The 57671-nt window shown below is 38.0% G+C and carries 51 protein-coding genes and 1 pseudogene (1 of these 52 running past the window's edge); 25 read left to right on the top strand and 27 right to left on the bottom strand.

All coding sequences use genetic code 11. The annotated features are described in order from the left end of the window. Positions 1-130: 130 nt before the first annotated feature. The 6 genes from AC58NB_RS11895 to AC58NB_RS11920 form a co-directional block, all read right to left on the bottom strand. Complete coding sequence (locus tag AC58NB_RS11895; protein WP_497427054.1) at positions 131-634, bottom strand: DUF2798 domain-containing protein; 504 nt, start codon at positions 632-634, stop codon at positions 131-133. A 262-nt stretch (positions 635-896) separates the two neighbouring features. After that, positions 897-1532, bottom strand: a complete 636-nt coding sequence (locus AC58NB_RS11900; RefSeq protein ID WP_497427055.1) for a YkyA family protein — start codon at positions 1530-1532, stop codon at positions 897-899. A gap of 22 nt (positions 1533-1554) precedes the next feature. Then, on the bottom strand, positions 1555-2358 hold the full coding sequence (locus tag AC58NB_RS11905) for a polysaccharide deacetylase family protein (protein ID WP_497427056.1): 804 nt from the start codon (positions 2356-2358) through the stop codon (positions 1555-1557). 146 nt (positions 2359-2504) lie between these two features. After that, positions 2505-3479, bottom strand: a complete 975-nt coding sequence (locus AC58NB_RS11910) for a proline dehydrogenase family protein (RefSeq protein ID WP_497427057.1) — start codon at positions 3477-3479, stop codon at positions 2505-2507. A 465-nt stretch (positions 3480-3944) separates the two neighbouring features. Then, positions 3945-4319 carry a DUF4234 domain-containing protein gene (locus AC58NB_RS11915; RefSeq protein WP_497427058.1) on the bottom strand — a complete coding sequence of 125 codons (375 nt, stop codon included), beginning with the start codon at positions 4317-4319 and terminating at the stop codon, positions 3945-3947. 15 nt (positions 4320-4334) lie between these two features. Then, positions 4335-4541 carry a hypothetical protein gene (locus tag AC58NB_RS11920; protein ID WP_497427059.1) on the bottom strand — a complete coding sequence of 69 codons (207 nt, stop codon included), beginning with the start codon at positions 4539-4541 and terminating at the stop codon, positions 4335-4337. A gap of 996 nt (positions 4542-5537) precedes the next feature. Here AC58NB_RS11920 and AC58NB_RS11925 point away from each other — a divergent pair. Next, positions 5538-6692 carry an endo-1,4-beta-xylanase gene (locus AC58NB_RS11925; protein WP_497427060.1) on the top strand — a complete coding sequence of 385 codons (1155 nt, stop codon included), beginning with the start codon at positions 5538-5540 and terminating at the stop codon, positions 6690-6692. A gap of 145 nt (positions 6693-6837) precedes the next feature. On the opposite strand, the gene AC58NB_RS11930 is transcribed toward AC58NB_RS11925, so the two are convergent. Together AC58NB_RS11930 and AC58NB_RS11935 are read right to left on the bottom strand one after the other, a co-directional pair. After that, entirely contained in the window at positions 6838-8880 is a 2043-nt protein-coding gene (locus AC58NB_RS11930; protein ID WP_497427061.1) for an ABC transporter ATP-binding protein, read from the bottom strand. Beyond that, complete coding sequence (locus AC58NB_RS11935; protein WP_497427062.1) at positions 8880-10631, bottom strand: ABC transporter ATP-binding protein; 1752 nt, start codon at positions 10629-10631, stop codon at positions 8880-8882. Before AC58NB_RS11935 ends, AC58NB_RS11930 begins: the two co-directional genes overlap by 1 nt. Positions 10632-11235: 604 nt before the next feature. On the opposite strand from AC58NB_RS11935, the gene AC58NB_RS11940 reads away from it, so the two are divergent. From AC58NB_RS11940 to AC58NB_RS11950, 3 genes are read left to right on the top strand one after another with little or no spacing between them, the layout of a single operon-like run. Continuing rightward, a complete protein-coding gene (locus tag AC58NB_RS11940; protein WP_497427063.1) occupies positions 11236-11556 on the top strand; it encodes a PadR family transcriptional regulator in 321 nt (106 codons plus the stop codon). Next, on the top strand, positions 11553-12113 hold the full coding sequence (locus tag AC58NB_RS11945; protein ID WP_497427064.1) for an HAAS signaling domain-containing protein: 561 nt from the start codon (positions 11553-11555) through the stop codon (positions 12111-12113). Before AC58NB_RS11940 ends, AC58NB_RS11945 begins: the two co-directional genes overlap by 4 nt. Beyond that, positions 12106-12900 carry a DUF4097 family beta strand repeat-containing protein gene (locus tag AC58NB_RS11950; RefSeq protein WP_497427065.1) on the top strand — a complete coding sequence of 265 codons (795 nt, stop codon included), beginning with the start codon at positions 12106-12108 and terminating at the stop codon, positions 12898-12900. Before AC58NB_RS11945 ends, AC58NB_RS11950 begins: the two co-directional genes overlap by 8 nt. A 58-nt stretch (positions 12901-12958) precedes the next feature. On the opposite strand, the gene AC58NB_RS11955 is transcribed toward AC58NB_RS11950, so the two are convergent. From AC58NB_RS11955 to AC58NB_RS11965, 3 genes are all read right to left on the bottom strand, one after another. After that, complete coding sequence (locus AC58NB_RS11955; RefSeq protein WP_497427066.1) at positions 12959-13267, bottom strand: hypothetical protein; 309 nt, start codon at positions 13265-13267, stop codon at positions 12959-12961. Positions 13268-13551: 284 nt separating this feature from the next. After that, positions 13552-14346, bottom strand: coding sequence for an SDR family NAD(P)-dependent oxidoreductase (locus AC58NB_RS11960; protein WP_497427067.1), 795 nt, complete (start codon positions 14344-14346; stop codon positions 13552-13554). A 16-nt stretch (positions 14347-14362) separates the two neighbouring features. After that, positions 14363-15328 carry an MBL fold metallo-hydrolase gene (locus tag AC58NB_RS11965; RefSeq protein ID WP_497427068.1) on the bottom strand — a complete coding sequence of 322 codons (966 nt, stop codon included), beginning with the start codon at positions 15326-15328 and terminating at the stop codon, positions 14363-14365. Between the two features lie 390 nt (positions 15329-15718). Between AC58NB_RS11965 and proC the strand changes: the two genes are divergently transcribed. Further along, positions 15719-16567 (top strand): pyrroline-5-carboxylate reductase, encoded by an 849-nt coding sequence (proC, locus tag AC58NB_RS11970; RefSeq protein WP_497427069.1) that lies wholly within the window; start codon positions 15719-15721, stop codon positions 16565-16567. Positions 16568-16653: 86 nt separating this feature from the next. On the opposite strand, the gene AC58NB_RS11975 is transcribed toward proC, so the two are convergent. Next, positions 16654-17058 carry an NUDIX hydrolase gene (locus tag AC58NB_RS11975; RefSeq protein ID WP_497427070.1) on the bottom strand — a complete coding sequence of 135 codons (405 nt, stop codon included), beginning with the start codon at positions 17056-17058 and terminating at the stop codon, positions 16654-16656. A gap of 248 nt (positions 17059-17306) precedes the next feature. Here AC58NB_RS11975 and AC58NB_RS11980 point away from each other — a divergent pair, with 248 nt between their 5' ends. The 3 genes from AC58NB_RS11980 to AC58NB_RS11990 all read left to right on the top strand — a co-directional run bounded on the left by AC58NB_RS11980 (position 17307) and on the right by AC58NB_RS11990 (position 20652). After that, the gene (locus AC58NB_RS11980) at positions 17307-17423 is read left to right on the top strand and encodes a YjcZ family sporulation protein (RefSeq protein ID WP_497427071.1); all 117 of its coding nucleotides are present in this window, start codon (positions 17307-17309) and stop codon (positions 17421-17423) included. A 125-nt stretch (positions 17424-17548) separates the two neighbouring features. Then, positions 17549-18568: an NADPH dehydrogenase NamA gene (gene namA / locus AC58NB_RS11985; RefSeq protein WP_497427072.1), complete on the top strand. Its 1020-nt coding sequence runs from the start codon at positions 17549-17551 to the stop codon at positions 18566-18568. 368 nt (positions 18569-18936) lie between these two features. Then, on the top strand, positions 18937-20652 hold the full coding sequence (locus tag AC58NB_RS11990; protein WP_497427073.1) for a methyl-accepting chemotaxis protein: 1716 nt from the start codon (positions 18937-18939) through the stop codon (positions 20650-20652). 424 nt (positions 20653-21076) lie between these two features. Here AC58NB_RS11990 and AC58NB_RS11995 read toward each other — a convergent pair. The 4 genes and pseudogenes from AC58NB_RS11995 to AC58NB_RS12010 form a co-directional block, all read right to left on the bottom strand. Further along, positions 21077-21733 (bottom strand): annotated as a pseudogene (locus tag AC58NB_RS11995) (isochorismatase family protein); the annotation flags it as partial. Positions 21734-21832: 99 nt separating this feature from the next. Beyond that, on the bottom strand, positions 21833-23044 hold the full coding sequence (gene dhbC, locus AC58NB_RS12000) for an isochorismate synthase DhbC (RefSeq protein ID WP_497427074.1): 1212 nt from the start codon (positions 23042-23044) through the stop codon (positions 21833-21835). A gap of 54 nt (positions 23045-23098) precedes the next feature. Continuing rightward, a complete protein-coding gene (locus AC58NB_RS12005) occupies positions 23099-23887 on the bottom strand; it encodes a 2,3-dihydro-2,3-dihydroxybenzoate dehydrogenase (RefSeq protein WP_497427075.1) in 789 nt (262 codons plus the stop codon). A 681-nt stretch (positions 23888-24568) separates the two neighbouring features. Continuing rightward, a complete protein-coding gene (locus AC58NB_RS12010; protein ID WP_497427076.1) occupies positions 24569-25081 on the bottom strand; it encodes a GTP pyrophosphokinase in 513 nt (170 codons plus the stop codon). Between the two features lie 438 nt (positions 25082-25519). Between AC58NB_RS12010 and AC58NB_RS12015 the strand changes: the two genes are divergently transcribed. Then, positions 25520-26050 carry a hypothetical protein gene (locus tag AC58NB_RS12015; protein WP_497427077.1) on the top strand — a complete coding sequence of 177 codons (531 nt, stop codon included), beginning with the start codon at positions 25520-25522 and terminating at the stop codon, positions 26048-26050. 71 nt (positions 26051-26121) lie between these two features. Here the strand turns inward: AC58NB_RS12015 and rnz are convergent, their stop codons facing one another. Next, entirely contained in the window at positions 26122-27039 is a 918-nt protein-coding gene (gene rnz, locus AC58NB_RS12020) for a ribonuclease Z (protein WP_497427078.1), read from the bottom strand. A 246-nt stretch (positions 27040-27285) separates the two neighbouring features. On the opposite strand from rnz, the gene zwf reads away from it, so the two are divergent. Together zwf and AC58NB_RS12030 are read left to right on the top strand one after the other, a co-directional pair. Continuing rightward, positions 27286-28776, top strand: a complete 1491-nt coding sequence (gene zwf, locus AC58NB_RS12025) for a glucose-6-phosphate dehydrogenase (RefSeq protein WP_497427079.1) — start codon at positions 27286-27288, stop codon at positions 28774-28776. 25 nt (positions 28777-28801) lie between these two features. After that, positions 28802-29419, top strand: a complete 618-nt coding sequence (locus AC58NB_RS12030; RefSeq protein ID WP_497427080.1) for a cyclase family protein — start codon at positions 28802-28804, stop codon at positions 29417-29419. Between the two features lie 61 nt (positions 29420-29480). Here the strand turns inward: AC58NB_RS12030 and AC58NB_RS12035 are convergent, their stop codons facing one another. Next, complete coding sequence (locus AC58NB_RS12035) at positions 29481-29876, bottom strand: thiol-disulfide oxidoreductase DCC family protein (RefSeq protein WP_497427081.1); 396 nt, start codon at positions 29874-29876, stop codon at positions 29481-29483. Positions 29877-30217: 341 nt separating this feature from the next. Here AC58NB_RS12035 and AC58NB_RS12040 point away from each other — a divergent pair, with 341 nt between their 5' ends. From AC58NB_RS12040 to AC58NB_RS12065, 6 genes are all read left to right on the top strand, one after another. Next, a complete protein-coding gene (locus AC58NB_RS12040) occupies positions 30218-30970 on the top strand; it encodes a DeoR/GlpR family DNA-binding transcription regulator (protein WP_497427082.1) in 753 nt (250 codons plus the stop codon). Continuing rightward, positions 30967-31878, top strand: a complete 912-nt coding sequence (gene pfkB, locus AC58NB_RS12045; protein WP_497427083.1) for a 1-phosphofructokinase — start codon at positions 30967-30969, stop codon at positions 31876-31878. Before AC58NB_RS12040 ends, pfkB begins: the two co-directional genes overlap by 4 nt. A 12-nt stretch (positions 31879-31890) precedes the next feature. Next, the gene (locus AC58NB_RS12050) at positions 31891-33810 is read left to right on the top strand and encodes a PTS fructose transporter subunit IIABC (protein WP_497427084.1); all 1920 of its coding nucleotides are present in this window, start codon (positions 31891-31893) and stop codon (positions 33808-33810) included. A gap of 345 nt (positions 33811-34155) precedes the next feature. After that, entirely contained in the window at positions 34156-35394 is a 1239-nt protein-coding gene (locus AC58NB_RS12055; RefSeq protein ID WP_497427085.1) for a C40 family peptidase, read from the top strand. Positions 35395-35524: 130 nt separating this feature from the next. After that, positions 35525-36547 carry a DUF2804 domain-containing protein gene (locus tag AC58NB_RS12060; protein ID WP_497427086.1) on the top strand — a complete coding sequence of 341 codons (1023 nt, stop codon included), beginning with the start codon at positions 35525-35527 and terminating at the stop codon, positions 36545-36547. A gap of 452 nt (positions 36548-36999) precedes the next feature. Then, on the top strand, positions 37000-37629 hold the full coding sequence (locus AC58NB_RS12065; RefSeq protein ID WP_497427087.1) for a nitroreductase family protein: 630 nt from the start codon (positions 37000-37002) through the stop codon (positions 37627-37629). Positions 37630-37678: 49 nt separating this feature from the next. Here the strand turns inward: AC58NB_RS12065 and AC58NB_RS12070 are convergent, their stop codons facing one another. After that, complete coding sequence (locus AC58NB_RS12070) at positions 37679-38488, bottom strand: class I SAM-dependent methyltransferase (protein WP_497427088.1); 810 nt, start codon at positions 38486-38488, stop codon at positions 37679-37681. Positions 38489-38744: 256 nt separating this feature from the next. Further along, entirely contained in the window at positions 38745-41465 is a 2721-nt protein-coding gene (locus AC58NB_RS12075; RefSeq protein WP_497427089.1) for an ATP-binding protein, read from the bottom strand. 409 nt (positions 41466-41874) lie between these two features. Here AC58NB_RS12075 and AC58NB_RS12080 point away from each other — a divergent pair, with 409 nt between their 5' ends. Beyond that, complete coding sequence (locus AC58NB_RS12080; protein WP_497427210.1) at positions 41875-42132, top strand: ester cyclase; 258 nt, start codon at positions 41875-41877, stop codon at positions 42130-42132. Between the two features lie 273 nt (positions 42133-42405). On the opposite strand, the gene AC58NB_RS12085 is transcribed toward AC58NB_RS12080, so the two are convergent. The 3 genes from AC58NB_RS12085 to AC58NB_RS12095 form a co-directional block, all read right to left on the bottom strand. Continuing rightward, positions 42406-42738: a GNAT family N-acetyltransferase gene (locus AC58NB_RS12085; RefSeq protein ID WP_497427090.1), complete on the bottom strand. Its 333-nt coding sequence runs from the start codon at positions 42736-42738 to the stop codon at positions 42406-42408. 12 nt (positions 42739-42750) lie between these two features. After that, a complete protein-coding gene (locus AC58NB_RS12090; protein WP_497427091.1) occupies positions 42751-43230 on the bottom strand; it encodes a GNAT family N-acetyltransferase in 480 nt (159 codons plus the stop codon). A gap of 124 nt (positions 43231-43354) precedes the next feature. Beyond that, on the bottom strand, positions 43355-45148 hold the full coding sequence (locus AC58NB_RS12095) for a M3 family oligoendopeptidase (protein ID WP_497427092.1): 1794 nt from the start codon (positions 45146-45148) through the stop codon (positions 43355-43357). 232 nt (positions 45149-45380) lie between these two features. Between AC58NB_RS12095 and AC58NB_RS12100 the strand changes: the two genes are divergently transcribed. The 5 genes from AC58NB_RS12100 (at position 45381) to cydC (ending at position 52457) form a co-directional block, all read left to right on the top strand. Beyond that, a complete protein-coding gene (locus AC58NB_RS12100) occupies positions 45381-46157 on the top strand; it encodes an STAS domain-containing protein (protein ID WP_497427093.1) in 777 nt (258 codons plus the stop codon). Positions 46158-46551: 394 nt separating this feature from the next. Then, positions 46552-47943, top strand: coding sequence for a cytochrome ubiquinol oxidase subunit I (locus AC58NB_RS12105; RefSeq protein ID WP_497427094.1), 1392 nt, complete (start codon positions 46552-46554; stop codon positions 47941-47943). Continuing rightward, positions 47940-48950: a cytochrome d ubiquinol oxidase subunit II gene (gene cydB / locus AC58NB_RS12110; protein WP_497427095.1), complete on the top strand. Its 1011-nt coding sequence runs from the start codon at positions 47940-47942 to the stop codon at positions 48948-48950. Before AC58NB_RS12105 ends, cydB begins: the two co-directional genes overlap by 4 nt. A gap of 2 nt (positions 48951-48952) precedes the next feature. Then, positions 48953-50692 (top strand): thiol reductant ABC exporter subunit CydD, encoded by a 1740-nt coding sequence (cydD, locus tag AC58NB_RS12115; RefSeq protein ID WP_497427211.1) that lies wholly within the window; start codon positions 48953-48955, stop codon positions 50690-50692. Next, positions 50685-52457: a thiol reductant ABC exporter subunit CydC gene (gene cydC, locus AC58NB_RS12120; RefSeq protein ID WP_497427096.1), complete on the top strand. Its 1773-nt coding sequence runs from the start codon at positions 50685-50687 to the stop codon at positions 52455-52457. Before cydD ends, cydC begins: the two co-directional genes overlap by 8 nt. A 42-nt stretch (positions 52458-52499) precedes the next feature. Here the strand turns inward: cydC and AC58NB_RS12125 are convergent, their stop codons facing one another. Further along, complete coding sequence (locus AC58NB_RS12125; RefSeq protein ID WP_497427097.1) at positions 52500-53474, bottom strand: cation diffusion facilitator family transporter; 975 nt, start codon at positions 53472-53474, stop codon at positions 52500-52502. Between the two features lie 408 nt (positions 53475-53882). On the opposite strand from AC58NB_RS12125, the gene AC58NB_RS12130 reads away from it, so the two are divergent. Continuing rightward, complete coding sequence (locus AC58NB_RS12130) at positions 53883-54311, top strand: MarR family winged helix-turn-helix transcriptional regulator (protein ID WP_497427098.1); 429 nt, start codon at positions 53883-53885, stop codon at positions 54309-54311. A 15-nt stretch (positions 54312-54326) separates the two neighbouring features. After that, positions 54327-55520, top strand: coding sequence for an MFS transporter (locus AC58NB_RS12135; protein WP_497427099.1), 1194 nt, complete (start codon positions 54327-54329; stop codon positions 55518-55520). Positions 55521-55678: 158 nt separating this feature from the next. On the opposite strand, the gene AC58NB_RS12140 is transcribed toward AC58NB_RS12135, so the two are convergent. The 3 genes in view from AC58NB_RS12140 to AC58NB_RS12150 are tightly spaced (at most 27 nt apart) and all read right to left on the bottom strand, a layout consistent with a single transcriptional unit that may run on beyond the window. Further along, on the bottom strand, positions 55679-56698 hold the full coding sequence (locus AC58NB_RS12140) for a LacI family DNA-binding transcriptional regulator (protein ID WP_497427100.1): 1020 nt from the start codon (positions 56696-56698) through the stop codon (positions 55679-55681). A 27-nt stretch (positions 56699-56725) separates the two neighbouring features. Next, positions 56726-57541, bottom strand: a complete 816-nt coding sequence (locus AC58NB_RS12145) for a carbohydrate ABC transporter permease (RefSeq protein WP_497427101.1) — start codon at positions 57539-57541, stop codon at positions 56726-56728. Next, a protein-coding gene (locus AC58NB_RS12150; RefSeq protein WP_497427102.1) for a carbohydrate ABC transporter permease crosses the window boundary here: on the bottom strand, positions 57541-57671 show its end. It continues 730 nt past the right edge of the window; 131 of the gene's 861 nt are visible here — the last part of the coding sequence; its start codon lies beyond the right edge, outside the window; it ends in the stop codon at positions 57541-57543. Before AC58NB_RS12150 ends, AC58NB_RS12145 begins: the two co-directional genes overlap by 1 nt.

The raw sequence follows: 57671 nt of genomic DNA on the forward strand, positions 1-57671 counted from the left end.
GAGTCCGGTTGAATACCGTCTTTATACCAGTCAATTAGCTGCTTAAATATTTGGTCTAACTTTTAGGGTTCAGTACATTTTGGTTGAACTTTTTATTTATAAGTATATTCTTTTTACGAAAAGACAGACCTTATAATTTAACTGCGTCCGCTCTACTTGCTTGTTTCTCATGCATTTTCTTCATGACAAATCTTGCTATCGGCTGTGCAACGATTAGTTCAATCCAGAATGCCACCCCAAAGTTTCTCGGCCAAACGGAAAAGAAATTTTCAAATGGCTCCAGGCTAATTTGACCACTTCCGACCCAAGTACCAATGATGGTCAACCAAATAGATAAGACTGTAACATTTAATAATGTATTTAATAGGACTCTGGCATTAAATCCATCTGTCTGTCCAACGAATTTTGGCATGATTTTACCTACAAGCGGACCTGCTATCAATCTGACAGATAGAACGACAATCACCCACATAATTGGAATGATTTTTAGGGTATCAAGATAAACTTCCTTACTGAAGCCACGCTCCAACCCTGTAATAATAGGAGCTATCGTATTGACTGAGATAATAGAAATAATCAATAAAAATATAATACCCTCTTTGCCATTTCTAGGCAGTCTTGTTTCTCCGTGCATCAGTTTGTCATCTCCAAATCATCATTTCAGATGGCAGACGTATCATAAAGACATATATTTTTGGCATATCGAATATACCAATATCTCTACACACTGATTTAAACATATTATCATGGTAGTTAAATAGATATCAAGCACCATTTTTTGCATAGCTACTAATCTACTCGACTACCACCCTTACTTATATTAAGCAATATTAGAGCTTAAACGTTATCACAGGAAATAAGAACGTAAAACTAATCTAATTTGCAAATGTCGCTATTTAAATTTGTATCTTATTATACGTTTGTATTTGGACATTTAAATCCTGAATGGTTGAAGATAAATTACTCGACAGCCTATTTACCTCATCAATAATTGGCGAAATTTCTTTCATGCTCTTTTCCTCTTTCAAGCCTGAAAAAATTTGTTTCTCCAAGGTTAATACCTCATCGTATTCATTTAGTGCTTGATTATAGGTATTTAATAGATTCATCAAAGTATGATGCAGGTTCATAACTGTCTCTTTATTTTCTTTTTGTTTATCTATTTTACCCAGATATTCTTCTGTGTCTATCATTCGTGATAATTGATTTCCAACCAACGTTTGATCCATATCTACCAATGTTTTACACTTATCAATTGTTTCTTCTGCTTCACTAATCTGCTTTTCTACATTTTTCAGATCATCTGCTCCGTCTTTTACAGTTGTTTCATATAGATTCTGCAGTTTATTATTTTCAGTCTGGAATAGGGCTCCAGAATTCATATTAGATTTGAAATCCAATACTACTTCATTATGAATCTTTAAATATTTTTCATCATACTTTTGCATAACTGACAAAATGGCGGGGATCATCAAGATACTCATACTGATGAGCACCAAAATAAGAGATACACCTATTTTCTTCCCTATCATATATACTCGATACTCCTATATCTTATAATCTATTATCATTATGGAAATTTACAGGGAAATGGTTAGATTCATCATACCGTTCAAATTCATAGCCTGCTTCCTGAATACTTTCAATAATCTCTGGCAGTACCTTAATGGTGTTTTTCTTTTCATGGACTAAGATGATTTCTTCTGGAGCATTTAATTGAGCCAGGATTTCTTGCTTAATTTTTGATGGATTGTTTTGTAACTGCCAATCTTTTGAATCGATAGTCCAATCCCATGTTTTTAATCCAGCTTGTGTAACCTGATTACGAAGATGTTCATTTAATCCTGGAGAAGAACCATACGGACAACGGAATAAGGTAGGTAGAATTCCAACCTGCTCTTTAATTAATTTTTGCGTCTCAATTACTTCTTCTACAATTTTACCCTTTTTGTACAATTTATTATAATTATGGCTCATGGAATGCATTCCGATATAATCTCCCCGATTTACGTATTCCTTCGCCATATCCGGGTAGTTCTTCATATTATTACCTATTAAAAAATGAGTGGCAGGAATATCATATTGATTCAGTACTTTAATTAATTCCTTCGTATAAAGACTTGGACCATCATCAATCGTTAGATATACCACTTTTCTTTCTTTTCCATTAAATTTATCAGGCACTTTTTTCAAGGTCCTTTCGTATGTAACCATATCCAATTCTGGATGCCCGGATTGGTCATTCATTACACCGGCCATACTTGAACCAGGTTTTATCCAGCTTACTAATAATCCGATTCCTATAACAGCAGCCATTATTATTAAAATATTACGCATCTCTTTATCTTCCTTCATCATTCTAATCTCAACCATCTTATTGTATTATAATCTAGTTGAAATTGTAATAATTTAGCAGTATTTAAGGAAAAACTTTTATTTAATTACAAATAATAGTTTGATACACAAAGCCACTGTCCATGTTCATCGGACAGTGGCTTTTATTTCTATTTATTCTTTTTAGATAATCTACCGAGTAAAAAGGCACCTGCAGCTATCGCAAGAGTCGTGTTTGTTTTTTTAGTAAAGACTTGTTTCGTAACTAGGTTAATATTTTGTGGTCTTTCAGCTAAACGTCTCATAAAATATCCATACCAGTCTATTCCAAAGGGAACATATGTACAAAACTGGTAACCTTCTTTAGCCAAGGCTATTTGCATATCCTCTCGGAAACCATAGAGCATTTGAAACTCAAATTTTTCATTAGGGATATTATGCTCTTTCACAAATTGCTTTATATGATTAATGACATGATGATCATGTGTAGCGATCGAGGTAAACTTACCATTTAATAAATGATACTCAATCAATTTGATATAATTCGTATCAATCTCAGATTTTGCTTGATAAGCTAACTCAGCCGGTTCCTTATAAGCACCTTTTACAATACGGAGACGATAATTTTTATATTTTTGTATATCATTTTCTGCTCGGTGAAAATATGCTTGTATAACTGTACCTATATTCTGATAGTTTTCCGATATACGATCTATTAAATCGAAGGAAGGTTGTAGACGGGAATGGTTTTCCATATCAACATTTATAAAAATATCATATTTGGAGGCTGCTTCTACAATCTCCAATAGATTGGCTTGACAGAAAGCATAATCAATATCTAATCCAAGTTGAGAGGGCTTCAATGAAATATGAGCATCGACCTCATTTTCATGAATAGCTTCAATGACTTGTAAAATTTGTTCCTTTGCCTTCACCGCATCTTCTTTCTTACTGACAAATTCGCCAAGGTTATCTACTGTACAAGAAATCCCATATTTATTTAATTCTTTTATACTCTCGATTGTTTCTGCTATATTTGTACCGGCAACTACACTTTGTGCACCCATTTTCAACCCATATTTTTGAGCTGCACGATTTAAAAACTGATTTTCAGAAAGAGCAATAAAGAAATCTTTAACGATCATTATGAACACCCCTTGTGATAGTTAGATACCATATCATTACTTTAGAACATGATAAACACTTACCTTCGATTCCATTCATATTTTCATATAATCTTTATAAAGCGCTTACTTATTCCAATATATTCATAATAGAGTATATTCTGAAATTTTTCTATAAGAAAACTCATTTTTTTACATATTTGCAATTGTTATACAAAATGTAGAAGTACATTTACTTTTTAGTATCAAGTTGGATTTTTATGCTACTACTTCTGTTATGTTTCATCGCTCCTGACAAGAAAAAAATCCATCATGCTATGTGAACCAATAGGTAAGAATATATCTTACTTTTTGGTATGTATCACATATCATCATGGATTTCTTTTTTCATCTTATTTTAAACCGGTATAAGAATAGAGAACGCTATTTTAGCATTCCTAATCCTTATATTGGATACAAACTTATTAAAATGGTTTGTCCATCCTTTTATACCGGCACTTTTTTGGCTCTATTTTGTAAGAAATGAATGGTATTTTCTTGAGTTTGAATCAATCCCATAGACATCAATCCACCCATTGGCAAGATGGCTACCAATCCACAAATGATAGACTGGTCGGTCATTCCTCGGTAGCCTTGCTCCTGAGCATATACATAAACCATTTTGGCAGTTCTATAATGCCAATAAATGGCGTAGATCTTGATGGTAACGATACATAATAGGACTTCAATAACAGGAGGTACTTTTCTCTTCTCTTCCGAAATTGATTCGGATGTAGAATAGATCCAATAAAAATAATAAATACTGAACGTAACTAACGATAAGAGTACTAGTTGGAAGATATTTCGTTCTTTGATATTCATTCTAAAATCCCCCTGTTAGCTAAAGACCGCTTTGTTCTCCATAAATTTCTTCCCACATTCCTGACAGGTATATTGCATCTTATTCATTCCAAAAATACCTGTTGTAATGGTGTAACCTCTTTTCTTTTTCGTTAGGTTTTCACTTCCGCAAAATGGGCATTTTTCCGTTTTGTTAACTGTCGTCAAATTTCTCCATTCCTTTCGTTTCAATATTTTTATCATGTAGGTGAATTTGAAATTATGTAAAATTTAAGATACATCCTTTGAAGTCTTTCATTGGCGTTTTTCTTAAGTAGTAATGGCAGAGGTAGACTGTAGTTTTTGAAGTTCATATTAACTTATAAAAGTTTCATAATAATCGGTGGACGGCTTATCGAGGACTTGTTTATTCATTAAATTGCTTCCCTAGGTTATTAGTTAAGTGCAGCAAATAAACATACTTAAACAACACATGGCTTCCTTTGTCGAAATCCAGTGATACGGACGAAAAACTTACATTCTTATGCTTATTTATATCTAATCGTTATCTGATTCTTTTCCAATTTATCCGGAAACGATTGAGGTTTTAGGCTGGAAAACTGTAGTGATCGTCTTCAATCCTAATTTTTTCATCTTCTCTTCAAAATCGGCATAAGTAGTAATCCCAGTACGATTGATGAAATAGTACGATACTTGTAAAAATAGTATAAAAACCAAAAAAATGGACTGTCCTTTCTCTAAGGGGAGGAGACAGTCCTTATTCTGTTCCAATTATTCAAATACCGTTCAAATCAGAAAATGTAAATCAGGCAGGCAATGATGATTAATACGACCGCGATAGTCCAGAGCAAAAACAATCAACTCCTTTCAGAAATGGAAAGACTGTCTATAATTTGTATAGCAAAAGAAGGGAAAATAGACCAATTAAACTGGCAAATAATTATTTCTTATTGAAACGGTATTATTTTCCTGATCATCATTTCATCAAGAAATCTTTAATCAACTCATTTTATACTTTAGTAAGATGTATATTCTCCCTTTATTAAGTGCGTCAGTTGGATTCACTGCTATGTAGTTAGTCCTGAATAAATCGATCAGTTTTTTTTCTTACTATGCTGTATGTCCTATTTTTCTACTAATTCAGCTTGTTTGTTAGACTTCCTATATTAATTGCTTCTATAATAAGGTCCAAACAGATTTATGCAATCGCTTTCATTAAATTAAAAAGGAGATTTGTCTATGTCAAACAAATTGATCTGTAAGTTTCTAAGTTTAGGATTTGCTCTTTCCCTTGTAACTCCTATAGCCTCTACTGATGTTGCCAGCGCTCAGCCAATAAGCGCATTAGAAGCCGCTCCTTTATATGAAAGGTATGAAGATTCATTTACGATTGGGGCAGCCGTAGAACCAGAGCAATTAGAGGGCAAGAGTCAACGTGTATTGAAACACCACTATAACAGTATAGTTGCAGAGAATGTGATGAAGCCTATTTCAATCCAACCAAAAGAGGGGAAATTTAATTTTAAAGAGGCTGATAAAATTGTGAAATTCGCCAAGAAGAATGATATGGACGTCCGCTTTCACACCCTTGTATGGCATAGCCAAGTTCCTGAATGGTTCTTTATAGATAAAAAAGGGAATAAAATGGTGGAAGAAACCAATCCAAAACAGCGGGAGAAAAATAAAAAGCTTTTATTACAGCGCTTAGAAAACCACATAAAAACGATTGTTAAACGGTATAAAAATGATGTGGACTCTTGGGATGTCGTAAACGAAGTGATTGATGAATACGCTTCGAATGAGCAGAAACTGCGTGAATCTCCATGGTATCAAATAACGGGTACAGATTATATTAAAGTTGCATTTAAAACGGTTAAAAAATATGCAAAGAAGGATGCAAACCTGTATATTAATGACTACAATACAGAAGTTGAACCTAAAAAAACATACTTATATGATCTAGTTGTTGATTTGCTGGACCAAGGAGTTCCTATTGACGGTGTCGGCCACCAAGCCCACATTCAATTGGGATGGCCTTCTATTGCCGAAACAGAGGAATCCATTAATCGTTTTGCCAGTCTTGGTTTAGATAATCAAATAACCGAATTGGATGTGAGCTTATACGGTTGGCCTCCAAGACCTGCTTATCCTTCCTACGAGGCTATTCCAGACGAAGAGTTCCAGCGTCAAGCTGACAGATACAATGAATTATTTGAAATGTATGAGAAGTTAGGAGACAAGATTAGTAACGTGACATTCTGGGGAATTGCTGATAATCATACATGGTTAGACGATCGTGCCAAGGAATATAATAATGGCATTGGAAAAGATGCCCCCTTTGTCTTTGACCCAAATTATCATCTAAAACCCGCTTATTGGGCAATTATGGACTAGAGGGTTAAGAGAAAGAGACATACGGGATTTTTAATCTAGCCTCCATTAATCACACGACATAAAAGAGAGGAAGCAATGTCGCTTCCTCTCTTTATCTATTACATTGAACTTATCTAAACTTTGAATACTGTGAAGCCTAAAAGGATTAACCTGCAAGTTTTCCGATTTGCAGCTCATACATTTGATAATACTTCCCTTTTAATTCCATGAGTTCGTCATGGTTACCTCTCTCCACAATTGTCCCTTTATCAAGCACAAGAATTTGGTCGGCATTTTTTATAGTAGAAAGACGATGAGCAATGATAAAGGTGGTTCGTCCTTTCTTTAATACCTCCATTGCTTCCTGAATCAGGTTTTCTGTTTCTGTGTCAATACTGGATGTGGCCTCATCAAGAATAAGAATGGCTGGATTGAAAGCCAAAGCCCTGGCAAAAGAAATTAATTGGCGCTGGCCCGATGAAAGAGTACTCCCTTTTTCTACAACCGGTTCGTCAAAGCCATGTTCCAGATTGGCCAACACGCGGTCTGCACCTACATCACGCAAAGCTTTTTCTGCCACTTCTCTCGTAATCTTTGGATCATCCAGTGTGATATTTGACAGGATAGTCCCAGTAAACAGATACGGGTCCTGCAATACGATCCCCATATGCTCGCGTAAAGTTTGATGGGGAATCTCTTTCAGTTCCTGCCCATCAATCCGGATAGATCCCTCCTGATAATCATAAAATCGGAATAATAGATTCATGATTGAACTTTTACCTGAACCTGTATGTCCAACCAAAGCAATCGTTTCACCCTGTTTTGCCTCGAAATGAATATCATTCAGTACCTTCTCCCCTGCTTTATAACTGAAGGAAATATGGTCAAATTCAACATGTCCTTTGAAGCGAGAGATGCGATGATTTTCTACATTTGTCCCCTCCTCATCAAGTAAGGCAAATACACGCTCACCAGCCACCATCGCCTGTTCAAAATTGGCAAACTGATTGACGATTCCTGAAATCGGTTGAAACAGACGGTTTAAGTAATTCACCATCGCATACAAAACACCGAGGCTGACGATTGATTCACCAGCTGCTGCCATGCCTCCGAAATACCAAATAAAAAGCGTTAATGTAATGACACGCAGTGCACCAACAAGGTTTCCATTTAATAATGAATTTAATCGCTGCATTTTACTCTGGTAGACATAATGCTCTTTGTTCAGTTTTTCAAAATCCTCACTTGTTTCTTTCTCGCGCTTAAATGCCTGAATGATCGTCATCCCATTGATTGATTCATTAATCATGGCATTGATGTCACTTATACGTGCCCGGATTACCCGGTTATACTTTGTAGCAAATTTGCGGAATACGACTGTCCATATAACAAGCAAAGGCAAGGTAATTAGTGTTACCAAGCCAAGCTTTAGATTGAGCAAGCATAAGGCAATGATGATTCCGATAATATTAATCGTACTTGAAAAAAAGTTAGCCAATACCCTTACGTATAGCTCTCGAATAGCTTCTGTATCATTCGTAATACGCGCAACTACCTTCCCGGCCGGCAAATTGTCAAAATAGCGAATCGGAAGACGTTGAATTTGGGCAAATACATCCTTTCGCATGGTTTGAATGATTCGGTTTGCTGCTTTTTGTAAATAAAAACTCTGTCCATATTGAAAAAAGAATGCCACAACCATAATTCCAAAATAAATCGCAATCAATTTCATTATTCGGCTGATCTCCGGCTGATAAAACGCCATGATGTGTGATCCTGATAGTTTCTCAGCCTCATAGATGGCTTCTTTCTCTCCGCTCGTAATCACCAGCTGTCCCTCTTTATAGACCCTCTTTCCATCAAACTCTACCGGCTGGTTTAGAAATAAAAATGTGGTCCCAACCTGTTGAATGGCAACCTGATCACCAGTCCATTCGCCTTTCTCTACATAGGCCTCCCGTGTATACCATTTCCCTTCATAATTAACCGCATCTTCCGTTTCTTTTGTTTCTACCCATGGTGATTCAATCCCCATTATGTGATGATCTATGATGTTTTTTCCGATATAGGGACCGATTAAATCAGCCCCTACTGAGATGGATAACATCATCAGTGCAAGGATAATCGTTCCTTTAAACTTAACTGCATATTGATATAAACGTTTGCCCGTTTTCCAACCAGATTCCGTTTGTTCCATATTTTCGTTCATTAGGCACTCACCTCCGTTTTCACTTCAACTTGTTGGCGATCATATTGTTCTTTATACCAGCCTTCCTTTTGAAGCAACATGACATGTGTGCCTTCCTCAATAACCACACCGTCATCGAGCACAATAATCCAGTCTGCATGCTGTACAGCCGATAATCTGTGAGTCGTAATCATCGTTGTTTTACCACTTCGTTCTTTACGAATGTTTTCTATAATAGTTGTTTCCGTTTTGGCATCTACCGCAGACAGCGAGTCATCCAGAATCAAGATTTCCGGATCTTTAATTAACGCCCTGGCAATTGAGATCCTTTGCTTCTGACCGCCTGATAAAGCAATTCCTTTTTCTCCAACCAGCGTTTCTAACTTGTTCGGGAGTCTTTCTATGTCTTTTTCAAAATCCGCGAGGCGTACTGCTTTCCAGAACTCTTCCTCAGTTGCTTCCATCTTGCCGAATAAAATGTTTTCCCTGACTGTTTTAGAAAATAAAACATGGTCCTGCGGGACATACCCAATCCATTCCCTGACGTCCCCCAGATTTTGTTTCTCAATCGGTACATCAGAAATGGAGAGAATTCCGTTTCCAGTCGGATATTCTCGAAGCAATTGTTTAACGAATGTCGTTTTCCCGCTTCCGGTTTTTCCGACAATCCCAATTGTTTCGCCACTGTCAATTTTGACATTGATATCGGCTAAATTATCCACTTTTGAGGATGGATAACGGAATTTAACCTGATCAAATCTGACATTTTCAAGTGCCGGAACATCCACAGGATTCGGATCATTTTTCACATCTTCCTGATAGGATAATGTTTCGTTCATCCGATCCAGCGAGGCATTCCCTCTTTGCATAACATTAATTAATTCCCCAATGGCAATCATCGGCCAGATCAGCATCGATAAATACACATTAAAGGTGACAAGCTGACCAATTGAAATCTGCTGAGCAAACACCAGATTAGCTCCGTAACCGAGACTGATTAAATAACTGATGCCGATGACAAATGTAATAACCGGATCAAACATGGAATCTACTTTCGTTACTCTCATATTTTTCTCATACACATCTTCTGTCATTTCTTCAAATCGCTGTTCATCAGCATGCTCCTGTACATACGCTCGGATCACACGAACACCTGCCACTGATTCCAGAACCTTGTCATTCATTTCACCAAAAGCATCCTGTGCTACTGTGAAGTGTTCATGAATTCGCTCTCCACCCTTTTTTACAGCCCATGCCATGATCGGCAGAGGTAAAATGGCTGCAAGTGTTAACTGCCAGCTGATTGTAATCGCCATCGTTACTAGAATGGCAATCATGTACAAGGTCGAATCCATTAGCGTTAATATCCCAAATCCCGCAGTAACAGATATAGATTTGAGATCATTCGTTGCTCTAGCCATTAAGTCGCCCGTTCGATTTTTTTCATAAAAGGTTGGGGTCATTTTTAATAAATGGCTCATAAATCCTGAACGCAGCTTCCGTTCCAAAACATACGCTCCACTGAATAACTGGTAATTCCAAATATACGTTAATAGATAAAGGGTGATCATTAATCCAATCATCCACCAAACGTATTTCATGATCGTCTCTTGCGTCATCACACCTATACTCATGTCATCGATCGCCATCCCAACAATCATGGGCGGCAATACTTCGAGCACATTCACGATATTCAATAACCCGATTGCTACGGTATACCGAATCCAGTGCTCTTTAAAAAACCATCCTAATTTCTTTAAAACCGAAAACATTTCATCTCCCCCTTAGTCTCTTAACCGAAAAACCTCACCTTTTGCTACGTGCTGTTTATCTGAACTTTTCTTGATATTGCTAGATAGATACGATTGGTTACCATCATTCTTCCTCCATTTCTAATTACACTCTACTCAGGTCAGCCAACAAAAAAAGGCTGCAACGATGATCGCGAGGTACTAAATCCATTCCAAAATAAAGTTTTTGAACGTTAAAAAACGTCCATCAAACTTTAGGATTAGACTAAAGTACTTTTCACGGCAACGTGCAGCCTTTTCGTTTAATACAAATTAATTCATATTTAAACGGGAGGACTGCACGAATTTGATATCGACTCGATGATACGCTACAAAAATCACTGATCTTTTCATCACACAGTCCTCCTCTCATTGGTAACTAAATTGGTAAGTCTTTACATAGATTACTATAATTTGAATTATTAGTCAATTGAGAATTTATACTATTTTCAAAATCATCACCTCTTTAATTGATGTAAATATATTTAATATTTATATCCAAACTACCTTGCATTGTACAGTACCACATGCCATACTATAGTTACTACTATACAATGTATAATAGCTAAGGAAAGGAGGCATACGCTTGAATGTCCAATTTAAAAAGGGTGTTTTAGAGTTGTGTGTACTTGTTTTATTAAATAACAAAGACCGCTATGGATATGAGCTTGTACAGGAAATCTCCAATAAATTTGAGATTTCAGAAGGTGCTGTTTATCCTCTTCTCAGACGTTTAACAAAAGAAGAATATTTTACGACCTATCTCCAGGAATCTACAGAAGGCCCGTCGCGTAAATACTATCATCTTACTAAAAAAGGACAGGACTATATGATGCAACTCGTAAAGGAGTGGCAAGCTTTTTCTATTGGTGTTAATCAATTAATCGAGGAAGGTGAAGTTAAGTGAATAGGGAACAATTCCTTAAGAAATTATCTGACCAGCTCAACACACTCCCGAGAAATGAACGTGATGATATTTTAAATGATTATAATGAGTATTTTGAGAATGGTTTATTAGAGGGGAAATCTGAAAGCGAAATTGCCGAAAATCTTGGATCTCCTGAATTCATTGCAAAGGAATTAAATATAACCAGTACATTTGCCCAGGTAGATCAGAAGATGACATTTTCAAACGTCATCAGCGCGATTGGGTTAACCATTGGCCTGAGCTTCCTAAATCTTATTATTGTTCTCGGTCCCGCCATCGCCATTGCAGGAGTATTGTTGGGTGGTTGGGTTTCAAGTGTTGCTCTAATCTTTTCACCACTGCTTCAGTTGGTCAGTATCCTACTTGGATTTAATCAAGCTTTTGCATTTGAGATTTTTCTTTCCATTGGGTTCAGCGGATTGGGGATTATCCTCTTGATTATCATGTATTATGTCACTATTTTTAGCTCTAAGGTGTTTATCAGATATTGCAAATGGAATGTTACTGTCGTAAAGGGAGGTATGAAGCATGTTTAAAAAATGGCTGGTCTTTGCTACTATTCTCCTCGTTATTGGCATTTCAGGAGCACTCTTAACTGCAAAGTCTTATTTTTCGTTTCAAAATGAAAATGACAAACAAACGAATCGCTTTCAAAGTTCAAAGATCCACTCACTGGCCATCTCCAATAATGCTGGAACAATCAAACTGGCGGAAACATCCGGGGATGAAATAATCGTCGAAACAAATGGTCCTAAAACGTCTAAGTTGGTAAAAATGGAAGTAAAAGGAAATTCACTATCCATCACAAACGAGGCGGATAAAACGATTTCTCTTGGTATAAATTTTAAAAAATCCACTAAGAATATCACTATTTATTTGCCCCAAAAACAATATGACAGAATTGCTGTTTCGAATGAAGTTGGAGAGATTACGATAAATCAGATAGATGCAGTCAAACTAATCGTAGATTCAGAAATTGGAAATATTGACATAAGTGAGGTATCCTCGACCTCCCTGAATGCTACATCAGAGATGGGAGATATTTCAATCAACCACTACAGTGGGAAGCTTCAGGTTGAGAACGAGATCGGTTCCATAGAAATCACAACCGACGAAGTGAATCAGTCTCTTCTCGCCAAAAATGAAATTGGAGATATCAATCTAACCATCAATGAGGATCCGAAAAACATTCTCCTATCAGCAGATTCTGAGATGGGCAGTACGCAAATCTTTGGTAAAAAAACTGGTAGTTATATGAATGGTGATGGAAGCACCACCATCCAATTGAGTACAGAGACAGGTAGTATTTCTGTCAATCATTAAAGAAAGAAACCCGATTCGTTCTTTATAAAAGGTTGATTCGGGTTTCTTCCCCTCTTTTTTATACTGTTATTTTATTTTGATTTTGAGCAGCATTCACTAGGATGAACACCGCAGATAATAGGTGCATAATCATACCAACGCCAGGAATAAAGCCAACAATATTTGTTACAATTCCTAAGACATTTCCGTAAGCTTTGACTCCAGCTTTATACGAGAGGATTACAATGACGATATGAAACGCCAGCATGATAAATAAAGGTGTCCATGCCATACTTATTATAATAGTACCTCCAAGAACCGGTATACCTAATAATGCCTCTATACCGCCTGAGATCCATTTTAAAATATTAATCATTTCACGATTCACAACCAATCACCTCTCTCTTTTAATATAGTATCTAAAAATAGTATATATCTACTATATACCCGTAAAACAAATAATAATGTAGGATAACATTAAATAAAATGTTATTTTTATATACTATTTAAGTGGGTAGACAAAGTACTTGGATTTAAGAAGAACTTATCTGTTTTTTCGTTCTAGCTGTTCACTTCTATTTTATAACGCTATCTTCTACAGAATGGGCTAGCTTTCCGCGCGAAGGGAGAACAAAAAATCCACCCTTTCTTTTTAATGGGTGGATTTTTTGTTTATTTTTTATTGAATTGGCTTCTTCCCAGTGTTTCAACTGTTCTTGGGAAAAGGCTGTATATTTTGCTTCCGGCATTCATCCAGCCAGGCGCATTAATTTCTCGCTTATTTTTTAGCATGATATTCGTTATTTTTTCTGCCAGCTTGATTGGATCAATCATTAACCGCTCGATATTTTTAATATAGGTACCTTCTTTATCTGCAATCGTAAAGAAATTCGTTTTAATCGGCCCGGGATTCACGGACGTAACATACACATTCTCCTTGTGCATTTCCATCCGCAAAGCATTGGTGAACCCAAGAACGGCATGCTTTGTGGCGGAATAAACACTTGATTTTGGCGTTGCCATCTTCCCAGCCTGAGAGGCTATATTGATAATATGGCCTGATTTATTTTCCACCATCGCAGGCAGCACCATTTTTGTACAGGTAATCAGCCCGATGACATTTGTATTAATCATAGATTCTGTATCATCTAAGTTTGCTTCTAACGCTTTTTCAAAAATTCCGAAGCCTGCATTATTTACTAACACATCGGTATTTCCAACCTCATTTTTTATACGGGTAAACGTTTGTTCAACTGCCCCGCGGTTGGATACATCCAGTGTATAGGCATAGACATCACAATTAAATTCAGTGATTAACTCTTCACGAATCTTTTGTAATTTATCCTGGCTCCTTGCTAACAAGACCAGCCTGGCTCCATTTTTAGCCGCATGCCTGGCAATTTGCTCGCCTAATCCGCCTGAAGCTCCTGTGATCGTTACAATTTTTCCGCGAATACGCTCATTCATGTACTTCACTTCCTCATTAATGGTTCATTACTTGATATAATACCACACCATCCACCTCTTCACTTTCAATTTCATGAAGACTTTCGAGATAATCAAGCTGACCCAATGTTTCAAACAGAGCAAGTGCTGGATCTCTCTTAACCGCCTTAGGAAATAATTGCACGGCTAATTCCAGTACATTCCGACAATCTTCCCCAATAAGATTTTTAACATGAAAGGCACGTTCCTGCTGATTTTTTAAACGTCTCTCAATTAATTGGTAAGGTTCCGTAATATCATTACCATGTCCTGGATACACGACTGTTAGTTCTTCATTTAATAATCTCCGCAAACTATCATTCAGTTGTAGCTGTGGCTTTACTCTCTCCTGCCCCTGTTTTTTGGGAGCTTCCAGAATAGGGTTCGGTGAAATTTTACCCAGTAACAAATCTCCGCCAATCAGGACGCCTGTATTCTTATGATAAAAAGACAGATGGCCCTGTGCATGTCCAAAGGTTTCCATAGCAAACCAGCCAGGATGTCCAGGAAGCTCGTCTCCTTCTTCCAAATAATGAGTTAAGGGTTTAGAGCCGGAATACGTATATAACGCTTCTACATCATTTGCATGTTTCATAAATTGGGGCGGCACACCAAATTGGTTCGCCATACTCGTGAAAAACTCTTTCTGATCATTCATAAAAGCTGTATCCCGGATAAGATGCCGCTGATTATCTTCATGCCCGTACAATCGAGCATCCTCAAATAAGTCAGTCAACCCACAATGATCAGAGTGATGATGCGTTAAAATAACTTGTTCAATATCGGATAGCGTATACCCCAGTTCCTTTAACTGTCTTTCAAGTATCTCTTTCGCTTCCTCTGTTTTAACTCCTGCATCAACCAGCGTTAAAGCATCACCTTTAAGAAGATAGGTATTAACATCACCGACTGCAAATGGAGTCGGAATAATGATTTTTTCGGCTACCCTTTTAATTGAACTCATATCATTGCTCCCCATTATGTATTTTAATAATTATTTTTACATAATTTGTCTGAAAATTCCATTATAAAGTTTGAATATTCTTGACACAGGAGCTAAATTTTAGCATAATTTCTATTAATATTAGTAAACATACTTTACAAGCAATGATAAAGAATAGTAAATCATGGATGGCGCAAGAGAGTGGAACCCACTGACTGGAAGGTTTCATCGCCCGCTGCGTGATTGAACCTGCCTTTTGAGCTGTCAGGCAAACCTGACCGTTACCCGAGCGTTATCCGGTTTAGAGATGCATGCATAAATGATGCTGCAAATTAAGGTGGTACCACGGAAGAATAGCCTTTCGTCCTTTACGGGATGAAGGGCTTTTTACTTTTTAAAGGAGGCAGGAGCATGAATAAAAAAATTGTATTTCTGGGCGCCGGTTCTATGGCCGAAGCATTGATTGCAGGTATTGTAAAAAAGGGGGCGACTGCACCTGCAAATCTATGGGTCAGCAATCGAAGGAATGATCCTCAAATGATACGCTTGAAAGAACAGTATGGTATCACTCCATGCCGTGACATGGATACTCTTCTTACGGATGCTGATATCGTTCTAATAGCTGTTAAACCGAAGGATGTTTATACAGTCTTGCAGCAAGCCAAGCCCTTTTTAAAAGATACGATGTTACTTTTATCTGTTGCTGCAGGTATTTCTACACAAAGTCTTGAAGCTCTCACGGAGAATACCATGCCGATTATACGCGCTATGCCCAATACATCTGCAGCAGTTGGTAAATCCGCGACGGCTCTTTCAGGAAATAAATATATGAACGAAGAGAATCTCACATTAGCGAAAGAAATTTTCCAAACGGTGGGAATCGTTGTTTTTACAGAGGAAGAGAAAATGGATGCTGTCACAGGTCTATCCGGAAGTGGCCCTGCTTATATCTATTATCTAATAGAAGCCATGCAGCAATCTGCCAAACAAATTGGGCTTGAACATCAGGAAGCGCAAAACCTAATTATCCAAACACTGATGGGAGCTGCTGAAATGGTACACTCCTCTGAAAAATCTCCCGAAACGCTGAGGTACGAAGTGACGAGTCCAGGAGGAACCACTGAAGCAGGCATACGAATCCTTGAGTACCATGGCGTCAAGGATGCTGTCATCGAATGTATCAAAGAGGCCACACTACAATCCGAGCGCATGGGAATTGAACTTGGAAGCAAGATTCAAGAAAAAATACTGTTGGATTAAGAGCAGAGTTTACTGTACTCCTCTTAAAAAACACATGATCAGAAGGGAAAACCCAAATCTATGGGATTCCCCCCTTCTGATCATGGTCATTTTAAATGATAGATGGATTGAATCTTTGCAGCAACTTCGCTCGGTCGTACATCAATAGATGCTAACTTCTCTAGATGCACCCAGACTGGCAAGTACGTTCCTCTGCCTCTTGTTTCGTCTGTATATTCTTCCCCCTTTCCCTTGGATATGGTTCCAGTTACTATCTCTGCTCGGAAGAAGAACTGACTGCTTCCATCAAATTCGACTTCCGATAAACACTCTTTAACGCTTACTTCAACACCCAGTTCTTCCAATGCCTCTCTTTTAGCTGCCAGTTTTAGTTCTTCACCATTTTCTATACCACCACCTGGGAAGACATAATAAACAGAACCATTCCAATTCCTCTGAATAAGTACAACTTTTTCGTTTTCTATGATGACCACCGAGCTTCTATTTCTCATAGCTTTCTCCCCTCTAAATATGTACCTAAATCGATTGAAACCAACCTTGCTATGACCACCATCCTATCAATGAAGTTCTCATTCCAACATTATAAGCCCACCAGTTTCCTTACCGTATAATAATTCCAATAAATTAGGCTTTCTCAACTTTGGTTTTTGTCCAATCCACTTTCGAAGTAAAGCCATATGTTGTAAGTGTAAGGGAATACTTTTCCCTTGCAGCAGCTTTTGGACAGGAGGTGTCTGTATTGAGTGATTCTTATGGTAATAAAGGTGTAGGAGGCTTTGCTTTCATTGTTGTACTTTTCATCTTGTTGGTAATTGTTGGTGCTTCTTATGTTGGAGGCAGCAGCTACGGCTACTAAGTAAGATGGGGAGCATGTTCTCGGGTATTCCCGTAACACATGCTCTCTCCCTTTTATTTGAAGCATTAGATTGGTCTTACCTTAATTCCAATTGTTATACTAGGGATTGAAAGGAGTTGTCATTTATGAATAAATCTTTATTGTTTGAACCATACACGATTAAAAATACGACTCTTAAAAATCGGATTGTTATGGCACCTATGTGCATGTATTCCAGCCACGAATGTGATGGAAAAGTACAAAACTGGCATACAACTCATTATACTAGTCGTGCTGTCGGCCAGGTTGGCCTAATTATTGTAGAAGCAACCGCTGTTTCTCCCGAGGGACGGATATCAGATCGTGATTTAGGAATCTGGAGCGACGAACACATTGACGGTTTACATACTCTAACCACTATGATGAAAGAACATGGTACAATTCCTGGAATTCAGCTCGCTCATGCAGGTCGAAAAGCTGAACTCGAGGGAGAAATCATCGCACCGGTTGCTGTACCATTTAATAATAAAATGAAAACCCCTAAAGAAATGACGAAGGAAAATATTGCGGAAACAGTGGAAGCCTTTAAACAAGCTGCCATTCGTGCCCAAAAAGCAGGCTTTGAAGTGATTGAGATTCATGGTGCTCATGGATACTTAATTAATGAATTCCTGACTCCTGCAATCAATACTCGTACAGATGAATATGGCGGTACAGCTGAAAACCGTTATCGCTTCCTGAAAGAAATTATTCAAGCTGTTAAGTCTGTCTTTGATGGACCGCTGTTCGTCCGAATTTCTGCAAAGGATTATCACGAAGATGGTTATGAGCCGGAGGATTATATTCAATATGCTCGCTGGATGAAAGAAGACGGTATCGATCTAATTGATGTTAGCTCCGGTGGTGTTATGTCAGTTCCAGTACCAAGCTTTCCAGGCTACCAGGTTCCAATGAGTGAGACCATTAAACATGGAGCGGATATTGCAACAGGTGCCGTTGGATTGATTACATCTGGTGTACAAGCCGAAGAAATCTTACAAAACAACCGTGCGGACCTTATTTTTATTGGCAGAGAGTTATTACGCGATCCCTATTGGCCAAAAAATATTGCAAAGGAACTGCGTACTACGGTCGAAGTGCCTGAACCATACAAACGTGGTTGGTAATTTCCTACTAACATAGACCAAAAAGAATCTAAACATTTAAATACCATCAGAAAAGGCATCGTTTTTTATACCTAACGATGCTTTTTCCTTTTGTAACTGTAAAAATTGAAAAAGTTAACGGTAATCTATACTTATCATTTCAACTCCCAGCCACTCTTTCCTCTCCCATTCCAATCTTCCTAAAAATGCACGTCTTGTCCGCTCAGAAAATAAATCTATAATAAGTAATTACCCTTTCTTACAAGTTCAAAAAATAATAATTTAGTTTTCATAATAATTACACATTTTATTATTAAGGCGCCATAATGGAATGCCGATAACTAATTGTAGAGCATTATTACGTTTCTAATGGACAGGAGGAAAATATATTGAAAAAGAAAAAAACCCAATCAATCAAGATTAAATTATTAAGTTTGACTTTATTAACCTTAATTATTCCTGTTATTGTGATTGGCATCAGTATATTTTTTATATCAAAGGATCAACTGATTGAAACAGAAAAAGAGAATCTCCAAACCAGCACGGAAATGACAATCGGCATGATAGGCCTATTACACAAGCAATTTAACGCGGGATATATCACTGCAGAAGATGCCCAGCAACAACTAAGGGATGAAATTTCCGGAGAGGAAGAGCAAGTTTTTAAAGGCTATGATTTTGGAGAGGATGGGGAAATATCAGCAATCGATCGTGAAGGAACTCTCACCTTATATACCAAGGATGACCAACTCGATTATGAAAATCTTAAAACCACTGATGGCAAAACAGCTGAGGACATGATTCTAGAAAAAGGAGTTAAAGGAGACTTCATTTCGTATTATTCAAAGAGTGGTGATATTGAAAAAATCGCCTATGTAAAAACAGAACCTTACTGGGAATGGACCATCATCTCCAGTATACCTGTAACAGAGATGACAGCTAAATCTTCCTTTCTAGCCTGGGTAGTGGCCGCTATTTCACTTGGCTCCATTATTATTGCCGGTTGCAGCGCTTATTTCTTTTCCGGCCGAATTGCTAAACCAATCTCACAGGTTAGTACCGGGTTAAATCGTATTGCAACAGGCGATTTTTCGATTCCGCCATTAAAGAATACACGTACGGATGAATTAGGAGAGCTCGTCAATGATTTCAATACGATGGTCGAAAATACAAAACTACTAATCATACAAGTTAATCATTCTACTGAACAGGTGGCAAAAGCATCCGAGGAACTGACCGCGAGCACGGAAGAAACAACCCATGGCACAGAAGAAGTATCCCATTCAATAAGCTATGTTGCCGATGTTTCTGATTCTGCCAACACTCGTTTGCAGGAAAGTGTAAGCGCTCTCGAAGAAGTGACCACCTCCATTCACCGTTTGGCTGGTGTATCAAATGAAATATCTGAAACAGGCAGTAAAGTAGTCTCAAAAGCCAATCAAGGAAATGAATTGCTCTCTAAAACCACTCAGCAGATTGAATTTATTTATACGAAGGCTAATGAAAGCGAAAGCATATTAAAAATACTGGATTCAAGCTCAAGTGAAATCAGCAAAATCTCCGGGACAATTTCTGCTATTGCCGATCAGACAAATTTACTGGCGTTAAACGCAGCCATTGAAGCAGCCCGAGCAGGAGAACATGGGAAAGGCTTTGCTGTCGTTGCCGATGAAGTTCGAAAGCTCGCCGAACAATCACAGGCTTCTTCCAGTCAAATAGTTGAGTTGATCAAAGATATTCAATTAAATATGGAAGGTTCGATTTCATCGATGTATCAAGTAAAGGTGGAAGTTGAGGAAGGGATTTCCGTAATCCATGATACGGAAGAATCATTTAAAGAAATTGTAGCTTACATGATTCAAATGGAAAAAGAAGTGAACAGCATGGCTGCTTCTGTGCAACAAATTTCGGCCAGCTCCAATCTTGTATCAGATGCCATTAATCAAGTGGCTGAAGATATATCGAGCGTATCCGTGCACACAAACAATATAGCGGCTACAACAGAAGAGCAGCTCGCCGCTACCGAAGAAATCAGCCTCTCTTCAAATTCTTTATCGCAGCTTTCATCAGAGCTGCAGGAACAAGTGGCAAAATTTAAATTATAACGAGTTCTTTAATTGCTATAAACATAGACATATCTGCTTTGACAAGAAGAACATCTTTTGGGATTGGAGTGAAATTACCACATCCCAGAAGAACGTTCTTTTTTGTTTGAAATTTAACCTGTTCATTCATTCGTTTGCTATACCTAACACTCCCTAGTCAGTTGAATCAAAACCTGTAACAGAGTATATTTTTCTGAAAGTGAAAGGCTCCTTTCCTTCCTTATGGGAACTTGAAACATACTATAGTAAGATCTATTATTATGAAGCATTAACATAACATAAATCAGATGTTTTGACACCGGAATTCATACGCAGAATATATAGTAAAATGAATAAAAGGAAAAATCTGTCAGAGACTCCTCTGACAGACCTTCTTCACTTTATTTGCGTTTCACCAAGAAGTGATGGTCGATTTCTGTACAATTTCTGCTTCGTCAGTATTCTCTCCCTTTAGTTGGTCGAGAATCTGGGCTGTTGAAAAAACAGCTGCACAACGTTCCGTTACATATTTAATCGCCATCTTATGCTCTTCCAGTGAAAAATCGGCCACTGCATCTGCAACGAAAAACGGCTGTATGTCTGACATGAAGGCCTCTCCCGCTGTCATGAGACAACCAATATGGGCATAGACACCACAGATGATTAGCTGGTCACGCCCTTGTTCGGTCATTATTTCTAATAGATTCGTTTTCTTAAATGCACTGTAGCGCCATTTTGTCAGTACAAGATCATTCTTACCCGGTGCCAATTCATCAATCACTTTAGTTTGGTTTGGATTGTCTTTAAGACCTGTTCCCCAAAAATCAGTTAGTAAAGCCCTGTCTTCGGCTTTTTGATTGCCCGGCTGTGCAGTATAAACGACTGGAATTCCTAGTTCGCTGCATCTATTTTTAATGGCTTTTGTATGGGCTATCAATTCCGGGATAGGTGAGGCATCTTGCTTGTAGTAATCAATAAAGTATTGCTGCATGTCATGAATCAATAGAACCGACCTATCTGGATTAACCATCCATGGCACTTTGTTTTTTGGAAGATTTGTTTCTTTTGGCATTTTATATGAAGAGATAGCTGGTATAGCCACCCGAATCACTCCTTATTATCTTTTATAAGCGAAGCGTTAATTGCACTTTTCATTATCCAGGACATTCGGCCATTTAAGCATATGACCTGATTCCTTAGTTTAGTTTCTATCAAACTGTCCTGTGTTAATCCGCATGGCACGAAGCATGGTCTGGAATTTAGCCTCTGTTTCTGCCAATTCCTCTTCCGGCTTGGACGCACTGACAACACCAGCGCCCGCAAATAATCGCAAGGTATGCTCTTGTGCCTCGGCACAACGAATCGTCACGATCCACTCTCCATCCCCTTCCGCATCACACCAACCAATCATCCCGGTGAAGAAGTTGCGATCAAATGGTTCAATTTCGGCAATTGCTTGTCTTGCCTTCTCAGTTGGAGAACCACAGACAGCCGGCGTAGGATGTAAGGCAACGGCCAAATCAAGCGATGAAATCTCAGGATCTAGTAACACTCCCTTTATGATGGTGGAAAGATGCCACATTGTTTCGGTAGTAATCAACGAAGGCGTTTCCGAAAACTCAATGGTTTTGAAATATGGGGTCAATGCCCTTACCACCGCTTCTACTACTACAGCATGCTCATGAAGGTCCTTTGAAGAGGAAAGAAGCTCTTCAGCTCTTCTTTGGTCCTCTATTGGATCATTACTTCTTGGTCTTGAACCTGCCAACGGATTCGCAATTACTTCCATTCCCTCTCTTGAAACTAGTAACTCCGGACTAGCGCCAATCAATGTGGATCTTTGTTCTCCGGATGTAATATCCGTTGCAAAAGTGTATCCGTATTTGTTTTGTCGAGCTAGATTGCCTAAAAGCTGTGGAATATGTATGGGTTCATTAGAGCTAAGCTCTAATGAGCGGGAAAGTACGATTTTGTCTAGCTCACCGTGCTGAATTTTTTCTATTCCTAAACTCACTCCATTCATATATTGTTCAGGCACTGGAATCGAAGACACCTTATTGATGCTTACAGGAGCTGAATAAGTTTCTTCCCTTGCCACACTCTGAAAAGAAGGAGCAAATTGAACTATTTCCGGGACATGTAAGCATGCTTTTTTATGATGGTCAAATGGAACCGCTCCAGTCACAATAGGTTGCGGATGCCCCTGTTCTTTCGCCTTTTTCAGGGTTAGGAGCGTTCTTTTTGCAAGCCCCTCCATTTGGTTATCGTGTTCCTCATCCGATGGGACCTGCATGAAAATTCCTTTTCCCAAAATAGTTCGTTTTGGTGTCTCAATGAAAAAATCACCGACTTGATAATCTTCCAAAGGCCCCTGATCTATTACCACTTCTGCTACTACTTGTTTACTTGCCATGTTGCCCATCCCCCTATGTAGATGATTTAAATATTCAAAATATAATTAATAAACTTAGCTTGCTCCTAAAGTCGCACCGCCATCGACGACAAGATTACTCATCGTAATATGGCTTGATTGATCAGATAAGAAAAATAAAATGACATCCACAATATTCTCCGTCTCAGCAATCTTTTTCAGCGGAATCCCGACTTTAAAGGATTCAAGATTACCGTTAATCATTAATTCAGCCCCATTATCATCGGTCCAAAGAGATCGTTGCATATCTGTATCAGTTGAGCCAGGAGAAACAATATTGCAGCGAATATTATACTCTGCAAGCTCCAAGCCCAAACATTTTGTAAACATGACCGATGCTGCTTTTGATGCAGAATAGGCTGCCATAGATATTCTTGGTACACTCGCAGCATTAGAGCCGACTGTGACAACGGAACCTTTTTTCCTTGATATCATGTAACGGCTTACGGCCCTGGAAACATGAAATACTCCTGTGGTATTCACCGAAAATGTTCTCGCCCAATCTTGATCACTAAATGATTGTATAGGTCCACTGGACAGGGTACCTGCTACATTCACCAACAATTCAATTGCTCCAATTTCGCTTTCTACCTTCTCTACAATTCCATCAATTGCTTTACTGTCCCCCACATCTGCAGTAAACGCGAACACCTGCAATCCCTGTTCCTGTAGACGGTTAACATGTAAATGTAATATCTCCTCACTATGATCTACCACAGCAACTTTAACTCCCAAGTTGGCCAATCTTTGGATAAGAGTCCCTCCAATTCCTTTGGCTCCCCCCGTAACAAGTGCAACTTTCCCTTTTAATTCCTGGAAATCCAATTCAACACTCCCTTTTTCATTTACAGTCCTATGTAAAGATTGCTTGGCTCCATATCAGACTCCATATCAATCTACCTTAATGTTGATAATGATAATCATTATCAATTGGTTACACTAGAAATGATAGCTATCTTTTCCTAGACCGTCAAGGGAGCTTATTACATTTGCTCTTAAAGTACTATCCTTGCATTTCACAGTAGTTTCCTAACGAAAAAATAGTTCATTTTGCCATTTTCAAGGAAAATAGACGTTGTTTATTCCATATAAAGGAATTCTTGTAAACCATACTCACTGTTCCATATATCAATATAGAACCATTCCATCTGATTCTTTCAACCTAAAAATGTAAAAAAAATCATAAAAAGTATAATTCAAGATTATAACCATTTGGAAAACCCGTTTATCTAACAGACTCATATAATCGCTCTTGTTCATTCTTTTTATAAGATCCGATTTAAAGGATCATAGATATGAATTTAACGGGTAAAAGGAAAGAACAACACATAAAAAGAAACCGCCCCCTAACACCAGACACTTATAGATGTCCAGCTATAGGAGACAGTTTAAATGGAGTTAGGATTTGATTATCCACTCATGATTCTGAATCTGATTAAATCCAGGAATTGAAACCAGTTTCATATGCACATTGAGATACTTGGCTGCCATGCCCTGGTTCTTCTATCAATGATTTTTAGTCCATGCACCATCTTTATATATCCAATTATCTTCTGTTAATAGTTTAATTTCTCTTTGATACTTTTCTAAGCGTTTATAATCCTTTTCCTGTGGATTAGGTATTCTGGATAAATCACTATTCTCTATTAAGTCTGCGACTTTAACTGAGCGGCCAAGCTCGTTTAGTTTAGCACGATAGATAAATGCATCTCTCGATTCTCCTTCCCTTCTTGTTACAGAATCTATCCCCGATATAATATTTTCCGGAAAGCCATATTCCCTCAATTTTTCAAATGTAACTTCAGTGTCTTCAACGATATCATGTAATACCCCGACAATTTTCTCTTCTGTCGTATTTAACCTATTCATCACAGCTAGTGGATGACCAATATATGGATTGCCTCCTTTATCAAATTGACCATTATGATATGTTTTAGCTAAGTTGATGGCTAACTCTAATAGTTCTTCCAAAATTCTATTCACCTCTCTCATTATTATTAATGCTTCTAACTGATTCATTCCTATTACTCTATTAAAATTATACCCTCATTCGAATAAAAATTAGTCACTAATTCGGATAATGAGGAATAGTCACCTCTACTATTTTTCTATATATACTATCCTTTTATGTTATATGTTCTTAAGCATTCAATATACAGGAATGTATAAAGATAATTCCGCTTGATTTTCCATCTTTTATACACATTTTAGATAGGGCCATTTAGGACAATTTTATGGTTTATCCACAACCCGCTCCTTCCGCAAAAATTTTCCAAGGAACTAATGACCGCCTAATTAATAGGCGGAGCCTACCAGAAGTAACAGAAATGCATTAGATTGAGCAGCGGAAAAAAGCCGAATTTAATTCGCCAAACAGCCTCTCTCTGAATAACGTAATTTCAGAAGGAGGAATGTAGATTGAAAAAATTGATTCTTATTGCTGGTCTTGTTGGTCTATTGGTTGCTTGCGGGAACGAAGAAGACGTTCAGCCTAAGGAAGAGCCAAAGGTTGAAACAAAGGAAGAAGCTCCTGCAATAGATGAACCCAAAGATGAGACGCCACCTGCAGTAGAAGAACCTAAAGAGGAGACACCACCCGCAGTAGAAGAACCTAAGGAAGAGACTCCAGCTGCCCCACCGGCAGAACAGTCTATAGACCCTCAAATCGCGTTGTCAATCCTCCAGGACGCTTATAAAGGGATTGCCACAGTAGAGTATAAGGCAGAGATGAAAGCCTTCACCATCCTGCCGACTGACCCAAACTTTGCTGTAGAAATGTCAAAGATTCTCTCTGGGGAATTGCCAAAGGATGACTGGAACGCTCTCGTTGACTCATTAGCTAACGTCAGTAGTCAACTCGGTCCAGAATATGCTGTGTTCCTGCTCAACCCAGCAAATCCAGACAATTACATTATCTTAGCAGAAAATGGCACCATCCTATATGACGCTCTTAATGAGGACGTCGTGAATGATGAACAGCCATTTTAATTAAAAACAAATAAACGAAAAAAAAGATAGCAGGGCTCGCCCCCTGCTATCTCCATTTTATTTGATGTTAATTAAAGCTTAAAAACTGAAAAGTCTCTGGCCATTTCTGTACTCGGAAAAATGGCTTTCGCCTCATTAAGGAGTTCAATTTCATCATCCATAGTGAATCTAGAACTAATGTGGGTGAGGATTAACCGTTTGGCATTCGCTTTTACCGCACATTCTGCAGCCTGAATGGTGGTGGAATGAAAATAGTCAATGGCCATATCTTCCTGCCCCTGTTTAAAAGTAGCTTCATGAACGATACAGTCTGCCTGTAGTCCCAGATTTACTGCGTTTTCACATGGCCGTGTGTCTCCTAATATCGTGATTACGCGACCCGGTTTAGATGAGCCGATGTATTCTTTTCCATTGATCATACGACCGTCTTCCAATTGGACAGTCTCACCTTTTTTAAGTTTACTGTATACGGGTCCTGGCGGAATTCCTGCCTCTTTCAATAAATCTGCTCTTAATTCACCCGGTTTATCCTTCTCAATAATCCGGTATCCGTAGCTTAATATAGCATGGTCCAAGGGCAATACCTCTACCCTGAATGTCTCATCTTCGAATAAAAGACCATCTTCCTGAATTTCCAGAAAAGAAAGCTTATACTTTAAATGTGTTTGACTTAAACGTAAGGATGTTTCCACATATTCCTTTATTCCCACGGGTCCATAAATTGTCAGCGGTTCAACTCCCCCTTGGAATGAACGGCTGCCAAGCAATCCGGGAAGTCCATATATATGATCTCCATGTAAATGAGTGATAAAAATTTTCTCTATTTTTCTCGTTTTTACAGGTGTGCGCAATATTTGATGCTGAGTCGCTTCTCCGCAATCAAACATCCAGCTTGCCCCTCTCTCTTCATTCATCTGCAAAACAAGTGAGGATACGTTTCGCTGCTTAGCCGGTATGCCGGCACCTGTCCCTAAAAATACTAATTCCAATCTAATTCCTCCAACCTATTTGGATACATCTATATTACAGCACTCTTCCTCTTTTTTCAGCATTAACGAGTATGAGAAAATCTTTTCTTCTTTTAATAACTCGACAAAATATTTTATTTTCTGCAATGTTACCTGTAAACTAAAGTATAAATCCAATCAGGATTCTATACATTGATAAACCATTCGATAAGAGATAAAATAAACTATTGTAATTACCGAGAATAAGACATAAGGAGAGGTTCTGACATGCCCACTATTGACAAACAATCAGGATTAATAATGATATTTGGGGCTACTGGAGATTTAGCGCAACGGAAACTTTTCCCTTCATTATATCGTCTATACACTAAAGGCAGACTATCATCAAACTTTGCCTGCATTGGTATTGGTAGACGGGAATGGACAACAGACCGTCTTAAACAACATATTCATGAAGCGATTTCCAGTGAGCATGGCACTGAATCAGAGAAACTTGAATTTGCGGAGCATTTCTATTATCAATCACTTGATGTCAGCCAAATCAGTGTATCCTATCATGAACTGCGCATTCTGGCAGACAAATTAGATGAAAAATATGAGCTGAATGGAAATCGTCTCTTTTACCTTGCGATGGCACCAGAATATTTTGGACCAATTGCTACTCGATTAAAAGAAGATGGATTAACCAACACTGCCGGATATAAACGCTTAGTGATCGAAAAGCCTTTTGGTCATGATTATAAATCAGCTGAAGAACTTAATAATCAACTTCGCTGTTCCTTCTCTGAGGACGAGATTTACCGTATAGATCATTATTTGGGTAAAGAAATGGTTCAAAATATCGAAGTCATCCGTTTTGCAAATGCCTTTTTTGAACCACTTTGGAATAATCATTACATAGCCAATGTTCAGATTACCTCTACGGAAACACTTGGTGTAGAAGACAGAGGCAGATATTACGAGAACAGCGGCGCCCTTAGAGATATGGTGCAAAACCATATTATGCAGATTGTCTCTTTGTTAGCGATGGAGCCTCCAATCAAATTGACAACGGATGAAATTCGCAGCGAGAAAGTAAAAGTTCTTCGCGCCCTTCGTCCTTTTAAGGAAGATGAAGTGAATAACTATTTTGTACGCGGTCAATATGGCGAAGGTCAAATTGGTGATAAACACTTGCCAGCATACCGTTCTGAAAACATGGTTGACCCAGAGTCCAATACAGAAACCTATGTGGCCGGTAAAATGATGTTTGATAATTTCAGATGGGCCGGCGTACCATTTTATATCCGTACGGGTAAGCGGCTTGCGGCGAAATCAACACAGATTGTTGTTCAATTTAAGGACGTGCCAATGAATCTGTTTTATCGTACAGAAGAACAGCTAAACCCTAACTTACTGGTTATTAACATCCAACCTGAAGAAGGGATCACCTTACATCTGAATGCTAAAAAAGGCGGAAAAACACCTGTTAAATTAAGCTTCAGAACTTCTAAATATGATCGATTCAATACACCTGAAGCTTATGAACGTCTTCTATTTGATGCAATGCGCGGAGATGCAACAAACTTCTCTCATTGGGATGAAGTAGCTCTGTCCTGGAAATTCACAGATGTTATTTCAAAATCATGGGAAAGCGAGCCTGCTGAATGTTTCCCTAACTATTCATCCGGTTCAATGGGTCCTGATAGTGCTGATGAACTGTTGGCAAGAGATGGTTTCCATTGGTGGGCCATTGAAGAAGAAGAAGAAGAAATTTAATCTGGAGAAGGAGCGTTAGAACCTCATGAAAATTTATGATGTATCTATGCCAATTTATACAGGAATGCCTGTTTACAAAAATATCGAGGACAAACAACCTGTTTTTAACACCGTAACAAATGGACATGTTACTGAATCCCGTATCACCCTTGATGCCCATGTTGGGACTCACACAGATGCTCCGCTCCATATGATGAATGACGGTGCTACTATTGAAACAATTGGACTGGAGCGTTTGGTTGGAAAGTGTAAAGTGTTTGATTTAACGCATGTAACAGGGCTAGTTGAAAAAGAAGATCTTGAGGCCCTCCCAATTGAAAAAGGTGACTTCATTCTTTTAAAAACAAAAAACTCTTTTGATGATGAATTCAATTTTGAATTTATCGCATTAGGCGAGTCTGGTGCAAAGCATGTTTCTGAGATCGGCATTAATGGCGTTGGCATTGATGGACTTGGTGTGGAACGCGCCCAACCCGGACATCCTACACACAGAACCCTTTTTACAAACGATGTAATCGTTATTGAAGGTTTACGCTTAAAAGATGTCCCTGCAGGTGAATACTTTATGGTCGCTGCCCCGCTGAAATTGGTGGGAATTGATGCAGCTCCATCTCGGGTATTATTGTTAGAAGGCATTCTTTAAGCAAACAAAAAACCCACTTTCGTCACGAAAGTGGGTTTTTTTGTCAATTTAAGTATACCTTTCATAAAAATCTTTTCCGAATTTCCGGTGAAGGCAGTGTACATTGATCCTTCTTCCCAAACCATTTAATTCTGTTTCTCGCAATGATATCATACACCTTATCCCTAATGGACCCTGGTATAACTTTAAATAGATAAAAAATCTTCCACAAACCGGATAGGCGCTTACATATATGTAAGGCTGCCGAAGACTTGATATAGAATTTATGTTGTTCTGGATCAATTAAAATGATGCTGTCGATTTCATCAGGGACATGATATTCCTTTACCAATTGTTGACCGACATCACTCTGCAGAGAGGCAAATGAAAAAATCCCTTGAGGATCCCTTTTAATGATAAATTGAACACTGGCATCACAAAAATTACATTCGCCGTCAAACAGGACAATTTTCTTCATACTAATCCCCTTTTCATGGCTATCTATAGATTACATATTCCTCTTTTATTTGATATAGAGCAAATCTTTTACCTCTATCTGACTATACTAAACCTATCTTTTATTCATCTATCTAGATGAAATCCTTCTTCCCTATATCGATCAAATTAACACAAAAATAAGATCCTATATAACCAAAATTCTATTCAAACGTTGTACTCATTTTAACCACTTTAAATACTCACTATTTATAAGCCGTGAAAGATTTTGATGATACAGTGAAACTTTTTGATTGAATTTGATTGATATTGATTGCTTTCTAAAAATAAACAAATTATATTTAACGTTAAGGAGGTGATGAATTGCTGACACCGGAAAGACAGCAATATATCATCGAGAAAATTAACCGCAATGGATTTATTAAAATACAGGAACTCGTCAAAGAATTACATACATCTGAATCCACGATTCGTCGTGATTTAAGCCAACTCGAAGATATGTCCATTTTGAAAAGAGTACATGGCGGTGCTGAACTTGTAAAAAAACGTGGTATTGAACCAACTATTTTGGAGAAATCAACGTCCAGGCTAACGGAAAAAGAATCGATAGCCAGGATAGCTGCAAGTTTGATTGACGAGGGTGATTGTATTTATCTCGATGCTGGTACGACAACCCTTGCTATGGTTCCATTCATCCAAAACAAAGCCATTACGGTTGTAACAAATGGAATCATGCAAGCAACCGCTCTCCAAGATAGCGATATTATTACCTATTTAATCGGTGGTCGGATAAAAAAATCAACAAATGCATTAATCGGGAGCCAGGCAATCAATAATATAAGCAACTACCGATTTGATAAATGTTTTCTTGGTATAAACGGCATTCACCCTGATTGGGGATTCAGTACCCCTGATCCTGAGGAAGCTATATTAAAAAGATCAGCCATCGATTTATCTAAGGAAGCTTTTGTTTTAGCTGATTTCAGCAAGTTTGATGAGACTTCTTTTGCCAGAGTAACAGAATTAGATCAAGCAACTATTATAACGGCTGGGATAGATTCGGCCAAATTGGCTAAGTATAAAAAGAATACAACGATAAAGGTAGTGAAACCATGATCTACACCGTGACACTAAATCCATCAGTAGATTTCATTGTAGAAGTCGAGCAGTTTGAGCTCGGCGGTTTAAATAGGATGAATAAAGAGGCCAAATATCCAGGCGGGAAAGGAATAAATGTTTCACGTATCCTCAAACGAATCGGTTCAAGAACAACCGCTCTTGGTTTTAGCGGTGGTTTTCCAGGAGGATTCATTCTTGATGCTTTGAGAAGTGAGAACGTACCTGAAGAGTTTATCCAGGTGGAAGAGGACTCCCGTATTAATATTAAGTTGAAAACCAGTCAGGAAACAGAGATTAATGGATTGGGTCCGAACATAAGCGCTGAAAAAATGGATGAACTTCGACATAAGCTTTCAAAAATGAACATTGATGACATTCTCGTTTTATCAGGCAGTATTCCCCCTTCCCTTTCACCTGATTTATATATGGAACTAACAAGAGAATATGCAGCAAAAGGAATCCAGGTCGTAGTAGATGCAAGTGGAAAAACCTTACTTGATGTTGTAAAAGAACGCCCTTTTCTTGTGAAACCAAATCATCATGAACTTGGAGAGATATTTGATACAAAAGTAGAAACGATTAAGGATGCCATCCATTACGGTTCTATGCTTGTCGAGCAAGGTGCTCAAAATGTGATTGTCTCTATGGCAGGCGAAGGAGCTATCCTTATTAATCGCGAAGGTGTCTATACAGCTACTATTCCAAAAGGGCATGTAAAGAACTCCACTGGTGCCGGTGATTCATTGGTAGCTGGATTTATCGGGATGTGGGATCAAACGAAAGATATGCAAAGAGCTTTTCAATATGGAGTTGCCTCAGGTAGTGCAACAGCATTCAACTATGACCTTGCAGAAAAAGAAGATATTGAAGCTCTTCTCTCGCAAGTAAGTATTCAAAAACGATAAGGGAGTGAAATCATGAAAATAACAGATTTACTAAAGAAAGATACCATGATCCTGAATCTTTCATCGACGAATAAAAAAGATGTTATAAATGAACTTATTAATCAATTGGATCAAGCAGGAAAATTGAAAGACCCTGCAGGCTATAAAGAGGCAATCCTAAAACGTGAAGAGCAAAGTACAACCGGAATTGGCGAAGGAATTGCGATTCCTCATGCTAAATCAGAAGCTGTGAAGGATGCTGCTCTATGTTTTGGGCGTTCGGCGGACGGAATCGACTATGAATCATTAGATGGACAACCCGCACACCTATTCTTTATGATTGCTGCACCGGCCGGAGCAAACGATACCCATCTCGAGACATTATCAAGACTTTCTTCCATGTTAATGTACGATGATTTCCGCAGGGCTATTTTACAAGCAGATTCTAAGGATCAAATTCTTTCCATTATTGATGCTAAACAGAAAGAACTTGAAAACGAGGATTCTAACGATCAGCCTGCACCAGATGCTGAGGAAGCAAAAGAAGAAGGTTTTGTATTAGCTGTTACGGCATGCCCGACAGGAATCGCGCATACATATATGGCAGCCGATGCCTTAAAAGCAAAAGCAAAAGAAATGAATGTCAATATTAAAGTTGAAACAAATGGTTCTACTGGGGTCAAAAACCCTCTCACTGACGAGGATATTCAAAAAGCGAGTGCGATCATTGTTGCCGCAGACAAAAATGTTGAAATGAATCGTTTCAATGGTAAGCATGTGATTCAAGTTCCTGTCGCACAAGGTATCCGAAAACCGGAAGAATTGATTAACCGAGCCTTAAAACAGGATGCCCCTATATATGAAGCTAAAGGCGGCTCTTCTAATCAAGAAGGCGGATCACAGGAGAAAAAAGGGATTGGCGCCCAAATATACAAACATCTCATGAGCGGTGTAAGCAATATGCTTCCATTCGTTGTCGGCGGCGGTCTCTTGATTGCCCTATCCTTCTTATTTGGTGGAATTAACCCGACCGATACAGCATCACCTGACTATAATCCATTTGCCGCAGCGCTCAATACGATTGGCGGCGGAGATAAGGGTGCTTTCTTCTTACTAGTACCGGTACTAGCCGGTTTCATCGCCAGCTCCATTGCAGATCGTCCAGGTTTCATGCCCGGTATGGTCGGAGGATTATTAGCTGCTTCTGCAGGTGCAGGTTTCCTTGGAGGCTTAATTGCAGGTTTCCTTGCTGGTTACGTAACTCTTGGTGTTAAAAAAGCTTTTAACTGGTTACCTGCCTCTTTGGAGGGAATCAAACCAGTCCTGTTATATCCATTATTCGGCCTTTTAATCACCGGTCTTATTATGATATTCATCATTAATGACCCAGTTGTGGCGATGAATAAAGGATTGACCAACTGGCTTGAAAACTTAAGTGGTACAAATGCTGTCTTTCTAGGTTTAATTGTTGGAGGTATGATGGCTGTTGATATGGGAGGTCCTATCAATAAGGCAGCTTTCACATTCGGAATCGCAGCGATTGCTGCCGGAAATGGTGTCCCTCATGCGGCTGTTATGGCTGGAGGAATGGTACCACCGCTTGGTATCGCATTATCGACTACGTTCTTTAAAAATAAATACACAGACTCAGAACGAAAGTCTGGCCTTACAAACTATATCATGGGAGCTTCCTTCATTACGGAAGGTGCAATTCCATTTGCGGCAGCCGATCCAATTCGAGTAATTGTCAGTTCTGTAATTGGTGCTGCTACGGCTGGTGCCCTATCGGCAGCATTTGGATGCTCAACTCCTGCTCCACACGGCGGTATCTTCGTTGTAGGATTAATAGATAATCCTTTCATGTACCTGTTAGCCATCCTAATTGGTTCACTTGTGACAGCTGTTCTACTAGGTTTCTGGAAAAAGAATACAGACATTAAAAATGTAGCATAAAGAAAAAAATGACCTTGAGATTTCAGGGTCATTTTTTTATATTTTTTGCCTTGGATCTTATATACATACTAAAGACGGTGGTGCAACTCTAATATAAAACGAAACGGTTGGTTCTATACCTATACTTTCTGCAATTCCCCAGTTGAGCAGTCTCATATCTCTTCTCCTCTCCCACAAATAATCCATCTAATTGGAAAGTCCCTATTGTATTGTGAGACCTCTTCTCCCTTTTCATCTATCAATTTTTTGAATAAGTATATAACTTTAATCAGAAATTTTACTATGTTAATATAATATAGACGTAATAGAATAGTAAATAAACCAAAATTAAAGGAGTTGATCAGGATGAAGCATATAAAAGTTGTGACCTTCGCTGCCGCTGCTATAATGTCGTCTGCATTTGCCCAAGAAGCTTCTGCAGCTTCTTCGACATACACGGTGAAAAAGGGGGATACACTTTCTTTTATTGCCTCAAAATTCAAAACAACCGTTGCGAATTTAAAAAAATGGAATAATTTATCGTCCGATATTATTTATCCAAACCAAGTGGTCAAAGTATCTACTAGCAGTTCTTCGAGTTCAAACACTTCTGAGAGTACAAGCAGTGCTAAAACATACACCATTAAATCCGGTGATACCTTGTCTGCCATTGCTGCCAAGTACTCTACAACCGTAAGTAATTTGAAAAACTGGAATAGCTTAAAGAGCGATCTTATTTATCCAGGACAAGTAATCAAAGTATCTGCCGGTACTACTGGATCATCATCCAGTTCGTCTTCTGGAAGTACATCTACGTCTTCCACCAAGACCTATACGGTAAAATCAGGCGATACACTAAGTAAAATTGCCAGCGAATATTCTATTACTGTCAGTCAACTTAAGAGCTGGAACAATCTTTCCAGTACGATTATTTATCCAAAACAGGTTTTAAAGGTATCTCAACCTACAACTAATTCTGGATCTACTAGTTCTTCAACTTCATCCAGCAGTACATCTTCTCAAACAACCTATACGGTTAAGTCGGGAGATACATTAAGTAAAATTGCCAAAATATATTCTATGACTGTTTCACAAATCAAGTCAATGAATGGCTTAAAATCTGATATCATTTATGTTGGACAAAAGTTGAAAATTTCAAAGGCGACTAGTGATTTGCCGTCTCTTTCTACTCCTTCCAGCGGTTCTTCTTCCGCTCAGGAAACAATAGGAAACCCAGCTTTTACATCTAAACTCATATCCATCAGTAAAAGCTTTATTGGCACAAAATATGTATGGGGAGGAACGACTCCGTCTGGTTTCGATTGCAGCGGCTTTCTTTATTATGTCTTTAATAAAGCGGGTCACTCTATGCCAAGATACACAGCTGAAGGGTTCTATAACCGTTCCTATTTTGTGAGTTCACCTCAACCCGGTGATCTTATCTTCTTCTCTGGTACATACAAGAAAGGAATTTCCCATTTAGGCATCTATCTGGGCAATAACGAGTTTATTCATGCAGATAATAGTGGTGTACGCATCACAAGTACCAATAACAGCTATTATAAAAAACATTTTGACAGCTATAAGCGATTATATGCGAATTAACCATTCAGTGAGCGGATTAAACGTCCGCTCACTGTTTTTTATTCTCCAATAGACGCCTATACTCTCGGATGGTAAATTAATAATAGATTTTAATTTTAAAATGGTAATTCTACTAGAAAGGTCGTTTGGTATGAATCATACATATCTTGAAAGAGAAATAACCGAACCTGTTACTTTATGTGATGAGAAAGGGCAGTTAAAACCCGACAGCATAGGCTGGTCAAGGAAGCCTCTAATTAGCGGAAATGTAAGCGGACACTTTCTGCGTAAAAAGAAATGGAACTATTGGTGTATAACCAATAAAGATGTTCTTTTTTCCGTTACCATCAGTCATTTAGATTACGCGATGGTGTGCTTTGTCTATTATCTAGACTTACATACCAAAACATTTTATGAGAAAACAGCCTTGTTCCCTTTTAAGAATAACAAAATCCTCCCAGATGATGTCCTGGCAAGTACGAGACTCTCCTCCAAACAAATGAACATTGATTTTTTATGGAGTCATAACCATTTCCAACTGAACGTGGAAATCCCAAATTTCGATGGAAAACCGTTGCAAGCAAATCTTGAAATCAGCTATCCTGAGACGGATTCGTTGAGTGTGGTAATTCCATGGAGTAATCAAACATTCCAATTAACAACTAAGATGCATTGTCTCCCTACTAAAGGAACCCTAAGCATCGGATCTAAAATCTATCAATTTAGTCCGGATGAAAGTTATGCCAGCCTGGATTATGGCCGGGGTGTTTGGCCAAGGAATTGTACCTGGAATTGGGGAATGGCTTCAGGCAAACAAGGAAATGATGTAATTGGTTTAAATTTTGGCGGGCAATGGACAGATGGAACAGGCTTAAATGAAAATGCCATATTGATAAATGGACGTTTGACAAAAATTAGTGAGGATATGAAGTTTCACTATAATAGACAAGATTTTATGCAGCCATGGAAGATTCATTCTTTGGCGACTGATTGTGTGAGGCTAACCTTCACTCCCCTATTTGAACGTATTGCCAAAACAGATGCGCTTATCGTTAAATCTGAAGTTCATCAAATGGTAGGTTTCTATGATGGGGAAATCCGCTTACAAGATAATACCCTACTAACCATTCAGCAAATGCCTGGGTGTATTGAAGAACATATAGCAAAATGGTAGAACTAAGATGCAGTAAAAATAGAATTTGAAACACTAGTGAATGAAATATAGGGTCCATATTTAGGACCCTTTACGTTTCTTATGCATTTCATCTTCACTTAAATAATGATGACTCCTATAACCCCCAAACCACCAATTGTTGGACTTCCATAAGATTCTGTTCCAATTATCTCCGTCTCGATTTTACTCTTTCGTTTCGGTACCTTCATATTGGTCAGTCCCCCTATCATTCTCTTCGTTAGCTTAAATCTATCATGCGCCTCAACTTATGAATGTATTTCCCCCAGCGGATTCAATTAAAGATTTCCGTGATTCATATAAAATTTGCTTTTTCTGATATAATGATTATTTGACAAATTTACTCTATAACACTACAATTTATTTGTTACTTACAAAAAATAAGCTAACATATAATAATAACTATAAGTGATAAACATACGGAGGAATTTATTATGTCTAATCTACATAAAGATTTATCAACCATTATTAAAGAACGTCATTCAATCAGGCAATATGATTCTTCTTTTAAACTGTCTAAAGAAGAACTTAAAAGCATACTTGAAGAAGCTACCTTAGCTCCTTCTTCCAGCAATATGCAGGCTTGGAGCTTCATCGTCGTTCAGGATGAGGAAAGAAAGAAAGACCTTGGCTTGTTTGGTAATAATGCAAAAGTTGCTGAAAGTGCCTCTGCTGTCATTGCCGTACTTGGAGATACTGAAATGCATAAAAAAGTCGATAAAATCTACGATATGATGTTTGAAGCAGGTTTTGTTGATGAGGAAAACAAAGAAAGACTCGTACAGGATGTTAAACGGGTGTATCCAGGTGCTCCTAAAGAAACCCGAGCAAATATTGCAAGCTTTGATGCTGGCCTAGTCTCCATGCAATTGATGCTCATTGCAAAGAACCGCGGTCTTGATACGATTACAATGGGCGGTTTTGATAAAGCTGCTTTTGCTAAAAATTTCAATGTGGATGAGAGATACATGCCAATTGTTCTGATTGCGATTGGTAAGGCTCAGGGAGATCAATACTTCAAAACTGTACGCCTGCCTGTTGAAGAAATCGCTACATTCATCTAAATAGTAGTACTTATAGAGCTGTCCAGCCACGTTGACAGCTCTATCTTTTTTATTTTTTCTTCCCGATATACAACAAATGAGACGATCCACCAAGAAATGATGGATTGGTTGCCTTATCAATCAATAAATCTATCATTTTATCCATTTCACCTTCATTCTTCTCTTTCCAATAATTCCACTGATGATTGGTCATCATGGCAGCGATATTTGAACTAATTAAAGCTACCTTTTCAAACCCATTCGACTCCATAAATGGATCTATATCTTTAACCCGATAATAGTAGGCACCGGTAAATCTCCCTTTTTCTGCATGATTAAAGCAACCCGTTTCACTGAACTTTTTTAATGTATCCACCGTATTATTCGGCTTCCAGTTTTCAGGAAACATAAGGGACGTTAACAGATGCTTCTCTCTCGGCATAAACGCTACAAATACGAGGCCACCTCTTTTGGTTACACGATTCAATTCCTTAATTGCGTTCAATCGGTCCTCTTCCTTTTGTAAATGATAGAGCGGCCCAAGCATGATGGAAGCGTCAAATTGGTCATTTTTCAATTCGGTAAGCTCTCTTGCATCCATTTCATAAAATCCATCAAACTGTGCAGACAGATCGGATTCTTGCGCTTTCTTTTTAGCGAGTTCAACCAAACTCGGTGTTAAATCTGACAAGGTCACCCGATACCCCTCTTCAGCTAACTTTAACGAATATTTCCCTGGCCCCGCACCATTGTCCAAAATCGTTTTTGCTGTACCTAAATATTTTTTTATATAATGCCAATTCACTTGAAACTCAATTGGTTCCCGGTCCAATCTGCCCCACTCATCAAATCCGCTATAATAATCAATAATGTTATTCATACTTCTGCTCCTTTAGATTATTTCTTTAATATTAATCTTCAAGAAAGCGCTCATAAAATCCTTTTTTTCAAAAAAGTTACCTCAAGCAACAAACTGATTAAAAATAGCTGCAAAATGAACTTAACTTACTTTTTAGAGAATAGACTCTTATTACAGATAATTTCATTCAAATAGAAAAAGCCGCTCAATTGGAATTAAATTGAGCGGCTTAAATCCATATTTCTTTTATCAGTTTGAGTCTGTAGTTGCTAATCTCTTAATTTAGCCAAACTCTCATTACAGAGATTAATTGTTCCAGGTTTATTGGTTTGCTGATATAATCTGACGCTCCAGCTGCCAAGCATTTTTCACGATCACCCTTCATAGCTTTAGCCGTTAAGGCAATGATCGGGAGTGAGGCCAATCCTGAATCCTGACGGATGCGTTTCATCGTCTCGTATCCATTCAGTTCAGGCATCATTATATCCATAAGAATCATATCAATATGATGATCCTTTTTTAGAATCTCCAGGCATTCGATTCCATTATGAGCGACTACGACTTCCATTTTATTTTTTTCAAGAACTGCTTTTAGTGAATATATATTACGTTGATCATCATCTGTAATAAGTACTCTTTTTCCATGGAGTATGTCCAATTGGTTATCATTCGTTTCTTTAGTCTCGAGTGGTTCAACAGACGTTGCCACTTGTGGTATCGTTTCACTATATGGAGACACTACTTCCACAAGATTATTTTCTTGTTCCTGTATATTTGGTAAATAAACAGTAAATGTGCTTCCTTTTCCTATTTCACTTTCGACAAATAGATGACCGTTTAGCAAATCGGTTAATTTTTTGCAGATTGATAACCCTAAACCTGTACCACCGTATTTTTGTACGGTAGATCCGTCTCCCTGTTGAAAGGCTTCAAAAATGATTTGTTGCTCATCTGGATGGATTCCAATACCAGTATCCATTACCGCAATTTTTATCCACTCATCGGATTGAGTCGTATCATGATCGTCTCTTCCATCACATTTATGGATTATTTTTTCCAACTTCACCGTTACTTTTCCTTGTTCTGTGAACTTTATAGCATTTGATAGTAAATTCTTCATGATTTGCTGAACTTTTTGTACATCCGTGTAAAAAGAGGATGGCAAATTCTCATCTATTTCTATTGTGAATCCAAGTTGTTTTCTTTCAGCTTGTGGTGAAAATATATTTAAGGTATCAACAATTTCACTAATTTCCATTTTGTTAGTTGTGATATCTAACTTTCCAGCCTCAATTTTTGACAGGTCAAGAATATCGTTAATTAAAGATGTCAAACTGTTCGCCGCTGAATAAATATATTCAATATACTCTTTTTCCTCAGCTGAAAAATGATCACTTTCCATGTCAGTTAACAGCTCTGAAAGAATTAAAATACTATTTAAAGGTGTACGAAGCTCATGGCTTATATTCGCAAGAAACTCAGATTTATAATTTGAGTTTTGTAGTAATTGTTCATTTTTTATTTTTAATTCTTCCTGAGATTGTTCAAGTTCCTTCGTCTTTTGCAAAGCTTCTTGCTCACGTTCTTCCAGAAGTTCATTAATTGTCATTAATTCTTCAGACTGGGAATGAAGCTCTTCCGTCTGAACCTGTAATTCTTCAGTCATGGCCTTTGACTCATTTAGCAAGCATTCAATTTCCATTCTATTTAAAACACTGTGTATGGCCAAACCAAGTGATTCATTCACTTGCTGAATGGCTTGATACTGTACATCCGTAAAACCTGTTATACTTGCGAATTCAAGGACACCAATCGTGTTATTTTCATAAATGATCGGAGCAATCAAAATCGATTTTGGTTTCACGTCACCCAAACCGGTTGAAAGTAGTTGGTAATCTTCTGGAATATCTTCTAAGAGGACTATTTGTTGATCAACAGCCGCCTGCCCAACGATCCCCTCACCTAACTTAATTCGATCTTTTCCACCGCCACCATAGGATGCTGCACGATAAAAACATGTTTCATCAGGCCGAATCCTTAAATAAAGCGCTCCAATCGAAGCACCTACTAATGGAGACAGCTTACCTTGAAGACGTTCTGCAAATTCATTTATATCAAAGGTACTTTGAGTCAAGCTTGCTACTTCATTAATTTTTGATAGTACCCAGTTCTGTATCTTGATATCATTCAAATATGCTTTTTCATTTTTATCGTAGTTTTCTAAAGACATGGACATATTGTTAAAGGCTTCAGCAATCAATCCTATTTCATCATCTGTTTTCACTTCTAGCCGGTGCAAAGTCGAAGGGTCGTTTAGATTAATTTCTTTCAATACATTCGTTATTTTTTTTAAATCCTTTGTCGTTGAACGAATAACCCAGTATCCAATTAACGCAATTAACCCACAGGAAGTCGTCATTAACACGTAAACAATATGGTACATTTGATCGTACTTTTCATTTGCCCTGTTAAATGCGCCCTCTATCATCTCCTCTTGATAGTTAATAAACTCTTCTATTATCTCCTTTAGCTTAGAACTTGATTCCTCCATTTTCATCCAATTATTACCAGCGTACTCAATGTCTTGTATTAGTTCCATTATGATAATTCGTTCGTTTTCTTTGTATATTCGATATAGAGATGCGCAATCCATTAATATTTCCCTAGCTTCCTTACTCAGTGTCATATTATGGATTTTTGCAAAATGTTCTTCAATCTTGACATGATTTTCAGCAAGTTTATCTTGTATGGTAGCTGATTTTGCTCCTGATAGATCATTCGCAATCATCCCAACTAACATTTTTGATGAAATGACGTTCTTTTCTATTTCATACGTGTAATTTACTTTTTTATATCGATTTTCTACAATTTCTAATAGTTCCTCGCGCGAACTATTTAGACTCTTAACGGTAAGTACCGAAACGAGTATGATTACCACCATAATTAGGATTATGCCAATTCGGAACTTCCTTCCGAATCCTAATTTATTGCTAATCATTAACCTCACCCTCTACCCTTAATACTCAACTTACTATTTTAATATCCTCGGTTTTCTATTCATACCGGTATTATTATCCAGTTCATCCGATACATGTATGATTAATTAAATGCCAGTCAACAAGCCGTATTAAAGGAAAATCGTAATCAAGCATAAAGGTGAGCAATTTATCTAAAATCCTAATATTACAGCGTTTTTTTAGAAGGAAACGCAGGATTTCTTTAGAGAATATTGAATAAGGATAGGTACATAAAGGGAGGTGTTCGTTTTGCAATGCTCTGATAAAAAAGAAATTGTTGAAATATGGTTTCAGGAAGTGTTTACGAAAGGAAATACAGATATTTTGAAAGATATTGCATCAGAGGATATGGTTACTCATTCTTAAGGAAATGACGAGGGATATGTTGGTATCAAACATTTTAAAAATTGGTTATCCTGGTATTGCAGCTCTTTTATTGAGCGCGAATGGAGCATTCATGACACGATTGAAGAAGGTGATAAAATCGTTACACGCTACACTGGTCATAGTATATATAAGGGTGGCTTACTGGATATCCCTTCTCAAAATCAACGGGTTAAGGAAACAGGAATCATTATATTTCGAATCGAGAATGGCAAGATTTCCGAACAATGGTGTGAAATGAGTGATTTACAACTGGTGCAATAATTAGGAGTGAAATTTGCTACGAACTAAATCAAAAATGTAGAGCTATTCTATTGAATTTCTCTACTGAATGGCTCTATTAGTCCATCTCTTCTGATCTGTTCCATATAAAACAGCAGACTATACCTGCATCCACTGCCATTTAATAGTCCTATTGAGTTCGAACTAAGAAATCACTAAGTTACCTTACCCTCACCAATTCTTTTTTGTAAAAAATATTGATGATGTCCAGTTGGGTGATTTTCAATCACTCCAAATACAGAAAAACCACATCTTTTATAGAAATCTGGCGCTTGAAAGATCGAAGATTAGAAGAGTACATCTTTTTTCTATTGCATCGTTTTCAACTCTTGCTAGTAGCTCTTTCCCTATTCCTTTTTGCCTAATTTGGTCGTCAATCCATAGAAAATCAATCTGCATCCTTCCCCAATGATAGTGCGCTGTGATTCCGCCTTGCATACGACCGGTATCATCCTTTGCCACATAAATGACTTCCCCATACGGTGTATCACTATGCTCCGGCAATTTTTGTCGATTATATTCAATTAAATGTTCTCGAATAAACACTTGATCTCCTTCGGTTCCAGGCTCAATTTTAACCACAGACATCCTTTTCTCCTTTTAATCAACCAATTCTTTATACATTAATAAATCATCCACATACTGACCATTCAGATAAAATTCTCCCTTTAATATACCTTGCTCTATATATCCATTCTTTTTATAGAAAGAAATAGCCGGTGTATTCGTGGATAATACTCTTAAAGAAATTTTTCGGATCCCATGCTTCCTACCCTCATCATCCAAAAAATTCAGTAATTCACTTCCAATTCCCTTCCCCTGAAAGTCCGGATGAACACCAATTGCCATTTCCCATACATGGCGATTACTCTCTAATGGAGTCGGATATTTAACAGACATATAGCCAGCCACCCTCCTGTCCTCGATTGCGACAAACTGGCTTCCCGGTGGAAAATGACCAGCGTAATCGGCCACTGACTCCCATACCATCGGCAGCGGTGTGTTACTATAATTCCAAATTAAGTGTTCCAGCTCTATTAATTGTTCATAATCCTCTATTCTTGATGTACGTATGACCATCTAGCCTTCATTCCCCTTTTCTACAATCTATATCATATTTTACTCTTTATCTGTTTAATTGATCATTAAATATAAAAAAACATTGCCATCCCACTTTGGATGGCAATACCATGAAAAAGTTTTTTTATTTTGTCAACTCAAGGAACTCATTTACATCAGCAATTGCAAGATCCACACCAGCCTGCCAGAAGTCCGGCTTAGTCAGATCTACACCTAAGTGTTTCATTGCCAACTCTTCTGTTGTCATAGCAGCAGTATCCTGCAATAAGGCAATGTATTTCTTCTCGAAGGATTTCCCTTCTTTTAATGATAAATGATAAATTCCTAAGCTAAATAAATATCCAAACGTATATGGGAAGTTATAAAATGGCACTTCTGCTATATAGAAATGCAATTTACTTGCCCAAAATGTTGGATGATATTCACTTAAAGAATCCTTATATGCTTCTTTTTGGGCAGATTCCATCATTTCGTTCAAACGCTCAACAGATACCAATCCGTTTTTACGTTCTGCATAATAATTTTTCTCGAAAATAAAGCGGGCATGAATATTCATAAACATAGCAATCGCATTTAGGATTTTGTTATCAAGCAAGGTGATTTTTTCTGCATCAGATTCTGCAGCACGCACACTGGCATCTGAACAAATTTGTTCTGCAAATGTAGATGCTGTTTCTGCTACATTCATCGCATAATCTGTATTAAAAAATGGCTTGTCATTTAAAACATGGCTGTGGAAGGCATGCCCTAGTTCGTGAGCAAGAGTAGCCACACCGCTTGGTGATCCTGAATAGGTCATAAAGATGCGTGATTCATTTGTTTCAGGAAAGCTTGTGCAAAATCCGCCTGGACGTTTGCCAGGACGATCTTCGGCTTCAATCCATGATTTTTCAAATGCTTCCTGGGCGAATTTAGGCAGTTCATCACCGAATTTCGCAAAATTATCGATAATAAATTTCGCACCCTCATCAAATGTATAATGCATCGGCTCCGTTGTTACAATCGGTGCATCGACATCTACCCAGCTCAATTTATCTTTACCTAAAAGTTTTGCTTTACGGTTAAGGAAGTCTACAAATGGCTGTTTATTTTTTGCAATGACATCCCACATTACATCCAATGTTTCTTTCTTCATACGGTTATACTGCAATGGCTCTTTCATAAAATCTTCTACACCATGTACCTTATAATTAGCCAAACGGAAACCGCCTAAATGATTAATCGTGTCTGCAAACAATGGGGCTTTCTCTCCCCATGCTTTTTCCCATTTCTCGAATAGTTTAGCCCGGACTGTCGGATTTGGGTCGTCGTGCATCTTGTTAAAAGCTTGGCCAGCTGACAAGTGAACTGTCTCGCCATCTTCATTTGTATAGGGAATTTCAATCATCTTAACAAGTGAATCATAATGGGTACTCCAACCGACATATCCATCTACACGCAAGGCATTAATGAGCGACTCTTCGGCTTCGGATAATTGCTCCTTACCGTGCTCCCTTTGCTCATTAATATAGAAAGCAATTTCACTGATTTGCGGGTGTTTGATGATTTCCTGCCAAACGGAATCATTAATTTGGACAAGCTTAATCGTAAATCCAGTAAAAACAGTTTCAAATTCACTTATTAATGTGTAAACTTCTCCATTTAATTGATCTGCTTTTGTATCATGAACATTTTGTGCAGTAGCACATTCAAGAAAAGCGGATACTTGATAGATAGCTTTTTGGAGTACTTCTGTTTGTTTTAAAATATCGACGATTTCTGCTGTACCACTAATATCTGAAGGCGCCTGCCACCCTTTTACTGTCTCTTTGTATGTAAGTAATAACTCTTTAATTTCGGCTAATTTTGCTGCCAATTCACGTGATTCAGAGCCGTTTGGAAATATAGTATCTAAATTCCACGTTAGAGAGTAATTCATTCAAAAACCTCCTATCTTTTCACAATTTTCAGTATACAACTTTTATTACCAAATGGATATCTTTTTTCATTAATAATAGTAATGTCACCCGTATGTTTTTTTCACTCCTTTTCTTTCACAATCTAACATAATAATTTTTCCTTCATAAATATAAGCAGTAAAACTTTTATCTATGGAAAGTTATTCCGTATAATAGGTAAGAGAGCATCCGAGAAAAGTAAGGAGCAAAAATATGAAATATTTCCAATCAGAAGAGACCGGCCAATTATTAAATGCAGTTGGAGAAAATATATTTATCTGTGACAATACCTTTACGATCGTATTTATTAACCGTTATGCCGAACAATTAATACAGCGCCTAAGCCCTTTTACCGGTCTATTGAGTGTAGAGGATTTTATCGGAAAAAACATATCCGACTTTCATCGATCAAATGGAAGCCGCCAACGGACAATACTCGCTAATGGACCGTTCCCTTATACGAGCAGAATCATATTATTTAATACATATACTGCCAGCATTGTTGTAAACCCCTTTTCATTCAACGATGGTTCAACCGGGTATATGCTTACTTGGAAGGATGTAACAGATTATGAAGAAGAATTGAACAAAGGGCAATCGATGATGGAAGAAATGTACGCCCCAATCATTAAAACCATCCTTGATGATGTACTATTAATGCCTATTACTGGATCTATATCTGAGGATCGTCTCCAGAAGATTAAAGAGAAGGCTTTAGAAGAAAGCTCGGATAAACAAGCTTCATTTATGGTTATTGATTTTACTGGCATGACTTCATTAGATGAAGGATATATCGTAATGGAATTGGAAATCATCTCTCAATCTCTTGTTCTATTAGGTACAGAAGTCATTTATACAGGACTTTCCACTACTCTAGTTCGCCAAATTGTAAGCCAGGGCACCCAAATAAAAAATGAAACATTTGCTACGTTTAATCAGGCCATGCATTATATCTGTAAATTAAAAGGCTACCAATTAATAAAATATTGAACTCTGTTTACAGCTTGATTTTCTTAAATCAAGCTATTCTTTTTGTCAACTAATATGCAAACTTAGGACAATTGATCTACCCTTCTTTGTGACAATATTGTTTCATAAATTTTAATTAATTATAATAATTTTAGTTTAATTATAGATATTTACCATTCTACGTACTAATATAACTATTATAAATAGTCATTATAAAAACAACTAATTAATAACATGTACATAGGGATAAACCTATTATGTAATTAGAGTTATTAAAAACCCATCACTTCATTCACACAGAAATAATTAGTTGCTTGTATAATAAAGATGACAGAATTTTTATAAATGGTTTTTTTTAATCAACTTTGTGAATGAATGAACAATATATAACGATTTGAAAGGTGTGAACAGGTAAATGGAAGTATTGGATCTCGCTCGTTTTCAATATGCAGCAACTACAATCTATCACTTCTTCTTTGTACCGCTCTCCATCGGATTGGTATTTTTAGTTGCTATCATGGAAACATTATACTTTTTTAAGAAAAAAGAAATTTATCTGAACATGGCAAAGTTTTGGGGACATATTTTCCTTATCTCATTTGCTGTCGGAGTAGTTACAGGTATTATTCAAGAATTTCAATTTGGGATGAACTGGTCAGATTACTCCCGCTTTGTCGGTGATGTATTTGGTGTTCCATTAGCGATTGAAGCCTTACTGGCTTTCTTTTTAGAATCCACATTCATTGGTGTATGGATGTTTGGGCGTGACCGATTGCCAAAATGGGTTCACTTACTATCCATATGGCTTGTATCAATAGGTACCATTTTATCTGCATTATTTATTCTTGCTGCGAATTCTTTTATGCAGGAACCTGTTGGGATTGTGGTGGAGAATGGAAAAGCTGTACTAAATGATTTCGGTGCTTTTATCACAAATCCTCAGCTGCTTGTTGAGTTTCCACATACGGTTCTTGGCGCTTTTGCAACAGGAGCATTCGTAGTCGGTGGTATCAGTGCATTTAAAATACTGAAAAAACAAGACCTGGAAGTATTTAAGAAATCATTTACGATTGCTATGATTGTAGCGATGATCTCAGGACTTGGAATTGCCTTTACTGGTCACTGGCAGGCACAACATTTAATGTCCTCACAGCCTATGAAAATGGCAGCAAGTGAAGCACTGTGGGAAGACAGTAGTGACCCGGCAAGCTGGTCAGCGATTGCCAATATTGATGCAGAAAATCGTGAAAATAAGTGGTCTCTTGAAATTCCCTTTGCTTTGAGTATCCTTGCCTATAACAGCTTTGAAGGTTCTGTCGAAGGAATGAATACACTTCAGGATAAATATACAAAGCTTTATGGTGAAGGAGATTATATCCCGCCTGTTAATGCTGTATATTGGAGCTTCCGCATTATGGTAATCTCTGGAGTTATGATAATGGGATTAGCAGCATTGGGACTGCTATTTATCAAGAAAAATAGTTTAGTGAATCAATCACTCTATTTAAAAGCAATGGTTGGCGCAATTGCCCTTCCATTTATGGCCAATACGGCAGGCTGGATTATGACTGAAATTGGACGCCAGCCATGGACAGTTTTTGGTTTCTTTACGACGGCACAATCCGTATCTCCAAATGTAACAGCAGGAGAGCTGCTAACATCAATCATTGTATTTTTAGGAGCCTATACCGTTCTTGCTGTCGTATTAATCAATCTTATTGTGAAAGAGGTTAAAAAGGGGCCTAACAACACAATCGATACAAAACCAGATGTAGATTTATTTGACAAGGAGGCCTTCGGAGCATGAGTTTAAATGAGTTATGGTTTATCCTTGTAGCTGTGTTATTTATCGGATTCTTCATTTTAGAAGGATTTGACTTTGGAGTTGGAATGTCAACCCGCTTTCTCGCTCGAAACCAAAAGGAGCGTAATCAACTGGTTTCTACCATCGGTCCCTTCTGGGATGCAAACGAGGTTTGGCTTATTACAGCCGGTGGCGCAATCTTTGCTGCATTCCCCGAATGGTACGCGACAATGTTCAGCGGATATTATCTTCCATTTGTTTTATTCCTCTTGGCACTGATTGTGCGGGGAGTAGCCTTTGAATTCAGACACAAGGTACACGAAAAATGGATCAGCTTTTGGGATTGGATGATATTTGTTGGCAGTATCATTCCTGCATTTGTACTGGGTGTTTTATTTACCAGCCTTGTACGCGGTATGCCAATTGATGCTTCTAAAAATATGTACGCAAGCTTTGGAGATTATTTTGATCCCTACTCGATCGTTGGCGGAATTGCTATGATTGTGTTATGCCTTGTTCATGGTTTAACATTCATCGGCATTCGGACAGAAGGTCCAATCCGCGAACGTGCAAGATCTCTAGTATCAAAAATATATTTGATACTTTTGGCAGGTCTTATTGTTTTTGCTGTACTAACCTATACGATGACAGACTTATTTACAGTACGGCCGGTTGCAACACCGTTATTCCTGCTCGGTGCTGTAGTAACAACTGTATTAGGTTATGTATTCTCAGCAAAGAAACGGGAAGTTCTAGCCTTCGTTATGACAGCTTTAACGATGTTATTCACCGTTACGATGCTTTTTGTTGGTCTTTTCCCAAGGGTTATGGTCAGTTCCATTAGTTCCGAATACAACTTGACTATTATGAATGCAGCCAGTGGACCATACACTCTAAAAGTAATGACCATCGTAGCAGTAATATTACTTCCCCTCGTTCTTGGCTATCAAATATGGAGTTATTATGTATTCAGAAAACGTATTACTGATAAGGAACCGGTGAGTCATTAATGATAAACAAAGAGATTTTAACTATTAAAGGAATAAAGGGTACCATGGCCTTCCTGCTCGTAATTTCCTTGTTACAAGGAACAGCGATTATCATGCAAGCCATTTATCTTGCGGAAGGAATTGCGAACTTATTTAATGGGGAAAAGCTGTCTGAACAGCTTATCCCCTTCCTTTTATTTGCCCTAGCTTTTATGGGACGACACTTTTTAACTTTACTTCGCGATAAATGGATGGACCGCTTCGCCTCTGAATCAGGTACAGTTCTGCGGAAAGAATTACTGGAGAAATTATTTGAATTAGGGCCGAGATTCACCCAATCTGAGGGGACAGGCAGCTTAGTAACAATGGCGTTGGAGGGAGTTTCACAGGTTGAAACGTATTTAAAGTTATTCTTACCCAAGATGATGAATATGTTCTTGATTCCTATACTAATTGTTCTATATATGCTGACAATTGATTTTACATCTTCCGGAATTGTGGTTATTGTACTCCCTATTCTTTTATTCTTTATGGCGATGCTTGGGATTGCAGCTAAACGAAAGGCTGATAAACAATATAAATCCTATCAGGTCCTTTCCAACCACTTCGTCGATTCCTTACGAGGGTTGGAAACATTGCGATTACTGGGATTAAGCAAAAAGTATGACCGAAACATCCAAAGCGTGAGTGAGCGTTATCGAAAAGCAACGATGGGGACACTACGAATTGCTTTTCTCTCCACTTTTGCACTCGATTTCTTCACTTCACTCTCAGTGGCTATTGTTGCCTTATTCCTTGGCCTAAGACTTATGGAAGGTGCCATTTTATTAGGACCTGCACTGACTGTATTAATCCTTGCACCGGAATACTTTTTACCAATCCGTGACTTCGGGACAGATTACCACGCTACGTTGGATGGAAAAAACAGCATGTCTGCTATCAAACGGATTATAAATTGGCCCGTCTCATTAAAACGTAAACGAAATGAATCAATGTTTACTTGGACCAATGAAGATTCCTTAGCGATTCAAAATCTGACAGTCCAACATGCAGAATCTAACCAACCCGCACTGAATAATCTGTCATTTTCATGGAAGGGATACGGTAAAATTGGCATTATTGGTGCAAGTGGCGCCGGAAAGTCAACTTTAATTGATGTACTCGGTGGTTTTTTAAATCCTACCGCTTGCTCTGTTACTATTAATAATCAGACCTATTCCTCATTTAAGGAAATGGGTTGGCAGGATCAATTGCTTTATATTCCACAGCATCCTTATCTATTTAATGATACGGTGCGAAATAACATTACGTTTTACACTCCTGATGCCAATGACGAAGACATCCAAATGGCCATTGATAAAGCCGGATTAAGAGCGGTTTTGGATGCTCTGCCTAATGGGTTGAATGAACAAATTGGGGAAAGCGGGCGTATGCTGAGTGGTGGACAGGAGCAGCGCGTGGCTTTAGCAAGAGCCTTTCTTGATCGAAATCGAAAAATCCTCTTATTTGATGAGCCAACCGCCCATCTTGATATCGAGACAGAATACGAATTAAAGAAAAATATCATTCCGTTATTTGATGATCATCTTGTATTTTTCGCAACGCATCGACTTCACTGGATGACTGATATGGACCAGATCATCGTTTTAAATCAAGGACGTATCGCTGAAATTGGAAGTCATGAGGAGCTAATGAAAAAAGAAGGTCATTATTATCAATTAATACAAGAACATTTAGGGGGAAATGAGGTGCAACATGACTAAGAAAAAAGGCTCTGGATCCATTCTTAGAAATTCGTGGATTGGTCCTTATTTATCCCAAAACAAATGGCTCCTAACCCTCGTGATTGTACTTGGTGTCGGCACGTTCTTTAGTGCCGGTGCTTTGATGTTTACATCTGGCTATTTAATATCCAAGTCTGCCACGTTACCAGAAAACATCCTCCTTGTGTATGTACCGATTGTCTTGGTTAGGCTGTTTGGAGTATCAAGACCTGCCTTTCGTTACGCAGAACGCTTAAGCGGGCACAGCCTTGTCTTAAAAATACTATCCGGTATGCGTGTCCGTTTATATCAGGCCCTGGAACCTAATGCTTTAGATTTCAAATCTCGATACAAAACAGGCGATTTGCTCGGTGTAATGGCTGATGATATTGAGCATTTACAGGATCTATATATTAAAACGATCTTTCCATCCATCATTAGCCTTGTTTTATATATAATGATTGTCTTGGCTTTAGGATTCTTTTCAATCCCCTTTGCCTTAATCATGCTTTTGTTGCTTTTTGTCCTGATTGTATTATTTCCCCTTGTTTCTTTATTGGTAACCCGGGCAAGAAATGCACAGATGAAAAATGCAAGAAATGGACTGTATCAATCCCTGACAGATGCGGTTATGGGAATTGGTGATTGGATGATTAGTGGCAGACAATCCGATTTCATCGAACGCTATGAAAACGATGAAAAGAAAGTCGATCAACTGGAAGCAGGAATTAATCAATTTCAACGAAAACGGAATTTTCTCTTTCAAGTGGCCATATTGGCCATCATCCTGGCACTTGCCTGCTGGGTTACCTTACAAGTAGAAGCCGGACAGTTTTCTCCTATTTGGATCGCAGCTTTTATTTTAGTTGTTTTCCCATTAATAGATGCTTTTGCGCCACTCTCCGATGCAGTAAGCCAAGTTTCAAGTTATAAGAGTTCCCTGGATCGATTGAATGGTTTGCAAGCTGTAAAAGAAGAAGCAAACCCTGAATCTGCAGGAAATTTTGATGAATTGAAGTCACAGGAAGCCTTGCCTATTCGCTTTAATCAGGTTAAATTTTCATACCCTTCCACAGAAACGAATGTTCTGAAAGATTTAACCTTCACTATCCAGCCTGGTGAAAAAATCGCTATGCTTGGTAAAAGCGGATCAGGAAAAAGTACGATTGTAAAACTGTTATTAGGTGCCTATAAGCCTAATCAGGGGGAAATCAGTATAGCAAATGAAGATATTGGTCTTTTGGATTCCCAATTAACAAGCTTCATTTCTGTCCTGCATCAGAAACCTCATTTATTTGATACAACAGTTATGAATAATATACGGCTGGGTAATCCAAAGGCCAGTGATGAGGATGTATACGAGGCAACCAAATTAGTTAAAATGCATGATTATATTGAATCACTGCCAAATGGATATCAAACCCGTATGCAGGAATTGGGAGGGCGCTTTTCAGGCGGCGAACGTCAGCGTATTGCGCTAGCCCGGATTCTTTTACAAAAAACTCCGATCGTTATTTTGGATGAGCCTACTGTGGGTCTGGATTCACAAACGGAACGCAGTCTTCTGCAAACCATTTTTGAAACATTAAACGGTAAAACAATAATTTGGATTACCCATCATTTAATGGGTGTGGAAAAAATGGACAGAGTTCTCTTCCTTCAAGACGGGGAAATCAGTATGAACGGCTCTCATGAGGAACTTCTTCAGACAGAGCCCCATTATTCAAAACTATATAAATTGGATATGCCGCAATTAAACTACTAAAAAATAAGCGCTTGAGACATAATTGTCATCAAGCGCTTATTTTTATTTTATCGTTATATTCTCTTGTTTATTCCAATTTGCCAAGCCATCGTCTTCATCGAATTCGATCATGACATCCACGACACCTTTTTCGGCTAGAATTTGTTTTTTCAAGCGATCTTTAATATCGTCCATATCAGCAACAGTTAAAGACGGGTCAATTTCGACACAGACTTCCACATGAAAGTCTTCCCCTTCTTTAATAACGATAACATTCTGTACATCTTTGACAGCTTTATCAAGAAGAACCAAATCTCCAATATATTGCTCCATCAATTCATCTGCTTCCCCAAGTGCCCCAGCTGCATTATCCAGGAATACTTTACCGACTACAAACAACATCATAATCCCGATAAGAATGGAGGCAATTCCTTCAGCTGCGTGGAAGTGCGTTAAATGTGAAATGACGATTGCGAGAATGGCTAAAATACCACCGCCGGTTGCTACTAAATCTTCCATAAACACCAACCGTGTTGCAGGCTTCGCCTTACCAAAGTAGGAGAAGCTTTTATATACGAAAGATAAGCCTTTAGCTTCCACTCCGACTTCATGCATAATTTCCTTCATCGCTTTCACTAGTACAAATGTTTCAAGAATCACACTAATAGCTAAAACGCCAATACTAATCCAGAAATAACTGGACTCACCAGGATGCATTATATGCATGTATCCTTCTTTTATTGTTTCATAGGACATAATTCCAACAATTAATACTGCTCCAAGAAGGACCAGATTGACCAAGCGTCCAAATCCATTAGGAAAGCGATTGGTCGGTGCCTTTTTACTTAATGCTGATCCGATAAATACAAAAAATTGATTCGCCGCATCTCCTAAACTATGAAGCGTTTCTGCGAATAGCGCTACATTCCCCGTAAACAAATAAGCAGAACCTTTAAGAATTGATATTACAAGGTTTACAATAGCTGCAGTAATCGCACTTGTGTTTCCTTTCTTTAATAACTGAAATAATTCGCCCATGACATACTCCTCCATTATAAATTATGAAAATTGTACTGAGATTAAAACTGGTTATGTAAATGGATATACCAGCATTGATCAAAAGATTAGCTATTAATCTATTCTGATATACCCCTTTATCATCCTCTAAATCCTGTGGATAGGATTGCTAAAAGCCTAGCCGAACTCACATTATATGATTATTTTACCTTTTCACATTCCTTATACCAGTATTTTCTTGCTTTCTTAATCAATTAATTCATCTGGCACCTCGTATACCTCCCTACTTCTATTCCCCACCCAGGTTGTTTTTACACTGAACTTTATGAGAATAATTTTCCTTTGAATCTATGAGTGCATTTTACTGGATTTCTATAAAAGAGGAGCGTATAGTTACCCAGGTAACTATTTATCGAGGTGGTGATACAGTTGTCGGGTTCAGGTCACCAATATTTTTTTCACCAATATCTGCAAACATCACGATTGTTTACAAAACGATTGAATGATGAATTAGCACAGTATGATCTTTACCATTCACAATGGGCTATTATTTATTATTTAAAAAATCATCGTTTCTCCACGCTTGTCGATATAAGTAATTATTTGAATGTAGAAAAACCCACTATAACTAGAACGGTTACTCGATTGCAGGAGCGCGAATTGATTGAGCAAATCCCAAGTGATAATAAACGTGAAAAACGAATCCAATTAACAAAAGCCGGCGAAGAGATCTATGCCCTTTGCATACAAAAGGTCAGTGAATTTGAAGGAAAAGTAATGTCAGGTATTTCAGAGGATGAAATACAAATGACGATGAAGATACTTAACAGTATGCAGAAACAATTACAGCATGAATAGGGATGTGACTCACATATGGAAAAAACAAAACTTTGGACAAAGGATTTCCTTCTAATATCGTCAACGAATTTATTTATCTTTCTAACGTTTTATAGCTTAATGGTAACATTGACACTTTATACAATCACAACTTTCGATACAAGCCAAAGTATTGCGGGACTTGCGTCAAGTATATTTGTTATAGGGGCTTTACTGGTAAGACCGATTGCCGGTAAACGAATTGGAATAATCGGAGCTAAAAAAATGCTTACGATAAGTCTTGCTGTCTTTTTGGTGGCAACGATTCTTTATTTCACAGCAAGCAGCCTTACACTGTTGTTGCTTATCCGTTTCATCCATGGCGTTTCTTTTGGATTTGCCTCTACAGCTACAGGGACAATCGTGGCCCAAACTTTACCCGCTTCGAGGAGAGGGGAAGGAATGGGATATTTCGCCATGAGTACAAACTTAGCCATGGCGATTGGACCTTTTATTGGTTTAGCAATCAGTAATACATTTTCTTATTCTATCGTCTTTTCAGTAGCTGTCGTTTTTGCAGCTTTCAGCTTCCTTGCTACTCTCTTTTTAAAGGTTCCAAGAATCGAGCTTTCAGCTGAACAACTGGAATCATTGAAAGGTCGTAAGATAGGTGACTATTTCGAGTTGGCTGCGATACCTATTTCTATTACTGCTGGTGTCATTGGATTCACCTATTCCAGTATCCTATCGTATTTAACTTCCTATTCTCAGGAACTGAATTTAGTCTCTACAGCAGGTTTCTTCTTTGTCATGTATTCTATTTGTTTATTATTGACTCGACCTTTTACGGGGAAATGGTTCGATATATATGGTGAAAATCCGATAATCTATCCATCTCTTATTTTATACATTGCCGGACTACTTACCTTAAGCCAGACAACCCATGGAATTACCTTACTTTTGGCAGGTGCTTTAATCGGAATTGGATTGGGCACTTTCCAATCCAGTGCACAAACCATTGCAATTAAAATGGCACCCTCACACCGGATTGGGCTCGCCACCTCTACATTCTTTGTCATGTATGATATCGGTATTGGGATTGGGCCATTTATTCAAGGATTCTACCTTCCTATTTCCGGTTATAGAGGGCTTTATATAACGATGGCTGTCATCGCCTTTCTAAGCATAGGTCTTTATTATGTTGCCCATGGTAAAAAAGCCACGCATCAATCCAGAGTTGCTCAACAATAAGAAGAAAAGGATAGATTTAACGGGTAGAATAACTCTTAATCTATCCTTTTTTTTAACTTTCCCAGGACGGACGCCTCTTCCTAAAACCCACTAGGATAGTCATATAAAGACACACAAAAACCCACTTTTCGGAATAAAAGTGGGCAAGATGTGGCTACTTATATTTTTTGGCAAGATTCCCTTTCAATAAACTGTGTTGGGATGGTCACTCTTTTTGGATAAGTATTCGGATCTTTAATTTGCTCGATTAAACAATTCGTTGCTTCAACTCCAAGGCGCGAAATATGTATTTCTACAGATGTCAGTGGCGGTCTCGAATGCTGAGATAGAATTTGATTATTAAAACCGATAATGGAAAGGTCTCTTGGAACATGGATATTGAGTTTTTCCAAATAACTTAAAATTTCATATCCGGTCAGATCATCCTGTGCAATGATCGCTGTTGGCATGGGATTATAATTGATTAGATCCTTAAGTGATTCATATCCTTTTTCATTAAATTGATATTCGTCAATCAGATACTCCCTGCAAAATGGCAGTCCATTTTCTTCCAGAGCTTCCCTGTATCCTTTCAGCCGATCAATCGTAACAGCAAATTTTTCATTCCCGCCGATAAAGGCAATGTTTTTATGCCCAATTTTTATCAGATAATTTGTGATTTCTTTAGCGACTGATACATTATCATTATCCACATAGGTAATGCTTTTTTCATGCATTAATGGTCTTCCAATCACGGTAAATGGAAAATGAACCTGTTTCAAAAACTCAATGACTTCATCATTTTTACGCGAATACAGGAGTATCAATCCATCGACTCTTTTTCCTTGAACCATAGAAACAACTTCTTCATAAATCCCCTCTTGAGTATAACTAGTAGATAAATATAATCCATATTTTTGCTGATTAGCTCTTCGACTAATGCCACGAAGAACAACCGAGAAGAAGGGATTTTTAAACGCCTGATAGGCAGTATCCGGCATAATCACACCAATTGCCTGTGTACTTTTCGCTGCTAAACTCTGAGCCTGGAAATTCGGAATATACCCCATTCGGTCCATAATCTCTCTAACTCTTCGTTTTGTTTGAATACTGATATGCGGGCTATCCTTTAGTACCCTTGAGACAGTTGACGGCGCTACTTTCGCTTCCCTGGCAACATCTTTTATGGTTACATCCATCAAAGCCACACCCCCATTCGTCTACCATTATTTCACTGCACCCTCTGCTACACCTTTAATAATTTGTTTTTGTGCAAAGAAATATCCAATGATGACCGGAATAATAGCTAAAGTTAAACCGGCAAGCGCAAGATGCCATTGCTTTGTATATTCCCCAAAGAAGAAGAACATTTTTAACGGCAGAGTCTGCATCCCATCCTGGTTGATGACAAGAGATGGCAACAGATAGTCATTCCAAATCCAAATCGTATTTAAAATTCCGACTGTAATAGAAATAGGTTTTAACATCGGGAAGATGATATGCCAAAAGATTTGCCATCTGTTGGCACCATCAATGGTTGCCGCTTCATCAAGCGATTGGGATATACTGTTTAATGTTCCGTGGTACAAGAAGATTGACAAGCTGCATCCAAAACCAATATACATAAAGATTAATCCCGTACGATTCAGCATTTCAAATTTTCCAAATACCGTAATTAATGGAATCATAACGGATTGGAAAGGAATAAGCATAGCTGCTACAAAAATAAAGAATAGAAACGTACTCATCTTGCTTTTATTCCGTGACAGGGCATATGCAGCCATCGAAGAAAAAATAATAATCAGACCTACGCTTACCACTGTAATTAACACGGAATTAAATAAAGTTTTCAGGAAATCCAGTTGTTCAAACGCTTCCACATAATTATCAAAATTAAGTGCTTCCGGAAGGCTCAAGACATTCGAGAACATTTCTTTTTTTGTTTTAAGTGAATTAACAATCATGATATAAAAAGGAGAGAGCCAAATTAAGGCCAATACAACCCCGATTATTTCCAAGGGCCAGTTATGCTTTCTACGCATTACAATTCAACCTCCCTTTTCTTGTTGATATATACTTGTGTCAAACTGATTGATGCGACAATTAAGAAAAAGATAACTGCTTTTGCAGAGGCATATGCCATTTCACTTTCACCAAATGCAGTCTGGAATA

This window comes from Pradoshia sp. TA40_28 (genome assembly GCF_059694525.1).

Bases quoted from the DNA above. Each gene is read 5' to 3' on its own strand.
- AC58NB_RS11965 (WP_497427068.1), bottom strand. From the start codon at position 15,328: ATGAGTTCAATTAAAAGGGTAGCCGAAAAAATCATTATTCCGACTCCA.
- zwf (WP_497427079.1), top strand. From the start codon at position 27,286: ATGCCCACTATTGACAAACAATCAGGATTAATAATGATATTTGGGGCT.
- AC58NB_RS12060 (WP_497427086.1), top strand. From the start codon at position 35,525: ATGAATCATACATATCTTGAAAGAGAAATAACCGAACCTGTTACTTTA.
- AC58NB_RS11910 (WP_497427057.1), bottom strand. From the start codon at position 3,479: ATGATCGTTAAAGATTTCTTTATTGCTCTTTCTGAAAATCAGTTTTTA.
- AC58NB_RS12070 (WP_497427088.1), bottom strand. From the start codon at position 38,488: ATGAATAACATTATTGATTATTATAGCGGATTTGATGAGTGGGGCAGA.
- AC58NB_RS11895 (WP_497427054.1), bottom strand. From the start codon at position 634: ATGCACGGAGAAACAAGACTGCCTAGAAATGGCAAAGAGGGTATTATA.
- namA (WP_497427072.1), top strand. From the start codon at position 17,549: ATGAATAAATCTTTATTGTTTGAACCATACACGATTAAAAATACGACT.
- AC58NB_RS11925 (WP_497427060.1), top strand. From the start codon at position 5,538: ATGTCAAACAAATTGATCTGTAAGTTTCTAAGTTTAGGATTTGCTCTT.
- AC58NB_RS12135 (WP_497427099.1), top strand. From the start codon at position 54,327: ATGGAAAAAACAAAACTTTGGACAAAGGATTTCCTTCTAATATCGTCA.
- AC58NB_RS12065 (WP_497427087.1), top strand. From the start codon at position 37,000: ATGTCTAATCTACATAAAGATTTATCAACCATTATTAAAGAACGTCAT.
- AC58NB_RS12085 (WP_497427090.1), bottom strand. From the start codon at position 42,738: ATGTCTGTGGTTAAAATTGAGCCTGGAACCGAAGGAGATCAAGTGTTT.
- AC58NB_RS12050 (WP_497427084.1), top strand. From the start codon at position 31,891: ATGAAAATAACAGATTTACTAAAGAAAGATACCATGATCCTGAATCTT.
- AC58NB_RS12035 (WP_497427081.1), bottom strand. From the start codon at position 29,876: ATGAAGAAAATTGTCCTGTTTGACGGCGAATGTAATTTTTGTGATGCC.
- pfkB (WP_497427083.1), top strand. From the start codon at position 30,967: ATGATCTACACCGTGACACTAAATCCATCAGTAGATTTCATTGTAGAA.
- dhbC (WP_497427074.1), bottom strand. From the start codon at position 23,044: ATGGCAAGTAAACAAGTAGTAGCAGAAGTGGTAATAGATCAGGGGCCT.
- AC58NB_RS11905 (WP_497427056.1), bottom strand. From the start codon at position 2,358: ATGATGAAGGAAGATAAAGAGATGCGTAATATTTTAATAATAATGGCT.
- AC58NB_RS12010 (WP_497427076.1), bottom strand. From the start codon at position 25,081: ATGAATCAGTTAGAAGCATTAATAATAATGAGAGAGGTGAATAGAATT.
- AC58NB_RS12140 (WP_497427100.1), bottom strand. From the start codon at position 56,698: ATGGATGTAACCATAAAAGATGTTGCCAGGGAAGCGAAAGTAGCGCCG.
- AC58NB_RS12055 (WP_497427085.1), top strand. From the start codon at position 34,156: ATGAAGCATATAAAAGTTGTGACCTTCGCTGCCGCTGCTATAATGTCG.
- AC58NB_RS12090 (WP_497427091.1), bottom strand. From the start codon at position 43,230: ATGGTCATACGTACATCAAGAATAGAGGATTATGAACAATTAATAGAG.
- AC58NB_RS11935 (WP_497427062.1), bottom strand. From the start codon at position 10,631: ATGTTTTCGGTTTTAAAGAAATTAGGATGGTTTTTTAAAGAGCACTGG.
- AC58NB_RS11920 (WP_497427059.1), bottom strand. From the start codon at position 4,541: ATGATAAAAATATTGAAACGAAAGGAATGGAGAAATTTGACGACAGTT.
- AC58NB_RS11950 (WP_497427065.1), top strand. From the start codon at position 12,106: ATGTTTAAAAAATGGCTGGTCTTTGCTACTATTCTCCTCGTTATTGGC.
- proC (WP_497427069.1), top strand. From the start codon at position 15,719: ATGAATAAAAAAATTGTATTTCTGGGCGCCGGTTCTATGGCCGAAGCA.
- AC58NB_RS11960 (WP_497427067.1), bottom strand. From the start codon at position 14,346: ATGAATGAGCGTATTCGCGGAAAAATTGTAACGATCACAGGAGCTTCA.
- AC58NB_RS12125 (WP_497427097.1), bottom strand. From the start codon at position 53,474: ATGGGCGAATTATTTCAGTTATTAAAGAAAGGAAACACAAGTGCGATT.
- cydB (WP_497427095.1), top strand. From the start codon at position 47,940: ATGAGTTTAAATGAGTTATGGTTTATCCTTGTAGCTGTGTTATTTATC.
- AC58NB_RS11915 (WP_497427058.1), bottom strand. From the start codon at position 4,319: ATGAATATCAAAGAACGAAATATCTTCCAACTAGTACTCTTATCGTTA.
- AC58NB_RS12075 (WP_497427089.1), bottom strand. From the start codon at position 41,465: ATGATTAGCAATAAATTAGGATTCGGAAGGAAGTTCCGAATTGGCATA.
- AC58NB_RS11900 (WP_497427055.1), bottom strand. From the start codon at position 1,532: ATGATAGGGAAGAAAATAGGTGTATCTCTTATTTTGGTGCTCATCAGT.
- AC58NB_RS12105 (WP_497427094.1), top strand. From the start codon at position 46,552: ATGGAAGTATTGGATCTCGCTCGTTTTCAATATGCAGCAACTACAATC.
- AC58NB_RS12145 (WP_497427101.1), bottom strand. From the start codon at position 57,541: ATGCGTAGAAAGCATAACTGGCCCTTGGAAATAATCGGGGTTGTATTG.
- AC58NB_RS11975 (WP_497427070.1), bottom strand. From the start codon at position 17,058: ATGAGAAATAGAAGCTCGGTGGTCATCATAGAAAACGAAAAAGTTGTA.
- AC58NB_RS11930 (WP_497427061.1), bottom strand. From the start codon at position 8,880: ATGAACGAAAATATGGAACAAACGGAATCTGGTTGGAAAACGGGCAAA.
- cydC (WP_497427096.1), top strand. From the start codon at position 50,685: ATGACTAAGAAAAAAGGCTCTGGATCCATTCTTAGAAATTCGTGGATT.
- AC58NB_RS12030 (WP_497427080.1), top strand. From the start codon at position 28,802: ATGAAAATTTATGATGTATCTATGCCAATTTATACAGGAATGCCTGTT.
- AC58NB_RS12100 (WP_497427093.1), top strand. From the start codon at position 45,381: ATGAAATATTTCCAATCAGAAGAGACCGGCCAATTATTAAATGCAGTT.
- AC58NB_RS12095 (WP_497427092.1), bottom strand. From the start codon at position 45,148: ATGAATTACTCTCTAACGTGGAATTTAGATACTATATTTCCAAACGGC.